Source organism: Paenibacillus sp. W4I10 (assembly GCF_030816325.1).
Classification (GTDB): Bacteria; Bacillota; Bacilli; order Paenibacillales; family Paenibacillaceae; genus Paenibacillus; species Paenibacillus amylolyticus_B.
This window is the reverse complement of record NZ_JAUSXX010000001.1, coordinates 4,094,677-4,152,347: the sequence shown is the minus strand read 5'-3', so window position 1 is coordinate 4,152,347 and position 57,671 is coordinate 4,094,677. Positions and strand designations below refer to the sequence as shown.

The window sequence follows — 57,671 nt, the reverse complement described above, 5'->3', positions numbered from 1 at the left end:
CATTATTCACTTCCCTGCTAGAGCAAAGTGAAGCCAGACAGCGCCTTGCTTCATGCGGAGGTCAGCTGTATTTTGAATCGGGTCGACTGCTGGTGGCAGACCACGGGTATTACGCAGCAGAGGTTACGGATATCAAAACTTCTCATGATCAGTATTTTGCCGTGTTAAGGGGAGGTACACACCATAATCGTCTGCCTGCTTCATGGGGGCATAACCATCCGTTTCAGATTATGGCGACGGATCGCTGGAAACACTCGTTTGCCCGACCAGAGGTAAGAGATCATCGAGTTCATGTGGTAGGTGAGCTATGTACACCGAAGGATCGCATGCATTCCGATGCGGAGGTAGCGCTGCTACGGGTAGGAGATATTGTTTTGTTTGAAAAGTCTGGAGCTTATTGCTGGACCATCTCGCATCATGATTTTCTGGGGCATCCGCACCCGGCATTCCATTATCTAACGGAGGACAATAATCATGTCAACACTGATGAAGCGTTCCAGTCTGCAAGCCGCTGAACGCCGGATTATGGCGGATCTGATGAATTCTTTCTTGTCGGAGCAATTGCTTCCTCTGGAGGGTTGTCCGTTCATTGATTTTGCTACGGCACCTGCACCGTTCCGTCGATTGTATAAGGAATATGACAGCGAAGAGCACAATCATAATGTAGCTTCTCGCTATAGATTGCACACTCAAGGTGTACTGTGTCTGGTTGAAGCAGGGGTGAGACAGGGGACTCAATGGGTTCAGGGTTCACCGATCTATGAGGAGAAACTAGATGGAAGCTGGGTCCTTCTCGATTCTCCGGCAGAGGTTGGACGTGCGGTGTTACAGAGGGCTTTGTCGGATAAGGCCTATGCGCAGCCTGGGGTGGCGGAATTCCTGGTTAGTCTGGACATTGCTGTGGAGCAGTATGCTTTGGGATGGGGATGGGAACAAGTCCAGTATTTGTCGGCTAACGTCCCGGCGTCTGCTTATGAATGGTTTATCAAGGGTGAGCGCGTTGCGGCATTGCGAGATCGTCCATTTCACCCATCGTCCAAAGCCAAAGTAGGATTCAACGCAGAAGATGTAACACGGTATGCAGCGGAATTCGGGAAGGCGATTTCGCTACGTTGGGTGGCTATACGGCTGGATGCCGTGCAGCAAGGGTGTGAAGATGGATTATCCATTTTGGACGTATTAGATGATGTTCAGCGTGTAGTAGTGGAAGCCGAGTTTGCCCGAAAAGGGATCACGTTGGACGAATATCTGCCGATGCCTGTACATCCGTGGCAATTGCAGCATGTGATTCTGCCTCGCTTTACTGGAGAGATTGAAGAGGGCAGCATTATCGTATTGGATGTAGAAGTGGGCGACGTACAGGCCACATCCTCTCTGCGCTCGATGGCTCCGTCAACTGAATCCACCCTAATGCTCAAGCTACCGGTTAGTGTGCTGTCTCTTGGGGCTGCTCGTTATCTTCCGGTAGTCAAACTTCTGAATGGTCTTGCTGGAGAACGCATGCTAAGGCAAGCTGTAGCTTGTGACGAGACGTTGAAGGACAAGGTGTATATGTGCGAAGAGCAGAACTGGTGGGGTTTCATGCCGGAATCCATGGGACTGTTCGATGATCATCCCCGGCATTTGGCTGCACAGATTCGTGTGTATCCCACTGAGTTGCTGGGTGAAGCTTACAAAGTAATTCCAATGGCCGCACTGGGTGTGAATCTGGAAGGGCATCATCTATTGACGGAGATCCTGAGGGATAACCTGAGCGGCGCGGATGTCCTCGACTTTTATACCAGCATAGCTACGACGTTTTATGACGTCGTGATGCGTCTGTTCAAGGTGGGTGTTGTACCTGAGATTCATGGTCAGAACTGCTGTCTGGTGTTACGGGATAATCAGGTAAAGGGTCTGTTGTTCCGCGATCATGATTCGGTGCGTTTGCATCAGCCTTATCTGGACAAGCATGGCATTGCAGACCCTGCCTACCATATTCGACCTGGCTACTCGAACAGCTTGTATAATGAGACGGTTCAGAAGCTGATCTTTTATGTGCAGTCACTGGGGACGCAGGTGAATCTGGCTGCGATCATGGAGGCTTTGAGCGAGGTATATCACATCCCGGAAACGAAGTTATGGGAGATCACGGAGCAGGCTTGGAAGGAAGCGCTGCAACATGTGCTGCTTCCCGAATCCGACCGGGCCGCGCTCGATCATGCGATATTCGAGAGCAGGGAGTGGCCCGTGAAGTTAGTTGTCCGTCCGCTGCTTGAAGCGGATGGGGTGCCTGGCGCGATGCCATCGGGCAAAGGCATAGGGTGGAACCCTTTTTACAAGGGATAGAGGTTAAGTGTTGTTAGTGCAGGAGTGTATAGAGAAGAAGTGACGTGCTAAAGGATAGGACAGAGAAGGTGACCCGGTTGACGGGTTGCCTTTTTGGCTTGTTTTCATCGTTAGGTATTACGCTTGGAGGGAATAAAACGTTCATTATTCTGGCTAAAAAATCTTATGAAATGGAGATATAGAGAAGAGACTGATGGTATAATCGGGTTATGTGTTATAGTCATACTTGTGTATTACCGAAAAGGTTTTCGAAAAAAGCGACAGCTACTGTTGTAACCGCAATCATAATTTACTTCAAGAAAGTGAGAATCTACCATGAATCAGAAGAGACTATTTAATGATGGATGGCAATTTGCGAAAAGTAAGCTGGATGTTACGGAACCTGCGGGTCTGGTATATGAACCTGTGGAACTTCCCCATGATTGGCTGATATATAATACGCTTGAACTGTATGAAGACAGCATTGGATGGTACCGTAAGACGTTCCATTACACGAAGGATGAGCAGCAGCTTTTGCTCTGTTTTGATGGCGTATACATGGATTCTTCGGTGTATGTGAACGGGCAGCTGGTTGGGGAGTGGAAGTATGGCTATTCTGCTTTTGAACATGAGATCACGAATGCACTGGTGGAAGGGCACAATGAGATTGTGGTCAAAGTGGTGCATCAGAGTCCGAACAGCAGATGGTATTCCGGTGCCGGAATCTATCGCCATGTGTGGCTGAAGACGAGAGATCGCAACCATATTGTTACGGATGGGATCTATGTATCAATCAAGCAACAGACGGATGGCTGGCAGGTGGAAATAGATACGGAGCTGAACCTTGAACAGAGTCAGCAAGCAGAGCTGGTGCATACGATCCGGAATGAAGGTCAGGTGGTGGCATCCAGCCAAGCGAATGTTACGGCTTCGGTGGTTGAAAAAGCGGTTGCAGCGACAGATAGCCAACAGCTTATTGTTGTGAATCCTAACCTGTGGAGCCCGGATGCACCGCATCTGTATGAACTGGTGACGGAGCTGCGATTGACCTCGGATGATCAGGAAGATCGGACAGTTGAATCGGTATCACAGCGCATTGGATTCAGGGATATCAAGCTGGATGCCAATGAAGGGTTCCACCTGAACGGAGTCAAGATGAAGCTGAACGGCGTGTGTGAACACCATGATCTCGGGGCTCTGGGAGCTGCGTTTAACCTGACTGCATTGCGTAGAAGATTCGTTTTGCTCAAAGAAATGGGTGTTAACGCCATCCGCACCGCGCATAATATGCCTGCCAAAGAGTTCATGGAACTTGCAGATGAGATGGGTATGCTGGTTGTGTCTGAAGCCTTTGATATGTGGGAACGTGCCAAAACTCCATACGATTATGCGAGATTTTTCCCGGAGTGGGTGCATACCGATGTGAAGAGTTGGGTGAAACGCGACCGTAACCATGCCAGCCTGATCATGTGGAGTATCGGGAACGAGATTTACGATACCCATGCGGATGAGCGTGGACAGGAAGTAACCCGGATGCTGATGGATTATGTGCTGGAATTTGATCCAAAAGGCAATGCTGGTGTGACAATTGGTTCGAACTATATGCCATGGGAAAATGCACAAAAATGCGCGGATATCGTGAAGCTGGCAGGCTACAACTACGCGGAAAAATATTACGACAAACATCATGAGGAGCATCCGGACTGGATTATCTATGGTAGTGAAACGTCTTCTGTGGTGCAGAGTCGTGGCATTTATCACTTCCCGTTCGAACAACCGATTCTGGCAGATGACGATGAGCAGTGCTCGGCTTTGGGTAACAGTACGACCAGCTGGGGCGCGAAGTCGGCAGAATACTGCATCTTGGCAGAGCGGGATACACCGTATTTGCTGGGCCAATTCCTGTGGACTGGATTCGATTATATCGGAGAACCGACACCGTATCATACGAAGAATTCGTATTTTGGACAGCTGGACACAGCAACGTTCCCGAAAGACTCTTATTACATCTACCAAGCGGCTTGGACGGATTATAAGAAAAGTCCGATGGTTCACCTGTTCCCTTATTGGGATTTCAGCCCGGGTCAGATTATTGATGTACGCGTGTGCAGCAACGCGCCGAAGATTGAGCTGCAACTCAACGGTAAAACCATTGGCACGTACGATATCGATCATGCCAATGGAACACAGCTATCCGGCTGGTGGAAAGTGCCGTACGAAGAGGGTGAGCTGAAAGCGATCGCTTACGATGAGAACGGTGAGATCATTGCAACTGATGTGCAAAGATCCTATACGGATGCGAAGAAGATTCGTCTGCAAGCGGATCGGGAGCAGTTGCAAGCCAGTGGCACAGACCTTATTTTTGTAGAAATTGATGTGGAAGATGAAGCGGGTAATCCGGTGCACAATGCGAACAATCGCGTGCAAGTTCAGGTGACTGGTGCAGGACGATTGCTGGGTCTGGATAACGGGGACAGCACGGACTACGATCCATACAAAGGGTTGAGCAGAAGACTATTCAGCGGCAAACTGATGGCTATCATCGGAGCGACAAATGAACCTGGAACGGTGCGGATTGAAGTTTCTTCCGAAGGGTTGGAAGGAGCTACGGCTGAATTTGAATCTCTAGTTGTGGCGGCTGAACTTAATGATGAGAAACAAGTACAACCTGTCTTCATGAACAATGAAGAACGTCCGGTGCTAACTGGCAACGCTCAGGAGATTCCTTTGCGGAAAATTGAGATCATCAGTAAAGCAGGACAGTTGCTCGATCCGTCCAATCCAGAGCTGGTCGTAACGGCCAAACTGTATCCGGAGAACACGTCCTATCGGGACATCGAGTGGGCTGCTGTGAATGATGGCGGCATCGAATCCAACATTGCCAAGGTGGAGGTCATTCCTGCGGGAACGGATGGCAATGGAGAGAATCAATATACGGTGAAAGTATCAGCGATTGGTGACGGGGCGTTCCGACTTCGCGCTACCAGTACGAATGGTACGGATAAAACAAAACTCATCTCCCAGCTGGAATTCAAGGCGGACGGTCTCGGTACAGCCTACAAAGATCCATACGGCTTCATCACGGGCGGACTGTACGATTACACCAAAGGTGATGTGGGTAACGGCAATGAGCGCGGGGTAGCGACAAGTCGAGATGGAGAGACGCATGTAGGCTTCCGTAATATTGACTTCGGACCTTACGGCTCCGATACCATAACGATTCCTATTTTCACGCTATCTAGTGAGGAGTACTTCATTCAGATCTGGGAAGGTATGCCGGATGAAGAAGGAAGCACGATGATCGCAGATGTGGTGTATGACAAAGAGTCTATTTGGAATGTGTACCAGGAAGAGACTTACCAATTGTCCAAACGCCTTAGCGGGATCACGTCGATCTGTTTTGTGCTGAAACAGAAGATTCATATTAAAGGGTTCTCCTTCGAACGTCAGAGTCGGGCCTTTGAACAGAATGCGGCTGCATCCTGTGATCATCTCTACGGAGATACGTTTAAAATTGAGGGTGACCGTGTTGAAGGTATCGGTAACAACGTGTCGTTGGAGTTTGAGAACATGGACTTTACGGCAGAAGGCACATCAAAGCTCGTGATCTACGGTCATTCACCAATTGATAAAAATACGATTCATATTCGCTTCGCAGGTGCGGACGGACAGAGCAACCAGCTGGTTGAGTTCACCCAGTCAGGGGGATATGAGGAGCGGGTGTTTGAGCTTGAGCAAGTGACAGGTGTGCAAAAAGTAAGCTTTATTTTCCTGCCAGGCAGTCAGTTTGACTTCGGCTGGTTCCGATTCGAGAAATAAATGTGATCGAAATATAAAACCCCTTCAAGCAGGCATCGGTTCATGGGAACGTGTATCTGAATCGTTTGCGTGAAGGGTTTTTCTTGTATGTATTTGTGAGAGAACGCATCAATCAAACTGCTCTGCTTCAACTGAGAGATCTAAGTGATGACCTATTCTGCTATAGATGTACAACTTAATATCCGTGTCTTGTAATGCAAGCAGGTTTATCGTTTTATCACTATTTCTGCTGATAGATGTTTCCATAGGTTCACTTACTTCATTTACATACATCTTCACATATACCGTTTGTTTGCTGTTGTTTTCAATCGATATGTTGGCATTTGTTCCATTGGAAGCAGCCATTGTGAAGCTGCCGTTGTATGCGGAACGACCTTCATGTTGAGTTGGAGCAATGAGCAGAACAGGTGTAGATGTTAGGGAGGAGCGCTCCATTTCATGGGCTAATCCGGTTGACTGCGGTTCGTTCGTTGAAGCTAGAGCCGCTGTATTGGCCGAATGGGTGGATATTAGTACAGATAGAGCCATTGCTACACCGAGCATTGTTTTTAACGTCATTAAATAAACCTCCTGCTGAATGATAAATCACTAAAATTTTCGTTCCTGTTTATACATTTCTATGATTCTAAACGTTCGGGACAACGAGGAAGTTACAGATAAATGACAAATTAAGCATAATCATGCAACAAAGGATAGTATTGAACCGTTTCATAGATGAGGTGATGGAATGAGAAAAAGTATGCTTATCCTATCGTTAGCTTTAATGCTGTTAACTGCTTGTGAAGCAAATGATCCAAAAACGAATGCTTCCGGAATTACGCAAGCTTTTCCAGAAATTATCGAGCCCCATAATCCAGAGCAAGCGGAGCAAAGCGGGGATGTGGTTGTGCTTCATGGAGGCATACGGAACGAAGATAAGTGGGACACATTTATGAAAAATGTGAAGAAAAAACAGCAGGATCAGGTTCGTGTAACGATGTATACCATTGAAGGTGGGCCCATTATCCAGGAATTGATCTATGATGGTACAGCTATTCAATCGACTTACGATAACTCAAGGGATGCCTATGGCTCCAAACAGGGAATGAAGACCGACACCTGCAAAGGGATCGGGACAATGAAGAGTGAGCAGGGACATATTTTTTACGTGTTAACCGGGTGTGAGAATGAAGAGAATCCCTTTTCGATGCCTAAGTTGTAAATGAGATGTATCCACATGCAAACTCTTAATAAATTTCATAAATCCGAAAAACCTGCGAAGCCGAGGCTGTGCAGGTTTTTGGTGCTTTTATAAAGGTGAGGAATAGTGGAATTATCTGTACAAAGCATTGGACAGCTCAATCAGGTTTCCGTCAGGATCACGTACATACACCGAACGAATGGGTCCCAGTGCTCCCGTGCGTTCCACCGGACCTTCTTCGATCTTCGTATGATGTTGTGTGAGATGGAGAATCACTTCTTCTAGAGGTGTGCTGACCAGAAAACAAAGATCTGCCGAACCTGGCGTAGGGGTATGAGCTTTCGGCTCGAACTCTTTGCCCCGTTCATGCAAATTGATCTTCTGCTGTCCAAACTGTAATGCTTTTCGGCCTTGACCGAATTCCATTACCTTCATGCCTAATATGTTGGTATAAAATGGCGTGATATCCCGCCTTCAAGCGAAAGAAGGCTAGTGTCTTCAATTACGAGCATTGGAATTTTTTAGTGGCGCAGCTGTCTTTTTTAATGGGCCTCTTCCATAGTTATTCGCACACTCTCCGAATGTGCTAAAGGCATATATATAGGGCATATACACTGTGCGCACTGGTCTAAGGAGAGTGATCATTTTGAGGCATCTGAATAAGAGGATAGCTACGCCCAGCCAATTAAGGTCCAGACGTTCAACACACAAATGCAGAAACAAATCCCCGGGAAAACTCAGGAAATGCTATATGATCCATAAACCTTGTCGGAGAAAGCGACGCTCTCTCCGGCAGAAGCGTCCATTAAGACAAAAAAAAATCACCTGGGACAAAAAAGTCATTGCTTTGCCGAGGGGGATCGGCGTCAACCCGGCATTTTTGGAGCCCGGGCCCCGGCTCGCTCCGGTGAGACAACATGAAATGAAGACTGTTGGACCGCCTGGAATGCAAGGTCTAGTGGGGGGGCAAGGAGTTCAAGGTCCACCAGGGCCTACCGGTGAGCGCGGCCTGCCGGGAGGCCTCGGAGCCCAAGGCTTGGTAGGACCTCCAGGTGAGCAAGGCTTGCCGGGCCCTCCCGGACCCCAAGGCTTGGTAGGACCTCCTGGTGAGCGCGGCCTGCCGGGCCCTCCCGGACCCCAAGGCTTGGTAGGACCTCCTGGTGAGCGCGGCCTGCCGGGCCCTCCCGGACCCCAAGGCTTGGTAGGGCCTCCTGGTGAGCGCGGCCTGCCGGGCCCTCCCGGACCCCAAGGCTTGGTAGGGCCTCCTGGTGAGCAGGGCTTGCCGGGCCCTCCCGGAGCCCAGGGCCCCGTTGGTCCTCCTGGTGAGCAAGGCCCGCCGGGCAGCGTGCCCGGCATTGAGATTATTCCTACGGTAAACCGGTACTTCTATTTTCCAGACAACGATCTGGATTTATCGGCCTCGGTTACGATTCCCGCCGGGGAATTCATCGAAAACGAAGGCGGTAGAGTAACCGAATTTGCCGGAATAGGACTTACCAGCTTCAACAATTTTTATATAAACGGGATCGTCCAGCCGAGCAACTCATACGACGTAAGTGCCGATATGTTGTCCTTCCCGTCACAAAGCGGTGTACTCTTTGCAGGAACGCCGATCATTCTTGAGACAATTCAACTAACAGCGAATATAACAAATGGTTAAAAATGATCAAAAATAGTCAAATCTCCTCGCAACTCGCTTTCACTACTCTCTGATCTACCACATATACTATCGTACAATTCGAAGTGTCTTAAAGCTTGTCAGAACCATTCCGCACCATTAACTTAATTTGAATGACATGGTGAAAGGTGCTTTAAGTAAAAATGAATTTCAAGCGTACAAGGGGTTCTTCGTTGAGAAAAAATCGCAGATTGAAGAGATTGAGGTAGTAATTTCTGAAGTTGGAACCGAACAAAATGGGTGCATGTTGGGTATGTATTTAGTGATTAATGCCAACAACTCCGAACAAAGGAGTTGTTGGAACTTTCTTCTTGAATTAGTTTACAACGAATTCAATTACAATTGGAGTCGCTGGATCGAGTGTGTCTCCATCAGGAATAGTGATTGCAGTAGTGGTAGCAGTTGAAGTATCAGCTGATTGGATCTGAGCATTAATATAAAGATTATAATATGCAGGTGCAGTTGGAAAGGCTGTGGCAGCAGCACCGGCATCATTGGTGGTGGCAGTAGCAAGAATGTTATATGCAACGCCGACACCTGTACCATCTCCTGCTGTAGCAGTAAATCTTCTGGAAGCCATAAAGGGTTTGACAATAGGCATAGTTCTCACCCCCTTTCTCACTATTATTATATGAAAGTTACTAAGAAGGTTGAGGGCTTATCAATTGATTGAATACACCATATTTATGGATCTGAGCAATGAACTGCATGATATTCGCTATAATTGGTGAACTTGCATAAATAATGTTTTCTTGGGAAAGGCGGATTAACCCCTTAAGTGTGGACATATTCCAGTTTGTCAGGAGATAATATATCCACACTTCTACCAGATCACAAGTAGAGGTGCTTTTTCTATGAAATCAAAACTACTAATTTAGCTCACCGTCTACATAGAGTACGATCCACAACCATCCTACACCCACACGAGGTATATTCATGAAACACGGCATATTGAACAGCTTATCAACACAATCACCACCCAATTGTGATGTACATCAATTAAATAAAACATGCACGAACGCGCAAAATATCTGGCTAATGAATGTTTCCTGACTACTGAATTTTTAACAAGAAAATGAATCCTCCGTTTGATTCCAATCCTCCTTCTCACTTGTTAAAATTTAGGCATAACTACTATGGTCAGGTTGGCGGTGATAAGGAAATGCAGCGAATCGAGGTACATCCCGATCTATTGGAGGAAAAGGCCCGGTTGGTCCAGCAGAAGAAACAGGAACTGGAGCGAATGGTCTGGGAACTGGAGAAATCGATCTATATGTTGCAATCCGATTGGTCGGGTGTGACAGGAGAGCGTTTCTTCTGGGATTTTATGCAGGTGAAAGAAGTGTTCCCGACTACACTCGGGCTGTTAGACGAAATCCAGAAAGAGTTTACGTTTATCGCAATGAACTTCAGAACAACGGATGGTTCAGGCGAGGTTGCGCTGTACATTCCAGAAGAACTAAAGCGAAATTTTGCTGTAGGGCTGCTAGATAAATCCATAGGAGAAACAATAACGGGAATGGGCCAGACGGCAGAAGCTTTCTTCGATAACCCATTCAGTACATTAGGCAGTGTGGCATATGCCATGACAGTGGGCAGAGTTGTGGACGTTGGGCGTGGTATTCAGTTTGCATGGGATACTGCCTGGGGCACGGGAACGGCGAGATCTGATATAGAGCAATTTGTAGAAGAGCAGAAGAAGCAGATCGATGAGAGTGGAGCAGGGTATTACGGTGGAGCGATGACGGGGCAGGCTCTAGCCTACGTTTTGTTTGGCAAAGCTTTTCGTTCGAAGGATGACATTGGATCTGGTGGAGGTAAGCCGGAGTCTGGAGGGGCTGGTGGTAAAAGAGAGGGAGCTTCCACACTCAATGAACCTGTAAAGATTAGAACAAATAAAGGGATAGAAGTTGAGTTCACTAATCCATCAGGAAATAAGATTAGTTGGATTGAACAAAATCCTAAAAATATACCAAACGCAATCGAAAGTTCGTTAAAAAGTCCTAATCCAGGTAGAGCCCTTGAGGGAAGGGTAGGGGAGTATGTTCAACAAAGAATTGAAGTGCTTGGATTTGCATTGAAAGCAAACAATATTACAAAGAATGAGGTTGCAGGAGATTTAGATGTTGTTACTAGTAAACAGATTATTGAAGTGAAAAAGTCTACAGCTGCCTTAGACATGGAACAGATAGATAAGTATATTAATTCAGGCAATGCTAAGTTTTTCAATCATGATATGAAAGAAGTTATTGTCTACATTGACAAGCCAATTGATTTGACGAATAAATACGTAAAAGAGAATATAGATTCTCTAAAAGATTCAGGTGTTATTGTTGTAAATTCATTAGATGAATTAGGAGGAGTATTGAAATAATGGGGACATCAGCAGCAATTGTATTTAGAAGTGGAGAAAGTGTTGAAATAAATAAATTAATACACCGTCTAGATGAGTTATGTAACAGGGAAGGATTATTTCATAGTCATGACTTGAAAAAGATCGATGATGACTTGAAATTAAAATATTGCGAGTTTTGCATTAGTGATATTCCCTTAAAAGATAGCTATGACAGACAACTATGTTTTGGGATAGCGGATGAACCATACCCATATAAACTTGTTAATTTTGAATGGGACTTTCCAGAAATAGATTACTTCAAAACAGTAGTATCTGGTGATTTTGATGATAATGAAGATTTGTTATTTAAATTCCTTTTTTTATTCTTGAATGAATTTCCTGATGCAAAAGTATGGATTGAGGAAGATTGGTTTTATAACTTGGATGATATGAAAAAGATAAAAGCATCCTACGATAATGATTGGTGCTATATAGATCCAAAAACATTTAAGTGAAACACAATAATTAAGATCAGGCACTTCTACCAGACCATAAGTAGAGGTGCTTTTTCTATAAATTGAAGGATTGTAGCTTTCAAAATGAAGATCTCGCCCATTCACTCGATCTAATGAATCACTGATCACAAAAATGCTTGGGTTGGAGAACCCTCACGAATCTTTCACAGAGGAACTGTCGCACTTCATATTGCATTCCGTCAAAAGAAAAGAATTGTCGTATGTTGCTTTTTACAATATTTGTTTGTTATGCTTAACTACATAGAAATGCATAGTAGGTGGTGTGTGAAGCTGAGAAATGAAATGATCAAAGGATACATCGATGGAATTGTATTGTCTGTACTGAGTAAGAAGGACGCATATGGATACGAAATATCCAAAACGGTGCAAGATGAGACGAACGGTCAGTTTGATCTGAAAGAAGGTACGCTGTATCCCGCACTGAAACGAATGGAGGCTAACGGATACATAGAAGGTTATTGGGGAGAGCAAGTGGGTGGACCGCGGCGGCGATATTACCGCATCACCCCTGATGGGCAAACTCAACTCGATACATTGCGGTCATCATGGACCGAGAACATCAAGATTATCAATATATTCTTGGGAGGGGATCTTCATGGAAGTCATTGAGCAATATTTGGATAAAGTACTTCGATTTACGTTTTTGACCAAGAGGGAAAAAGCAGAGTGGAGAGAAGAAATGGCTGCTCATTTACATTCCTCGGTGGATTATCTAAAGCATGAGGGATTGTCTGAAGCTGAGGCCATTGAAAGCTCCATTCAACAATTTGGTTCCATCTCAGAACTGCGCAGAACGATAACCAAAGAAACGTATGGATTCAACATGAAAACGATTATTGGCTATGCCTTGGCAGGTTTGATCCTTTTCATTGTATCACTGGTTGGTGGACTAATCGCGAATCGATATGTTGTGCATAACCGTTATATCGAACTGGTACCTATTCTTTGCATTACGGTGTGTGCATTAATTGCCTGTCTTGTGTTTACACGCAAAAGAGTGGATCGTCTCTGCCTGTTATCTGTGCCCCTGTTCTTCACTTTAGGGTATCTGCAAGCTTATTTTCAGGTGATGTACTATTATTGGGGTGAAGGATTTACATTTAACATGTTTGAAAAATTGTTTTTTAGTGGCGTGTTTCATACGTCAGGTGGAATTGAGTTCACCTTGATCGCCGCTGTGTTCTTGGCTGCACAGGCACTCATCATTTTTGTGATAAGTAGAAATAAGTATATATCCATTCTTCCATTTGTCTTTTCCATCTTGTATACCTTTGTTCATATGCTGATGTTTAGTCTCTATTATGCATGTTTTGGGTCAGATCAGTTTAGTTCCTCGGTCACTCAGGGGTACAGCGTTTTCCTGGAAGGGAATGTGCAGCGTGTGATGGAGATGGGGATGAATTTGACTATGGCTGCATTGTTGTTTGTATTATTCAAAGCTTGGAGTTATTGGGCGGCAAAAAGGAAGTTGAGCTCTGCGTCATAATGGTATTCAGTGGATGCAGAGAAAATGGCGGATGAACATAATAGAGTTAACTTATGCAGGCACTTCTACCAGACCACAAGTAGAGGTGTTTTTTCCTATGAAATCAAACAAATAATGAAATCTTCCACAGATTGGTCGATAATATAGAAGAAGCAATTTTCAGCTAACCATATACATAGAGAACTATCCACAACCATCCTACACCCACACGAGGTACATTCATGAAACAAGGCATATATGAACAGCTTATCAACACCATCACCAGGCAAGAGATTTCGGCGCTGGACCCGGATGTGTACAACATCGGGACCGAGAAGCTAGATGCAGAGGAAGCACGTAAACTGCTGTCCACGTATTTGGCGGCGGTGACCCGGCGAGCGCTCAAGATTGTAAGGGAACAGACGGAAGATAAGACAGCAGTGTTGGCGCAGATTCGAACGTGTAATGAGATTATTGCTACTCTGAAAGGCACACTGGGGGAAGAAGAGTACAATGAATTGCAACTGGACGAGCAGGGGGAAGTGCTGACCCATGTGTATTCCAAGCTGAACAGCATTCGTGCGGTCCGGGATACCAAAATCGTTCGTCCAGATACGCCGATCTCCCAAAGCTCTTTGTTCACAGGTGCGAAGTCCGAACCGAGTATGTTACTGGAGCTGCAAAAGGAGATCGTGACAGCCGATCGGATCGATTGGCTGGTATCGTTTATCAAATTCAGCGGGCTTCGCCTACTTCTGGAACAGCTTCAACAATTCACGGCGAGCGGTGGCAAGCTGCGGATCATCACAACTACATACATGGAAGCAACCGACCTGAAGGCCATCACTGAACTTAGCAAATTACCTAACACAGAGATCCAGATTTCGTATGATACCAAAGTGACTCGGCTGCACGCCAAAACGTACATTTTCCATCGTGACACTGGATTCACTACAGCCTATGTCGGCTCCTCTAACCTGTCCAACCCGGCGCTGACCAGTGGTATGGAGTGGAACCTCAAGGTGACGGAGAAGGATTCACTCGACGTGCTGCGCAAGATTGAAGCGACCTTCGAGAGTTACTGGAATGACCGTGAATTTACGCGGTATCAGGCTGAGGATGAAGGCCATGAGGCACAGTTGAAGGCGGCTCTGAATCGTAAAAAAGATCAGTCCAACCACTTTCACCTCGACATCCAGCCTTACGATTATCAAAAGGAAGTGCTGGAACAGCTGGACGCCGAGCGTACGCTGTATGGACGAACCCGCAACCTAATCGTCGCCGCCACAGGTGTTGGCAAAACAGTCATCTCTGCCTTCGACTACAAGCGATTCCGGGCAAGCCATGCGGGAGCAAAGCTGCTTTTTGTCGCCCATCGGGAAGAAATTTTGAAGCAAAGTCGGGACACGTTCCGGTATATCCTGAAGGATATGAACTTTGGTGAGCTGCATGTCGGGAATTACCGAGCAGAGGCGCTGGATCACTTGTTTGTTAGTATTCAGAGTCTTAACTCCATGAAGCTGACGGAGATCACCAGCCCAGACTATTACGATTACATCATTGTGGATGAATTCCATCATGCGGCTGCACCTTCATACCAGAAGCTGTTGTCCCATTACGAACCGAAGATTTTGCTGGGACTCACCGCGACGCCTGAACGGATGGATGGCAAAGACATTACCGCCTACTTCGATCATACGATTGCCGCCGAGATCCGCCTAACCGATGCGATTGATCGGAAGCTACTGAGTCCTTTTCAATATTTTGGCGTCACCGATACCGTCGATCTGTCCCAGGTGAAGTGGTCGCGTAAAGGCTACGACCTGAACGAACTGGAAAAGCTCTACACTCATAACAAAATCCGTGCCAACCAGATCATCCAAAGTCTGAACAAATACGTAACCGATCTGGACGATGTGAAGGGGCTTGGTTTCTGCGTAGGGGTGGATCATGCGATGTATATGGCAAAAATATTTAACGAAGCCGGCATTCCATCCATAGCCCTGCATGGTGGGTCGAGCGAACAGGAACGTCATTCTGCGAAAGGACAACTGGTAAACGGGGAACTGCGCATGATCTTTGTCGTTGATCTGTACAATGAAGGTGTGGATATACCCGAAGTGAACACCATCCTGTTCCTGCGTCCTACCGAGAGTCTGACCGTATTCCTGCAACAGTTGGGACGTGGACTACGGATGGCGGAGGGCAAAGAGTGCCTGACCGTGCTCGACTTCATCGGACAAGCGCATCAGGAGTACAGGTTCCAGGATAAATTCCGCGCCCTGATCGGCGCCACCAAACATTCCATCTCGTACTACGTCGAGAACGGCTTTTCGAACCTGCCACGCGGCACGTTCATTCAATTGGAGAAGCAGGCGAAGGATTACGTTATGCGTAACCTCAAGCAGATGAGTCGTAATCGCAGAGCGTTGATCCAGAAGCTGCAAACGTTCCAGCAAGACACCGGACTGCCGCTGACCTTGGCTCATTTTGTGGAGCATCACGGGATGACACTAGTTGAATTCTATGGTGGACGTACGGGGAAAAGGTATTTCCGGGGTATGTTGGCCGAAGCCGGACTGACAGAGCCAATCGAGAGTGAGCAGGATGAGTACATACGCAGACTGCCATCTGTGCTGACGATCAACTCCCGAAGCTGGCTAATGTTCCTGATCGACTTTATTGAAAAAGGGAAAGAACCGACCAACGCTGATGAACAGCGCATGTTGATTATGTTCTATTACACTTTCCACCGGGCTGCGCCCGAGAAACTAGGGTTGAGCAGCATCGAAGAGGGTGTGCAGCGTGTGCTGTCTTGTGAAGCATTCCGAGCAGAGCTTGTGGATATTTTCCATTATAATCTGGCTCATCTGCGATTTGTGGATAAAAGCAATTCGTTCCCGTACACTTGTCCACTGGATATCCACTGTATGTACTCCATCGACCAAGTGCTTGCCGCTTTCGGTTACTGGAACGCCCAGCAATCACCCGCCTTCCGTGAAGGCGTGAAGTATTTTGCCGATGAACAGACGGATATCTTCTTCATTACACTGAACAAATCGGACAAAGATTTCTCACCATCTACGCTTTATGAGGATTATGCGATCAACGAGCGGCTATTCCACTGGCAGACACAGAGCCGGGTGTCGGAGCATACGGCTACGGCGCAGCGGTACATCCATCATCGCGAGACAGGCAATCGGATTGTGCTGTTCGTGCGGGAGTATAAGGAGGAGCATGGCTATACGTCTCCATTTGTTTTCTTGGGGGAAGCAGACTATGTGAGTCATGAAGGGAACAAACCGATGAGCTTTGTATGGCGACTACGGGAAGAGATGCCTGCGAAGATGGTAGCGGTGGCGAATAAGTGTATTGTTTGAAAACTAGCGGTATTAGAATATGTATGGAGGCAAGGTCATGTGGGATAGAATTTTGGATGGACAATTTTTATCTAAATTAGGCGGATTAGGAGGGATTGTTGCTATTCTTAGCTTTATGTGGACTTTTTTTAAGAAAAATCAGGTAATAACTTCGTTAACTTCATCCAAGATCGAAAGGTTAATTTCATCAAAAGAAAAGAGGACTTTGATAAAAATATCTAATTACATTGTATATGTGATACTAGGCTTCATTGTTTCTGTTTTCCTTACACTGTTGTACTTTAATCTTGGTATGAACGAATATGTTACACTCGTTATCTCAATCATTGGAACTTGTCTATATTTTATTATTGTATATATTAGCCTAACAAAAAATAGCATTCTTGATAAAAGGTTTTCTAGATTGAGTTATTTCAAACTTTCATTAATCATACTTATGGTACAAATATTATGTTTTTTTTCTGTGCTTCCAAGTTTTCTTGCCAATAGTATAGCAGAAGGTAGTTTAGAGCTTACTTTAGACAAACCAGAAGTATTATTAGTTAATTTAACTTTAACTCTATTTTCATTATTATTTACGAGTTCAATGTTTGTATTACTGATAATAATGACATTCTCTCAACTCCGTGAAAAATTTAGTAAGTACGAGTATGAGTGTTTTTACGTTTTGGATCAAGAATATGAAGACATGAAATGGTTTATTTATCATCTTATTGATAAAGAGCATTTTTTACTTGGGAATAGTGAGTATATACATGATGCAACAATCTTTCGTACAGAAGAACGTTCAAAGATACTTTCTGAGAAAATACATCTTTTAAGAATACTAAAAAACAAAGAAGACTCAATAGAGTACTATATTTAAAGTGACACTGAAGAACTAATATAATTTATTTAGGCGGTGACACCATGATCATCTACAGCAGTAACGCATTAGCTTTCCGGGAATCAGTTGATAATAACCAAATTACAGTTCAGATTGAAGAAGCATTTATTAAAGGTATGGGGAAAAAACCTAATCAAGGGGAAGTACGAGCCTGGAACAACTCTATGCAATTTATGGAGAAAATTATCCGTAATTCGAAGGTAGCAGATGACTGTGGGATATTAATTGAGTACAACAAAAATATATATATAATTTTGATGTCTCGGGGTATGAAAGGTTGTTATGTTTACTGTCGGGATCAAGAATTGATGAATTATTTATGTAGCAGAGCAAATTCAAATTGATGTGTACCATGGACTGTGCAAAGTAGAGAGAAACCCTACCAATCCATAATTGGACGGGTAGGGTTTGTGTTTTCACATCAATATTCCTTTAATAACATTTTTGGCTACTCGAATATTATCAGGAGAAGAATCTCTTAGCAGTTGTATAATTTCCTTGATTTGTTTCTCATCCTCAGTTACCTCAAACTCTTCTTCTGTATAAGCAAATAATTGAATCAAATTAACCTCCAGTGACTCAGCGATCTTTGCCAAGTTCACCAAAGAAACATTCTTTTCTCCACGTTCGATCTGTCCTATGTATGAAAAATGAAATCCACCTTTTTCTCCGAGGGCCTCCTGTGAATACCCTCTTTCTTTGCGTAATGCGCGAATTCTGGCTCCGACCAGCTTCAAAACTTCTCTATCTTCGTTCATGGTATTCACCTCTCTATGTTCAAAAGTGTAGACAAGTTTTCTCAAGGTAAACACCAAACGAAGAATACAAATAATTTATTTGATTACTATAAGTATCATTTTATTGTATAATACTGGTATTAACTCTTTGGAGGGATGACAATGGCAAGAAATTGGTCCATAACCGAAGCACATTGTAATCACCAAGTAGATTTTACCCCACGTATGCAAGACCATGATATCTCCACACAACCTAGATCCAAACAAACTCCTGCTTACCGCAGGCTACATACTACAATCATGGACTATCACCAACATGCTAAGTATCATCTCAAACTTGCCGCCATCATGCGTAATCACAATCAGTTCAAAGCCTGCCTCATCCTCTGTGATTGGGCTTTAGCCTCCATGATCAAGGCGCTATATATCCATAAGTATCACTCAGTACATCCACCCAAGGAACTCACTATGAACGTAATCTTGCCTTTAGTGCACACGGACACTGAACCCGGATTGGATATCGCTTTGTTCATCGGCACGATACAACATATTTCTTCCCTAGCAGATTACCCGTATGACCAGCCAATAGAGCTGAACAACATTGAAAAGCTTTTTCAACGAACAGAAGCCATATTGGATGAGTTATCTGCAAGATTGATGAATGACCCAACACAATCACATTGATCCTATTACCTATTCGCTTTCTACAGATTAGGACTGCTGATCGTCGGTTCGTCGAACTTTTCGTTAACGGTGCTGAAGAGGGTACAAATGGAATCTCGTGATGAATGCAGAGGCGGAGCTGTACACGTTCCAGTTGGTAAAACAAGTTCTGCAGAGCTTCTACCTTGCGACAACATTGCCGGTCAACCCGAATTCGATTGCGTGGTATGAAGGGGGTATCGGAAGTATCACCAGAAGAATCGCGAGATGGTACAGAGGATTACGTAGATGGAAGAAGCATCCTGATAAGATTTGAATGAAGATTTTGCTATTTGTTTGGGAACCTACAATTATAGAGTCGTTTTTATGGCGGTGTTTAAAGAGATATAGAGAAACTATTGTGATTAGAGAATCCTAAAACAATTAGCTGAACTCAGTAAACTAATTAATCATAGTAAGTAAATTCCTTGGTTCTTGGTACATTGGACATGTGGCGTTAGCTAATTTACTCCTAATAGATGATAAGAATGAGAATAATTGATTAATCAAACTATGTTTGAGCTTAATTGATTAGGGCTGATTTATAATGAATCAACTGACAGCTTTCGTTGGGTATGGTAGTGAGTGCAGTATTGCGCAAATAGCTGCTTAGGGAGGCTAATGACCGAATACCTATGAGAAATTTAACCTTAGTCTAACTTGTTAATATATACTAAGGTTAGGTTGGCAGTGAAGACTGGGCTGCACCGAACCGAGGTGCAGCCTGATTTATAAGTGTAAAATGTTTTATTAGTCTAATCATGAAAAATCGAGCTTTGGTAAAGTGATGGGGAATTATACTAACTATTTTAGTAGAATTAGTCGAGTTTAACGAGGGACGTTTCATTTTTAATTTTAGCAGGTGAAAGAATTTTTCTCTTCCTTCCTTATTTTTAATAAAATGATGAATGAGTATACCTTTGTAGCGAAGAATTTCAGGACAATAGATGACCTTTGATGTAGGCTTGCTGTATAAATCCACGGAGAAACCGTAACTGGAATGGGGTATACAGAGGAGGAACATTAATTTTAAGTTTGGCAAGGTGGTCAGTTTTTTCTATAATGTGACTTTGGGCAAGATGATCGATACTGGACGAGGGACATAGTCTGGGGAAATAGAATATCACTTGGAATGGTCGAGAGTGATGGGATTGGCAATACAGTGTTTCAATGGGTGACCAAGTACTGCCTTGCTAAGTAATAAGAAAATTGACTCTAATGGTGCTAAGTGGAGTATGTATATAGGTTCGGGAACCACAATGGAGGAAGAACGTAAAAAAATTTGGTTATGTTGCGTATGATACTTATAAAAAGAAGTATATAGAGAGATCCAATCTATAAAAAGCAATGAGGCAATGATGAAGTTATTATGGTGGGGATACAAAAAATAACGGTAGGTTAACTGAAAGTAGCAAGTTATAATTGATTTATACTTTATAAGCAAATTATAGTGTATTGAGACTTGCTACATAAGAAGTAAAGAAGGTGTATTCAGATTATTTCAATGGGAATGAAATAGTGAAACGGTGGATACTGTTCTATCTGTGAAGCTTAGGTTTCCATTTAGTTTGTAAGAATCAATATATCACTATTAGTAGTTGAAGGTAAAAGCTGAACGTAGGAACAGTTTTTGATAAAGAGAATACCAAAGCCTCTAAAAATACGGATGTACAAGATAGGCTAAGATTAAATAAAAGGAGCTTAAACATGAGAACAATCAAATCAGCATGTCAACTACAGCCCAATGCGCTAGATATAAATGTTGGTGATCAAATTGAGCGACTAGATCAGATCATTCATGACACCAATGGACAAGATTTTTTTAAGAAAACATTCATAACAGATGGAATGAGGACTCTTCTTTCCAAAGGTATGGCACGTCTTGCAGGAAAGTCAAACGATACCGTGTTCCATCTTAAACAAGCCATGGGTGGTGGTAAAACACACTTGATGGTTGGATTTGGACTCCTAGCAAAAGATTCAGTCCTTAGAGAGACACAAATAGGATCAATGCCATATCAGTCAGATTTTGATTCGGCAAAGATAGCAGCTTTTAATGGACGGAACAATCCTCATACTTATTTCTGGGGGGAAATTGCTCGGCAGTTAGGCAAAGAAAGTCTTTTCAAGGAATATTGGGAATCCGGTGCTAAGGCTCCGGATGAACAGTCATGGGTGAATCTGTTTGACGGTGAAGAACCTATTCTTATTCTGTTAGATGAAATTCCTCCATATTTTCACTACTACAGTACTCAGGCTTTAGGGCATGGAACGATAGCCGATGTGGTTACAAGAGCATTTTCCAATATGTTGACGGCAGCGCAAAAAAAGAAAAATGTCTGTATTGTCGTATCCGACCTGGAGGCAGCTTATGATACGGGTGGGAAGTTAATCCAACGTGCTCTTGATGATGCTACACAAGAGTTGGGGCGTGCAGAAGTTTCGGTTACTCCGGTTAATCTAGAGTCGAATGAAATCTATGCAATTCTTCGCAAACGTCTCTTTCTTTCCTTGCCTAATAAAAGTGAAATAGCAGAAATTTCCTCAGTATATGCATCTAGACTGGCAGAAGCAGCAAAGGCAAGAACGGTTGAAAGAAGTGCTGAGGCACTGGCCAACGATATTGAATCAACTTATCCTTTTCATCCAAGCTTTAAAAGTATTATTGCCCTTTTTAAAGAAAACGAAAAGTTCAAACAAACTCGTGGTTTGATGGAATTGGTTTCACGTCTTTTGAAATCTGTCTGGGAAAGTAGCGAAGACGTGTATTTAATTGGCGCTCAGCATTTTGATCTTTCCATCCATGATGTTCGTGAAAAACTGGCAGATATCTCTGATATGCGTGACGTAATTGCTAGAGACCTTTGGGATTCCACCGATAGCGCACATGCGCAAATTATTGACATTAACAGCGGGTATCATTATGCAAAACAGGTTGGAACTCTTTTGCTTACGGCTAGCCTTTCAACTGCCGTCAATTCTGTTAAAGGGCTTACTGAGAGTGAAATGATTGAATGCTTGATCGATCCTAACCACAAAGGAAGTGACTACCGAACTGCATTTAGTGAACTTCAAAAATCTGCTTGGTACTTACATCAAACCCAGGAAGGAAGAAACTATTTCAGTTATCAGGAAAATTTAACGAAGAAACTACAGGGGTATGCGGACAAAGCTCCGCAAAATAAGGTTGATGATATGATACGTCATCGCCTTGAAGAGATGTATAAACCGTCAACCAAAGAAGCATATGAAAAGGTGTTACCTCTGCCAGAGATGGATGAAGCAGAGGCTGTTCTTAAATTGGGACGTGTCCTTTTAATTATCAGTCCAGATGGTAAGAACCCTCCAGGTGTTGTTTCTAACTTTTTCAAGGGACTAGTTAATAAAAATAATATACTAGTATTAACTGGAGATAAGTCATCAATTGCCAGCGTTGAAAAAGCTGCCCGCCATGTTTACGCAGTAACAAAAACAGATAATGAGATTCCCAGTTCACATCCACAAAGAAAAGAATTGGATGAAAAAAAAGCTCAATATGAACAAGATTTCCAAACTACAGTTCTTTCAGTTTTTGACAAACTTCTCTTCCCAGGAAACAATCGTGGAGAAGACGTACTTCGGCCGAAAGCACTAGATAGTACCTATCCGTCGAATGAATCCTACAATGGTGAAACGCAGGTTATAAAAACACTGACTTCCGATCCTATCAAATTGTATACCCAGATCAATGAAAACTTTGATGCTCTTCGCACTAGAGCGGAGTCTTTACTTTTTGGGGCACAGGATGAGTCACGCAAAACTGACTTGTTGGACAAAATGAAGCAACAGACTCAGATGCCCTGGCTTCCAAACCGTGGATTTGATGAATTGGCTATAGAAGCATATCAACGTGGTGTATGGGAAGACTTGGGTAATGGCTACATCACTAAAAAACCGAAGCCTAAAACAACAGAGGTCATAATCAGTGAAGATTCTTCCCCTGATGACTCTGGCACAGTCCGTTTGAAGATTGATGTAGTGAATGCAGGCAACAGTCCTCGGATTTATTATGCAGAGGACAGTGATGTTTCTGAAAACAGTCCAGTACTAAGCGATAATACATTGGCAACCAAAGCACTAAGAGTTCAGTTTCTTGCTGTGGATCCTACTGGGAAAAACCTGACTGGTACTCCGAAAACATGGGAGAATCGTCTGACACTACGAAACCGATTTGATGACATTTCCCGAACATTAGAACTGTTTGTAGCACCAAAAGGTTCTATTAAGTATACCTTGGACGGCTCAGAACCTCGAAACGGAATTAATTATACGGGGTCTATTCAATTGGGAGATAACGATACAACAGTTTGTGTCTTTGCCGAGTGCGAGGGACTCGAGGAAAAGCGAAACTTTACATTCGCTAAATCAGGTTCAAAGGAAGTTCCTATTATTAAGGATGTGCCTGCTATTTTATATAGCCAGTCTCCAAAGCGCTTGGATAGCTCCTCGAAAACCCATGAGGGTCTTAAAATAGCAAAGGAGAAAAACATCGAATTTGAGCAAGTAATACTGATGGTGGGCTCTGCACCAAAAGCTATTCATCTTTCGCTTGGTGAAATTAGGATGAGTGCAGAGTTCATCGAAAGGGAACTGACACATCTTCAAACCCTTCTTAACCCGGATGTTCCTGTAGTTATGACATTTAAAAAAGCCTACACACCGACCGGTTACGATTTGGAACAATTCGCCAAGAGTCTCGGTTTTGAAATAGGCAATGGAGAGGTAGAGCAAAAATGAATGGAACTACAGATTTTGGAGCGCCAACAGAATTCGGTATGCACCATTTCTACGTAGAAATTCCCGCTGCCCCACGGGATGCTATCTGTATATATGAGGATTTTGGCTTTGATGGAGATGAATCTCGTCGTGAAACGGTTGAATGTAGACTATTTCTGGCTCGTGAGCTTTGGACCAAAATCCGGGATGATGCCAGACGTGATTTTAATGCACGGTTAAAAAGCGAAAAGCAAAGTACAGGCAGCTGGAGAATTGGAAAAGTCAAGCTAGACCGTTTTTTGGGTCGAGAGTTGTGTGTCCTTGGGTGGGCAGCTGAGCATGCCTCAACACCTGACGAGTGTCTTGTAATTTGTCAAAAATGGCTTGCATTGCGTCCAGAGGAACGTTGGTGGTTATACAGCAAAACTGCTTCAGAAGCTGGGCTGGATAATCAGTCTAATCGAGGTTGGCGTAAAGCAATCTACTGCGCATTGTCTGACGGTACTAACATCAAATTGGAAAACAAAATAAAACAAAAAAACAAAAAACAAAAGGTTGAAGAAGAAGAGACCCTAACCCTTTTTGAATTATAGAAGACGAGGTAGATATCTGATGGCATTAGTACCATTTGAATGGAGAAATAAACCTGCATTAATTGAACATCTTTTCCCGGTTCAGAGAATATCAGCTGAAAGCTACAAAGAGCAGATGGCAGGATCTGGTAAAACACTCACAGGTCTTGGTAGTTACTGGAAGGGTAGGAAGCCGCTTGTTCTTAATAAGGCATGTATTCTTGGTGCATTACTTCCAGCAACAGAGGACCGTCTCAAAGATCTGGATATTTTTGAAATGTTGATGGGGATGGATTCTGTATCTATGCAAAAACGTATTAGAGCAACTCTGCCTGTTTTGAAACAGGATACTATTGGAGAATATCTGATCCTGCCGTTTAACGATCAGGTTAGAATGGCTAAACGTCCGGAAGAGGTAGGAGACACACTATTTAGTCACATCTGGTTAAGAGTAAACAATCACCTCGGCACTTCAGCTACCTCCTTTCCTGAGCTTATAGAAGAGATGGGGGTTGCTCGATTTGGAAGACGTCCACGGGTCGCTGATGTTTTCTCAGGGTCTGGACAGATACCTTTTGAAGCGGCCCGATTGGGGTGTGATGTCTATGCCTCAGATCTAAATCCCATTGCCTGCATGTTGACTTGGGGGAGTTTTAATATCGTTGGTGCTCCCAAAGAAAAGCGGGTCGAAATAGAAAAAGCGCAGATAAAACTAGCAGAACAGGTCCAGAAAGAGATTGATAAGCTGGGCGTTGAGACAGATGGGAAAGGCTGGAGAGCCAAGGTTTATCTTTACTGTGTTGAGGTAGTTTGTCCGCAGTCTGGCTGGAAAGTCCCGCTTATTCCGAGTCTAATCATAAGTAAGGGATACCGAGTGATCGCCGAACTAACACCAATTCATACAGAAAAACGTTACGATGTAAAAATTCGCTATGTGGATTCTTATGATGAAGTTGAAGCTGCTGAAAAAGGAACAGTTCAAAATGGAGATCTTGTTCATTCACCGGATGGAATTACTCAATATCGAGTGAGTATCAAAACTATCCGAGGAGATTACAAAGACGGTAAAGAAAATAAAAATCGGCTTCGTCTTTGGAAGAAAGACGATTATATACCACATCGGGATGATATTTTTCAAGAACGACTTTACTGTATTCAATGGATGAAAAAGAAGCCAACAGGAATGAAATACGACTATGAATTTCGTTCGGTCACAGATGAAGATATGGATCGAGAGAAAAAAGTAATCGACTATGTTGGAACTCATCTCAAAGAGTGGCAAGAAAAGGGCTACATACCTGACACGGTAATTGAAGCTGGGAATAAAACTGACGAGCCAATTAGAACTCGTGGTTGGACTCATTGGCACCATTTGTTTAACCCTAGACAGTTGCTATTGCTTGGGGAAATAAACAAAAAGAAAACACCACTTACGGCATTCTTAATGACAAAATACTCAAATTATTTAGCTAAACTGTGTGCATGGGAAACTACCCCAGCGAGAGTAAATAAAGAAGGTAAACAAGTAGGCGGTGCAAGTAACAATGCAAAGCAGGTTTTTACAAACCAAGCTCTAAATACTATGTATAACTATGGGACTCGTTCTAGTTCAGATCTTGAATGGCACGTTGATTTGAAGTCTTATCCATTAACCAATGAATCACCAATCGTTAATTCACATCCTGCCCATGAAATCGAGATTGAAAATGATATTTATGTTACTGACCCCCCTTACGGCGATGCTGTCAAATATGAAGAGATCACTGAATTTTTTATTGCTTGGCTAAGCAAAAATCCTCCAGCGGATTTTGCACATTGGAATTGGGATAGCCGGAGATCCTTGGCTATTAAAGGAGAGGATGAGGGCTTTCGCCAAGGAATGGTTGCGGCTTACAGCAAGATGACTCAAATGATGCCAAACAATGGTATTCAAGTATTAATGTTTACACATCAAAGTGGGGCTATCTGGGCAGACATGGCAAACATTATTTGGGCGAGTGGATTACAAGTTACTGCTGCTTGGTATGTGGTAACGGAAACTGATTCTGCTTTGCGTCAGGGTGCCAATGTCAAAGGAACTATAATTCTAATTCTTCGAAAACGCCAAAATGAACTGGAAACTTTCCGTGATGATCTTGGCTGGGAAATTGAGGACGCTGTTAAAGAGCAGGTAGAATCATTGATTGGATTGGATAAAGAGGTGAGAGCTCAAGGCTCGGAAGGGCTGTATACAGATGCTGACTTACAGATGGCTGGATATGCCGCTGCTCTGAAAGTTCTTACTGCTTACTCTCGTATCGATGGCAAGGATATGGTAACTGAGGCTGAGGCCCCTCGCCAAAAAGGAAAAAGAACCTTTGTTGATGAACTAATCGAATTTGCTGTTCAGACTGCGGTTCAGTTCTTAGTCCCGGTGGGATTTGAAAAAGGAGAATGGCAGAAATTGCAGGCTGTAGAGCGTTTTTATCTAAAGATGGTTGATTTAGAGCATCAAGGTGCCAAAACTTTGGATAACTATCAGAACTTTGCCAAAGCTTTCAAAGTCCATCACTTCGACCAGTTGATGAGCGACAGTTCAAAAGCTAATTCTGCACGCCTGAAGCTATCGACTGAGCTCAAAAGTTCATTGATGTCTGGAGATGCTGAATTTGCGAAAACACCGCTAAGAGCCTTATTGTACGCTCTCTTTGAACTTTCGAAAGAAGTGGAAGTAGATGATGTATTGTTGCACCTTATGGAAAACTGTCCTAACTACTTACCTAATAAATCCTTACTTTCCAAAATAGCGAGTTATCTGGCAGAAAAGCGGGAAGGCCTTAAAAACACAAAAACTTACAGTCCGAACGTGGAAGCAAGCTGTGCACGTATACTCGCTGAAGCTATAAGAAACCAGAGGTTATAGGTTGTGACGATAAAACGTTTTTCATCTCGAATGGAAAGTTTGGATAAAGAGTTTTTGGCTGAAACTCTAAAAGGTGCAAATAAGTATCTTCGTATTGCAGGCTATTTTAGAAGTTCAATTTTCGAGCTGGTTGGTGAGGAGATTGCTCAAATTCCAGAAGTGAAAATTATCTGTAACTCCGAACTGGACCTGGCTGACTTTCAGGTAGCAAGAGGTCGGAATATTGCCCTAAAAGAACACTGGAATGAAGTGGACGTAGAAGTTGAAGCGCTCCTAAAAAAGGAGCGCTATCAGATCCTGGATCAGCTATTACAGGCAGGCAATGTGGAGATCCGAGTTGTACCGAGGGAACGCCTGTTTCTGCATGGGAAAGCGGGATCAATACACTATCCGGATGGTAGCCGTAAGTCGTTTATTGGTTCTGTTAACGAGTCGAAAAGTGCCTTTGCCCATAACTATGAACTGGTGTGGCAAGATGATGATGAGGAAAGTGCTGATTGGGTAGAGGAAGAATTCTGGGCCTTGTGGAACGAAGGCGTTCCTCTGCCGGAAGCTATCTTAGCAGAAATTAATCGCGTGGCTAACCGTAGGGAAATTACGGTGGAAGTACTGAAACCTACTGAAGTACCAGCTGCTGCTATGGCTGAAGCTCCGATATATCGGGGAGGAGAACAACTGCAGCCATGGCAGCGCTCCTTTGTAAGCATGTTTTTGCAACATCGAGAAATATACAGTAAAGCCCGTCTGCTGCTGGCCGATGAAGTGGGGGTGGGTAAAACACTCTCAATGGCAACTAGCGCACTGGTGAGCGTCCTTCTTGAAGACGGCCCTGTCCTCATTCTTGCTCCGTCCACATTAACGATTCAATGGCAAATCGAAATGATGGATAAGTTAGGGATCCCCACGGCTCTCTGGTCTTCACAAAAGAAGGCCTGGATTGGTGTCGAAGGACAGATTTTATCTCCACGTGGAGATCCAGCTGCTATTAAAAAGTGTCCCTATAGAATTGCTATCGTTTCGACTGGCTTAATTATGCACCAACGAGAAAGATCTGACTTTGTGAAAGAAGCAGGAATGCTCCTTAAAAATCGATTCGGAACAGTCATTCTGGATGAAGCCCATAAGGCACGAGCTAGAGGTGGGATTGGTGATAATACAGCTGAACCGAATAATCTTCTTGCTTACATGTTACAAATAGGTAAGCGCACTCGGCATTTGATATTAGGTACTGCGACCCCAATCCAGACTGATGTACGTGAACTTTGGGATCTATTGGGGATTCTGAATAGCGGTGCAAATTTTGTCCTGGGTGACTCATTATCGCCGTGGAGAGACCACGAGAAAGCAATTCCACTGGTGACTGGGAAAATTCAGGTTTCTTCCGAGCGAGATGCTTGGCAGTGGTTAAGTAACCCATTGCCTCCGGGGAATGAACATCATATTGTCCAGCACATCCGTGATAATTTGTTGATTGAATCCCAGACTTTCTCATGCGCACACCGATTTGAAGACTTGGATTATATGATTCAAAATATGTGGCTTTCAGAGTGTCTGGACTCCAGATTCTTTAAAGAAAATAACCCCGTATTGCGTCATACTGTTTTAAGAAAGAGAAAGCAACTTGAAGAGGATGGGATGCTGGAAAAGGTAGGTGTTAATACACATCCAATAACCCGAAATATTGCTCAATATCAGTCTCGCTTTGTGGGGTTAGGAATTCCAACAAACACACCATTTCGGGTTGCGTACGAAAAGGCAGAAGAATTTTGCATGCTTCTCCAGTCAAGAACAAAAACAGGTGGTTTTATGAAATCTCTGATGCTACAGCGTATTTGTTCAAGTTTTTCGTCCGGTTTGAAGACGGCACAGAAGATGCTAAAGCATTCTATCTCAAATGAGGATGAGGACCAAGCTGAAAATGTAGAGCATATTCTTTCTGAAATGACGCCAGCAGAAATCGAATGTCTTAAAGAAATAAAGATACAGCTATCACGTGCTGAAGCCGTTGATTCCAAGTTCAATACAGTAAAGTGGTTTTTAACTGAGTTTAAGACTGATGGGAAGACATGGCTTGAACATGGTTGTATTATTTTTAGCCAATACTATGATACTGCTGAATGGATTGCCAAAGAGCTTGCCAAATCTTTCAACGGTGAAGTAGTAGCAGTATATGCGGGTGTTGGGAAAAGTGGATTGTTCCGAGGTGATCAATTTAATAGTGTCGAACGAGAAGTTATAAAGGCTGCTGTTAAAACTCGTGAAATCCGGCTGGTAGTAGCAACCGATGCTGCTTGCGAAGGGTTAAATCTTCAAACTTTAGGGACTTTGATTAATATTGATCTCCCCTGGAATCCGTCTCGGCTTGAGCAGAGATTGGGTAGAATAAAACGATTTGGTCAGACGCGTAAGTTTGTAGACATGCTCAATCTAGTATACAGCGAAACTCAGGATGAGAAAATTTACAACGTCTTATCCGAACGTCTGCGTGACACCTACGACATATTCGGCAGTCTACCTGACACAATCGATGATGATTGGATTAAAGATGAAGAAGAGCTTAAGGGCCGAATGAACGAATACATGCACGAAAGGAAAAAGGCTCAGGATGCTTTTGCTGTGAAGTATCGCGAAACCCTTGATCCCGAGGCTCATTTGTGGGAAAGATGTGCATTAGTTTTATCTCGTCGTGACATTTTAAACAAACTCAGTGAGCCTTGGTAATAACATAATTAAGAATTGTTCAAAAAAAAGAAAAGGCCTGCTCAATAGATGTTTTGGTATTATCCCCTCAAGGTGGACAGTGAAAAAAGAGATCATGTTAGAATAATCTCAACACTATAAACTAGAGGGGATATTTGCTATGCAGCGAAGAGAGGTCAAACTTATAATCGATATATAGTTAAAGAAACAAAGAAAGAAACGGTTCGTCTGCGAATGGAAGAAGTATGAGCATACAATTGGGCCATGGATAATATGGAATTAAGAGTGACATCCAGATTATTACATGGCTACGAAAATGTCAAAACGGAGAGAGTTTTGTGGATTACCAAGGACTCTGGATGAAGAAGCGTTGTAGTAATGCTAAATAAGAAAATGCCTGCCTGAAAGATCAGGTAGTTATTTAGAAAAATTCAACCCGAACTTGCGTGGGGATGGAAGCGGGATTTCGAATCCTGTTGCCAGGCCATTCACGAAATAAGCTCTAGGACTCCCGTGTTTTGGTTGTTTATAATCGCTTAAACTTAGTGTGAATTTACCAAAAATGGAAGGAGAAATACTCTTCCCTCAGAGAGAAACAAGCAGACCGGGAGCGGATCATGGAATTGTCCTTATTTCAGTTACAAACGTATGCGAACCACTTTAGAAAAAGAAGGCTTCGTGGTGAATCACAAGAAGGTAGCAAATGGTATAATGGCAAAAAGGGAGATTCTGGCGCGAGGCTTGAAGGCTCTCACAGCAGAAAGGATGTTATACCACATGCCTACATACAACAAATTGGTGCGGGACAAGATTCCGCATATTATCACATCCAGTGGTAAGGAATGCCGCACACGCATTCTAGACCCTGAGGAGTATAAGCAAGAGCTAAGAACGAAGCTGCAAGAAGAATCGGATGAGTACGTAAGTGCAGCAAACGATCAGGAAGCGCTGGAAGAACTGGCAGATATGCTGGAAGTGATCCGGGCGCTGGCAGAGGTGCACGGGGCGAATGCGGCACAGTTGGACAAGCTGCGGGCGGACAAAGCCGAGGCGCGCGGCGGATTCCAGGAGCGGGTGTATCTGATCGATGTCGACGAAGCTTAACGTTAAACTCATTACAGATAACTTGGCAGATGAACTGATTGCCCGGATGCAGCATGCATCCGGGATTTATATTATGACGTCCTTTATTATGCAGTCCGGGGTGAGACTGCTGGCCCCGCACTTAAAACGGGCGGCGGAGCGTGGGGCAGAAGTACGGATGCTCGCAGGAGATTATCTGTACATAACACAGCCAGAAGGATTGCGGGCATTGTGTGAGGTTGATCCACGAATTGAAGCGCGGCTGTGGCGAAGTATGGGCACTTCTTTTCACCCGAAAGCGTATCTGTTCGATCATGACAACGGGGAAGGACTGCTGATCGTCGGTTCGTCGAACTTTTCGTTCACGGCGCTGAAGACGGGGTATGAATGGAATCTCGCGATGAATGCGGAGGCGGAGCCGTATACGTTTCAGTCAGCTTTGGACAAATTCATGCAGAGCTTCTACCATGAGACAACGCTGCCGGTGAACCCGGATTCGATTGAACTGTATGAGGAAGAGTACCGCAAATATCACCAGAAGAACCCGGAGATGATCCAGCGGATCACGGAGATGGAAGAAGCGGAATTTGGCACAGGTCTACCTGAGGACAAAGAGGAAGAAACCACCGCCGAGCTGTCGCTTGCCCCGATCCAGCCGCGCTTTGCACAATTGGATGCGCTTGAAGCACTCCATGGTACGATGGAGGAGCAGTACGACAAAGCAATGGTCGTCATGGCGACCGGGCTTGGTAAAACATATCTGGCGGGCTTCTTCGCGCAGCGGTTCAAGAGGGTGTTGTTTGTAGCGCATCGGGAAGAGATATTGTTCCAGACGAAGATATCTTTTCAGCGGATCATGCCCGAGCGCAGTCATGGGATATATAACGGACAGTACAAGGATGGAACCGCGGATTGTGTGTATGCTTCGATCTTTACGCTGAGTATGCAGAAGCACCGGGATGGGTTTGCGGTGGATGCCTTTGATCTGATCGTGGTGGATGAGTTCCATCATGCGGCGGCGAAGACGTACATGTTGGTGATTGAGCATTTCCAGCCGAAGTTCTTGCTGGGCATCACGGCGACTCCGGATCGATTGGATGGCAAGGATGTGTATGCGCTCTGTGATGGGAATGTGGCGTACCAGATACACTTTATCGAGGCGATCCGGCGAGGGTGGCTGGCGCCATTTCAATATTATGGGGTATTCGACGATACGGATTATTCGCAGATTCGCTGGATCGGCACAAAGTATGATGAAGAACAGCTCATGGCTGTTCAGTTGCAAGAGGAGCATGTGGAGACGATCTATGCGGCATGGCTGCGGCACAAGCAGACGAGAACGATTGGATTTTGCTCCTCGATCCGGCAGGCGGATTATTTGGCTGCGTATTTTCGCAGTCAGGGGGTGAAGGTGCTCAGTCTGCATTCGCGCACATCGGAGATGTCGCGGGAGGAAGCCATTCGAAAGCTTGATGCGGGTGAGCTGGAGGTTGTGCTGACGGTGGATCTGTTCAATGAAGGAACGGATATTCCGCGTGTAGACACGCTGCTCTTTGTGCGTCCAACGGAGTCGCTTACGGTGTTCACCCAGCAGGTAGGTCGTGGCCTGCGGTTAGCGGAAGGCAAATCGCATTGTGTCATCATCGACCTGATCGGGAATTACCGCAATGCGGATGTGAAGCTGAGCCTGTTGGACGTGCGCGGAGACGAGGAACGCAACGGAAAAACGATGGATTCGGCTGTGCCTGAGGTTCCGGCTAACTGTGGGATTCATCTGGAGACCCGGGTAGTGAACCTGCTTCAGGAGCTGAGCCGCAAACGGCTACCGCGCCGCGAGAAGCTGCATCAGGACTTTCTGGATGTAAAACGAGAACTGGGACGTATTCCGACGTATCTGGAACTGCACCTGATGGGGCGTTCGAAGAGTGTCGGGTATCGGAGCGAATTCGGTTCCTATGTTGGTTTTCTGTATTGGGCAGAACTGCTGACCCCATATGAGGGGGAGATGTACGTCCGGCATGAGGCTTGGCTGCGTGATGTGGAGAAGACGGTCATGAACAAAAGCTACAAGATGATCGTGCTGCTATACATGTTGGAGCGTGGCGAAGTCCACTGGATGGACCCGATCACGCCGGGGGAGCTGGCTGAATTTTTCCATACGTATCTGACGGAGAAGGAATACCGGAAACGGAAAGACTTTTCGGATAAGGACAAGCTTGCGCTCTGGGAATGGAACGAGAGGACGGCAACACGGATTGAGAAATTGATTATTGATATGCCGATGTCTATGTGGAGCGGGGCGAAGGGTAGTATGACCCGTTTCGAGGATGGTGTGTTCTCGCTGAATGTGCAGGTGGAGGATGCAGAGGAACGGGCGCTGCTGTATCATTGGACGAAGGAGATTTGTTTGTATCGTTTGCATGCGTATTTTGAACGCGGGGCAGGTAAGTAGAGAAGAAGCTCTTATACAGTCAGTCAATCTGAAATTTTACTTGGCAAATAAAAATTTACCAAGAAGAAAAAGCAAAAAGCGTACCAGTGGATTATCGGTACGCTTTTTGCTTACTTGAAATTAACTTTTTGTAGTTCACTTATATTATTCGAATAGGGGAACTGTCTAATAATTGTAGAGAGATCGAACAACAAATATATCAACTTAAAAAAGATTAGATATTATTAATTTTAAAAGAGGGTTTTATTATAATTTATTGAATAATATATAATATATGGAAGTGGCGTCGTCATAAGGAGGTGAACTATTTAGACCTATTTTTTATTAAAAAGTAGATTGTGCCAGAAACTAGTCCAGCTAAGATAAGAAGGCTAACAACGAGAATAAGTATATTATTCCACACAATGTGCATTGTCGAAACCCCTTTCATAATAATTTTTAGGAGGTATTTAAAGTGAAGAAGATCAGTATGTTATTGACATTATTCTTGGTTTCAATATCCATTTCCGTTCTTTTTACTAATTCAGCCCACGCAAGTACAGGTGAGGAAGATACAGCCTTAAAAATACAAAATATACTAGATAAGTATGAAGTGAACGAACCATTTTCTGACGAAGATACACAATATTTAAAAGAAAACTCAGCTTTAAACAATAATATAACATATATTCAAAATAAAGGGGACGTATCAGTCTTTTCGGTATCAAAGAAATTTTTCACAGGTAACAATAAAACATTAGCTTTAACTGGTTATGTAGAATACGATAACGGATTCGGTAAAAATAGTTGGAATTTCTATATGGACGCATGGGACACAGCTGGCATAAAAAGAAACATCCGAGCAGAAGTTAAAATTGATTGTGTAGGTATTGTAAATTTTGAAACTGGAGCAATAGGTAAAATCTATAACAATACAGTAAGCCAGACATCGTCTGGCAAAGTGGATTTCCTTACCTTAAATAAGTCTGATTCATTCACAGGCCTACCTATGTTTGTTTATTATTATCCAAAGGCTACATTTGACGGAGTTGATCTAGCTGGTGAATTCAGATAAAAACATTTCTAGAAATTAAAATATTCATCACCAAACCCATGGCTAAGGTCCTCTAGCCATGGGTTTATTAGATAGAACATTTACATAATGGAGCGTTTAATTGATAGTACCATTGTTCATTTTTTTTCTGTGGGTTCTTTCGGAGGTCATCTAACATCTTTCATACCCTGATATTACCTTACCCCTCACATAAACCATAATCGCTTGATACAAAAACCTCAAAAAATCCTCATCACCAAACTGATCAAAATAACCCACATATCGACGATCCGTCGTATAGGCTTCTGCAATACACCTCAGAATCTCAGCATCACAGACCATAAACTGCTCCAGACAACTTTTCCATTCACCCACTAACGCTTGCACCTCACCAGAAGCAGGGGGCAGGTCCTGATGATTCGCCAACTCCCGAAATACCTGCTCCATATTGATCGAGAACTGCTGGTAGGCTTGTTCTTGCTCTTCCGCAGACAGCTGGCTCACATTCGCTTCGAATTCCTGATATTTCTCGGTATTTCCGTAGATGAACTTCGCCTCGGATTCGTATTGCTCTTGAATGGACAGAATGGATGAGTCGTCAAACAGATTAAGATGAGAGATATCCGTCCCATCCACATACTCGTCCAACTGGTCGATGATGGTTTCGAGCTTTTGTTTGCGTTGAACGAGTGTACTGCGGTGCTCTCTTAGGATATCTTTTTGTTTGTCTTTCGAAAGCTGCATCATGGCTGCAATTTCTGTTAAGGAGAAATTCATTTCTTTGAACAACAGAATCATTTGCAGATTCCCCAGTGCCTCTTGATCGTAATACCGATAACCATTGTCCTCGACTTTGCTCGGTTTTAAGAGATCCGTTTTATCGTAATAATGTAATGCGCGTTTGGTGATGCCAGTAATCTGAATGATATCTTTAACGGTGAAATAGGGTGTCTTCATTCCAAAAGTCCTTTGTTTCCGCAAGGATAACACTTGCCGGAGTGATGGTTGCTTCGGTGATCGGTGTACCTGTTTTGTTCAGATAATATTGGATTAAGTGATAACCGCAGGCATAACCAGCTGCATAGGGCATACCTACGGGCGTGAAGTTTTGCATGATGGCAAGTTCATCGCCGTATAGATACGGATTAATCTGGTCAAAACCGGTGACATGCAAATGGTCTTTCATTTTCGGCTTGATTACGTTGTTCAATGTCTCCATATCCGTTTTGGCTACCCAAGGGCCCAGCAACTCTTCCCCATACAGGGATGTCGCAAAGCTCTCGGCCAACCCCTCGCTAACAACCATCTCGCCAAGCGTAATCTGTGGATTCCACTGGATATATTGATATCTCACGTTATGATTGCATTCATGGGCTAACACGGATTGCATACGAGGTAAAGTATAAGCATCCGGGCTTAGGTTCGCAATAATATAACCAGGAATGCCGCCATCTCCACATATGCCTTCATTCATCTGTAACGTCGGACTGTTCTTATCCCCTAACAAAATGGTGTACAGATATTCGGAAACCGATAGCTCAATCCCATGATCTGTAAAGGTCGATAGACTCGTACGAACAGCTTCATGACACTGTTGCCAAAATACTTCAGACGAGATCGCAGCTAACGATTCGTTAATCTCAGGTGTGATATCTGCGGGAGCGATATTCATAAAGTTATTCATCATAATCACGTCGAAGCCGTGAGGCTCATGAGAACGAAACGGGATCTGTTGAATGTTCCATTTGTTCATAAAAGGACTCATCATTCGCTCGCGGTATAACTCCAATTTCTCATCGGGTGCAGCCTGGATGATCTCCTCATAGATTAGATCTGAACGTAACGCAGTAATCTTCATCCTTAATCTCTCCTTCGTGTAAGCTTGAGATCATTATCAAGTATGACCTAACGTAACAGTCAAGCATTGATGTTAGGCTGCTGGCTCTCTGCATGATTCTTCATTTTCATCGTGAATACCAGACCAGACAGGATATAGATCAAGCTTAGCAAGAGATAAGGGAGTTGCAGCGAGAATACGCGATCGAACGCCGTTTCACTAACCCGCACCAATAATCCGCCGAGAAGCGTACCGATGGCACTAATGCCAAAGGAAAGAAAGCGAAACACACTTCCAACCCTGCCAAGCATCTCATTAGGAACGGAACGTTGCAGAATGGAGGAACGGGTAACATTGTAGACAATAATGAAAAATGCAGCACAGAAATATAGGCCACCTACCATATATGCATTCGTGGTTAGACCCACCACACCGTAGATGATTCCCATGCACAGAATGGAGGAGATAATTAATTGTTTTGTACTCCATTTCTTGCGCATATATGCAACAGCCTGACTGCCTACAATGCTGCCGATCGTTGCGATGGAGATGAGCATTCCGAATGCAAAAGCATCCAACTGAAGCACATCTCGTACAAAGAAGATCTGAGTAGCCAATATAATGGAATACATCAGCGTAATGGTGACAGACAGAATGGCTAATCCGCGGAGAAAACGATCATGATAGACATATCGAATACCGGACCACATCTCGCGTTTCCAATTCTTCATTGGGCGAACTTCCTTCTTGGTTGTTTCGGTATCTCCTGGGTAGAAGTTTCCCTTCAAACTGATTAAAAAGAGCAGAGCAATAACAGCCGTTACAGCATCTATGGCAAAAGGAAAAACAATATGCAGGGTTATAATGAACCCTCCCAAAGCAACGCCCAGAATATCACTTGTGATCAACTGTCCGGCGGTGAACTGCCCATTAGCTTTTTCCAACTTGCTCTCATCTACCAGTTGAGGAATCACTGTTTGCACCGTACTGTCGAATACGACCCGGCTAAGGCCGATCCCGAACATGAACAGAGCCAGAATCGGAATGCTCACCCATCCTCCCCAGATACATAACGTCAGAGCAAGCAGAAGAATCATTCGTGTAAAGCCAGCTCCCATCAGCATATGTTTGCGTGAGTATCGGTCGATGAGAACACCCACGGGCAGACTGAAGAGAAGCCAGGGTAAACGAAGTGCCGTCATGGTGACAGAGGCATACAGCGTATCGCTTGTAAGTGTTGAAATGAGCCAGGGAACGGCAGCAAGTGTAAGTCCATCACCCAAAAAAGTAAGCGAGAATGCACCAAATAACTTGGTATAGTTCGACTTGATTTTCATCGTTCCCTCCACCAATAAGATGTAAAGCATAGCTACAAAAAGATTGGGAAATAATGTGTTTTTACTTAATAACAATTTAAGTTATTGCAAAATGGATTTCAATCCTACTTTTACAATAAATAACTTCACAAAACGCTTACAAACTTTCAATTCTACCCTACCTTTTCCGCTGTGAAGCTGAGATAATGGGAGAGGAATAAGGCATGAAACAGATGCGACAACCATGTTCACCAACAGCCAAAAAATAAAAGCTGCACATCCATAGGAGGATTATTAATGACGACACAACCATTGAATCTGATCCAATCCACGGAGGGCCAAGCGTTACTAGCCCAAATGTATGGACAATCACAAGTAGAGGAACAGACCGCACGTTACACGAAGCTGAACGCAACGTTCGAAGAGTACTTTGGCGCACAAGAAGGAAGCAAGTTGTTCAGCGCGGCAGGACGCAGTGAGATTGGCGGCAATCACACGGATCATAACCATGGTAAAGTGCTGGCGGGCAGCATTACGCTGGATACGATTGCAGTGGCTGCACCAACTGCGGAGTCGGTTATTACCTTTTACTCAGAAGGGTATGACAAGAAATATGTAATCGATCTCACGGACCTCACGCCAAATACGGAAGACGATGGCACAACAGCATTGATTCGCGGTATGGCTGCGGGATTTGGAGAATTCGGATATAAGGTAGGCGGCTTCCAGGCGTACCTCTCAAGTAACGTGTTCTCGGCATCTGGGGTGAGTTCCTCGGCGTCATTCGAGATGCTGATCTGTACGATTTTGAATCACTTCTATAATGATGGAACAATGGATGTTGTGACTTTGGCCAAAATCGGTCAGTATGCAGAGAACCATTATTGGAATAAACCTTCCGGTCTGCTAGATCAGATGGCTTGTGCGTACGGCGGACTGATTGCCATTGATTTTGAAAATCCTGCACAGCCAGTTATCGAGCCAGTTCAGTGGGATTTCCAACAGAATGGGTATTCATTGGTCATTGTGAATACAGGTGGCAACCACGCTGATCTGACGGAAGATTACGCGGCTGTGCCCAATGAGATGAGAGCGGTTGCTCAGGCGCTGGGCAGTGAGTATGTTCGGGAAATTACGGCAGACGCAATCTACGCCAACCTCAAGAAGGTTCGTGAAGCGGCTGGGGATCGTGCCGTACTGCGTGCGCTTCATTTCCTGGAAGAAAATAATCGTGTCGATGGTGAGGTTCAGGCGTTGCGTGATGGACGTTTTGCTGATTTCCTGAAACTGATTACAGCATCCGGTAACTCGTCATGGAAGTGGCTGCAGAATGTATATCAGAGTGGTGCTGTGAAGGAGCAAGAGATTGGCATCGCGCTGGCACTGACCGAGAATTATCTGCAAAACCTAGGTGACGGCGCTTGTCGTATTCATGGTGGTGGATTTGCAGGGGTTATTCTTACAATTCTTCCGAACGAAAAAGTGGAAGAGTATATGTCCTGGATGCACGACATGTTGGACACACCGATTATTGTTGTTAATGTGCGTGCGCAGGGTGCGGTATGCCTGAATGCATTGATCGCCTAATGCTGGCTAAACAGTACTCAGATATATAGTTATAGTTATAATTCAAGGAAGTCCGGACTTTGCCCGGGCTTTTTGGGTTATTCCATTTTTGAAAAAACTTCAAACTTTGAAGGGTGTAATGTGTTATTTAAGTAGTGGTTTAGTTAGGTTGGTAGTGACTAGAATACAGGCGTATTAATGATGGTTCGATTAGGTGAGAGGCTGTATCTCAATAATGTGCTCATGGGAGGAAGGATCAGATGATTACACCTACAGTGGCTGGGCAGGAAGAGACTCAATTATACGAGGAGTTGCGGCGTGCGATCGATGAATTCGAAGAGGGCGAGCAGCGGAAAATAGTTCTCAATCGGATGATTAAACAGCTAAGGTTCGCCAAGTGGCGCAAAGATCGAATGCGTAAGATCGATGCATACTGTCAAAGAATAAAGCCCGCAACACTTTGGATTATTTTAACCACAGGTGCTCTGGTGCCCGTCTTGTTGTTTAGTATGTTCATCTGGGTATCGTTGTGGGTGGAATGAAGCTGTAGAGAAGAGGGAAAAGTGTGAAGGAAAGATCGCTGACTGCGGTGGTGTACAGTGAATTACTGTGTCTGCTACTCGTAATCCAATCGATGAATCAGGAGGGCTTCGTATTTCACGTATCTGGTTCGAGTGAGGAGCTAGCATTAGGAGTGTAGAGGCGGTGACGAGTGTAAAGATGTATATGAAGCGTCGCTGCCTGACAAAGTTATAAACCATTACTTTCACATATTTATGCAAATTGCTGAAATTATTCTGGTAACAACGTCCTATAACTAATAATGTGTAAGATTGAATGCCTGAAATTTATAAAGACTTTGTGCTCATTTCTTATATGTCGTATACACGATTAACAGAAGATGGACTATAATGATTCTACTTCTTTGGAAAAAAGAGGATGAGATTAGGCTATGAAATCCCTATTATTACATATGAAAGAGCCATGTATCTGTACAAGGCCCTATAGTTTTAAAAGTTAATATTTCTTATAAACTACTTAAGAGGTTTGATGTCTTCGGGCACTGAGCCTGTTTTGACTTCATAAGTATCATAATCCACCATTGAGAATATTTCTTGGGTCTTATTTCCTTTTACATACCCTGTCAGTGACACCGTATGAGACAAGTCAGACGGAATGAACTTGTGGCCTGTAAACTCAACATCAATTCCATAGGTTTCTTTAAAATAAGTTAGGCTTGCGATCTCGGCTTTTTGTACAATTTCTTTTTGCTCGTTCGACATACAACCTCCTAAAGTGAGTGTGATCGCGCAGATCATTAGTATAAAAAGTATAGCTGGTTTTTTCAATTTATCACCTCATATTCCTAATGTTGTCGTTTAGATATTGTGCATTATACAACTTTTGCTAAATAGAAGAAAGGGTGTCCCTATGAACGCCTACAAAACAGATGAATTATATATGAAAATTTCGGAACTTGCTTATACTGATGTTCCCGTAGGGAGAAGTAATATTCTGGACAAGGAAGAGTATAAAGATTGGAGAACAGTTGAACCTGACGGAGCAAAGCTGCACAGAAAATATTCTGGATTTGATGCAGTAGTACTTGAGAATCCCAAAACCAACCAAGTGATTATCGGTTATCGAGGAACTGAACCAGAAGGGAAGTTGACAGATAAATTCGCGGATTGGGAGACAGATGCTTTTGATGTCGTAGGAGGAAGAACGAGAAAGCTTGAAGATTCCATAACCGACCCAGAGCGTCATAATATCTTCAAAAATAGTCCTTTCAAACTCATGATGGATAATTCAAGTTGGGAAAACAATCAGTTTCATCAAGCTGAAGAATTGTATGAGGCTGTACAGAAGGCTTATCCTGATTCAGATATTTCGCTAACAGGCCATTCTCTTGGCGGTGGTTTAGCTCAATATGTAGCTGCTCGTCATGATGTATCTGGTATGACGTATAGTGCTCCAAGTGTAATGAATCTGCTGGATGATATAAGTTTGGCTAAGGTGAATGAAGGTCACTTTGACAACAAAATGGTTAATGTGGTTCATCCGAGTGATTCTGTAGGAGCTGGCGGAGTAAGTGAATATGACAGGCACGTTGGACTTACGGTGTACAAGGGACAGGATTTTGACACCGCTAATGCAATGTATCAGAACTGGAAGTTTCAATTACAGTTAAAGGTCCCTTTTCAACCTCTCGGTGCAGGCTCCCCGATGTTGGTTCATGACGTTGGAATAGATGTAGATCTAGATAAGCTGTACATTGGAAATATCGTTAGATTATTGGATTCCTTCTCGAAAGACGAAGGCAAGGGGTACCACTCCATGAAGCAATATGAGTTTGATAAGGAGGGCAACTTAATTGGCCCGTTAATCGATCGGAGTACGGGAGAGACGCTTGATATTTCTCCAAGATGGACTGCACATCAAAAAGCAATGGCTGTGTTCTCTAATGTGATGTCTGGTGCAGTAGCTTCGTTTATATCTGGAGTAAGTAGTTCTGGTGGCGGTAAGATTCAATTAACACCGGAAGAATTAGCGCAGTCTGCTCGAGAAATGAGACTGAGTTTGAGTGGATTTTCCAACGATGCACAAGCTTCTATTCAGATGTTCCAGACCCATATAGCAACGAGCGAAAGTCAGTCTTTTACACCTATTGCTTATAATGCAACAGCTACTTTGCAACAAATTAACCGTTGGTACCAAGAATCCATAAGTGAGATTGCAGATTATATTGAACGAAAGAGAGAAGATTTCGTAATCGCTGATCAGCAAAAATAATAATAGAATTTATATAGATAGATTAACAGGAGGAAAGTGGACATGGGCAGAATAGCCGTATCCCTGTCGGATTTACGAAGAGCCGTTCAACAATGCGAACAATTGCAGCAACGGCTTATACAACAGGAACAGAAGATGCGTACGATTCATGGAAGGTTGCAGCAGGATTGGGTAGGGACATCAGCATCGGTGCTAACTTTTAAGATGCAGTCTTTTGTTGAAGGTGCTGCTGTTAGATTAAGTGAACTAGAAGCTCATAAAGAGGAATTGAAGCGATACATTCGCAAGATGGAAGAAGCGGACAGAGAAGATCAAAGAAATCGCAGCAGGATGCAGTAATTGTCTATATCTGTTCACACGTAAATAGTCAGATAGGAAGTAATCTTCCCACCTAACTATTGTTGCTTCGTTCATACAATTGTATCGATTGAAGTCACTTGCGCAAGCAGCTATTACTAATTAGTGTGTATCAGTAGTATTCCTGTTCAAAGTTTGAATTTTCTCTTGAATATACTGGTGGTAATCGCGGAAGCTGCTGATGTGATGCAAAGAATCGGAGTTTTCAGACTGGATCTTAATTTTACCGTCCCGAGGCAAAGTTTCCATCTCAGCAATGACGGATTTGGAACCTTGGATATCACCCGACATCTCCTGAATTCGCTGTAATAATGCGGGATGGCCTTCGTACTGGAGCATCTCAGCGAGGGGTCTCATCTCCTCCAACTTTTGGCTCGATCGTTCAAGTGTGGTCATCACTTTGTCCCCGTCTGTACTTGCACTAAGCGAAACCATCCGGTGGATATGATCTTTCTCCATACGCTCAAGCGCCTCAAGATGGGAAGCTTCCAGTCGTTTGGGATCGCTCCAACTCTCCGAGCGAACGGTGTCATTCTGTTGCTGGGATGCATTATTCGCGGTGCCATTTCCACAGCCCCATAACAGAGTCGAGCAGGTTAACACGGCTCCAACGGCGATGATACTTTTTAACCTCATGCTGTCACTCCTTCGATAATTTTCCTGAAGGTAGTATGAGCTATAATATCCAAAATCATGCTTCTTCTCTTCATTTCATTCTCAGTATGTAATTGAATAACCTTTTAAAATCGAGAGTACATATCCTTCGCAAATTTTTGTAGCCTGTATTTTCACGTGAAATTGCAACGGTAAGTAGCGAGGTGAAAAATGATGAATCTTTACACTAATAACATCTGGCGCTGGACCATCAATCTTCTGTATCCTGCCATTATCTTTGTCTTCCAGAGCTGGGGACCAATATTGGATTCATGGATTATGCCCATCTTGTTCGTCGCGCTGTTCTGCTTCCTATGGAGTGATGTAAAAGACATGTTCCTCTCAACGGGACTGACATGGTTTATTGCCATCCCGTGTTGGTGGTATTGGATTGAGCGCCCGAAACCATCGTTCGGTGCAGAACATTTTGCCGCACATCTATGGTTAATTGTACTTATGTACATTGTCTTCGTGCTTATTCCTCAGATGTTAATCCTGACTACTCGGTTGCGGGTAATGGATTATATTAGGGGGAAACAAATATGAGTCGCTTAAAAAGAATCAACAAGCCATACTTCATCTTCCTCATATGGAATGTACTCATGATCGTTGCTGTACGTGGATTAACCTTCCAGCATGAGCCGGGTAGAGGGGTGTCTGGTAACGGTAACCTGGGACTTCTGGTGTTAGCTCCATCTCTTCTGACCTTTCTCATTCTCTGTATCTGGACGACAAATTTGTCCAAATGGTGGTTATATGATCAGCGTCAACGCTGGGGAGGGAAGATACATGCCTGTGTACCCTTCGCGGCTCTCTTGCTGTGTGTGTTGTCTGTCGCTTGGGAGCTACACACCATCAATGACCTACGCCTCCAGCTCAACGGATTTACGAATGATCCGGATTCGGCCGTGTACCGTTTTGGTTGGCTGAACCAGTACACGAACACCTTGTTTTATAACGTGCCGATCCTGCTGTTCGGCCTGTCTTTCTCCATATTGACAGGCTGGCTGATGGAATGGAAACTTCGCAGTCCTAGGTCCACCTAATCCGAACTGCAAACGAAATATATCCTTCATCAAGACAAACACCCCTTATCCGTCGTTTCATACGGGCAAAGGGGTGTTCACGTTCTTGTTACACTTTTCTTTTATATTTCCCTGTATACGGGATGGTGAGATGGATTTTCAGATCCTGGATCGAGTCTTCGGTAAGCATCATCTTGCTGCCATTGTTTGATAACTTACGCCAGAGCTTCGGATTTTTGCGATACAGTTTCTCCTGAAGGCCGTAAATATCCACACCACGCTCAAGGCCGTGACGATAGGTCTGCATAATCTGCTCCCGCAACTTCACTTCACTAATCTGGATCATCTCCTCATAAGAGGTGGGCACCAGATATTCATACAGGGCAGTTAGGTATTGGGCGTCAATATTAAACTTGACCTCTTCACCCTGAATGACAGGCTTGATTTTGATCTTTGGTAAACCTACACTGAGTGCCCCATAGATCGTTCCATCCTTCTGCACAAGCAAGGGAGCACGCCGCATGTCCTTGATCAGCCAGTGATAACCGGGAAGCTGCCTGCGTGGAAGGTATTCAAAGTCAACGCCTGTCTTTTCGAAAAAGGCCCCCTCGATTAGAAATAAATCCTTTTTCTTCTCGTTCTCGGTCCATTGGGAATTGTTCAATGCAATACTGGGCAGATACGTCGTGGTAGCCGGATCATTATGCGTTGCAATGAGCTTGAAGCTAAGCACGGGCGGATACAATGATTCTTCCATATAAGTCGGGAGCGGATTATGAAGAATGCTATCCAGCGGCGACATATTATAGATGGACGTTGCACTGAGAATTTTCTCCAGTGGTTCGCGGGTTCCGTAGACCCAGGTCGTATAACGGGATTCTGGGAACCGTCCCAGCATGTCGAACACTTCTTTGATATGTTTGCTGCTGGTCAGCACACCTTCCGCCATAACGATGGCTGTCACATGCCCCCAAGCCATGTGCAATTGAGCCGTACGGAACAGTTCGTTCAGCGCCAGACTCATCGTTTTTCCTTCGGCATGGCCGACCCATACAGGTGGGATATCTGCACTTTTGGTCGAACTTTCACTTTTGGCGACACTGGCAAAATCAAGCGTTTGTACATACAGGTGATACATGCCGTCTTTGTAATCAATGCCAAAGGCTTTGGCGTAGTCTACCTGTTGAATCTCAAATGCACTCCAGCATCCGCTTGTCATCACACACATCGATAGGCTTAACAGACCCAACGTACATCTCCGCAACAAACGCTTCATCGTCCGTTTCCTTTCTTACGCGGTTCTTGAGTCTCAAGATAGACGGGTCTGCGTTTACCCAACCCTTTTGGCAGTTTGAATAATGAAGCTATCGCTTGTTTGAAATGAAGCGGTGTTAACGGTGTGAGATACGGAATGCCAAATGATTTGAGATCGGTCAGGTAGATGAGGAACAGAATCAACGACAGGATGAACCCAAAGATGCCGAGGGAAGCTCCCAGGACAAAACAAAGGAAGCGCAGGATCAGCACAGAACTGGTCATAACCTGGTTCACAATGGTTGCTCCCGCTACAACAGTGACTGCGATGATGACAATCATGAGGGGAGAGACCATGCCGGCTCGAATGGCGGAATCTCCGATGATCAAACCGCCAACGACAGTTAATGTCTGGCCGATGGCACTCGGTAAACGTACCCCCGCCTCACGGAACAGCTCCATGAGCAGCATAATGAGAAACATCTCCACTCCCGATTCCATTGGCAGTCCCATACGCCCTACCGATATCGTGGCAACCAGTGGGAAAGGAATCTGATCCATATGAAATGAGGTCAGCGCAATATAAAAGCCAGGCAGGAACACGGTGACCATCAGGCCAAGAAAGCGCAGCATCCGCCCTACGTTGACAGCTAAGAAGGGAAAGCTGGCATCTTCCGGTGATTTGAGCAAAAGAAACAGATTAACTGGCCCAATAATGGCGCTGGGATTGCCGTCTACAATGAGGATAAAACGTCCATTCAGGAGACATTCTGCAGCAAAGTCAGGCCTGCCCGTATAATGGGTGACGGGAAACAAAGTGATTTTCGAAGGTGACAGCAATTCTTCCAGTTCATTGGCGGTCAAAATACGTTCGGTCTCAATCTTACGCAACCGATCCTGGACGTCTTCTATTAGCTCCGGGTTCGCGATATTCTTGATATACATCAGGGCTACCTTGGTTGCAGAACGTGAACCGATCATTTCGATATTACAGGCCAGCTGGTTCGTACGCAGACGTTTACGTATCAGAGCAACATTGACGGCAAGGGGTTCAATGAATCCGTCTCTCGCTCCGCGAATCGAAACCTCGGTGGTCGATTCCTCCGGCGTTCGAGTGGGGATGTTGGAAATATCAATACTCCACATGGTTTGCAGGGAAGGAATACAGATCAACATATGGCCTTCAAATACACGGAGAGACATCAGTTCAGTTCCAAATGCCGGATCTTGCAGATCCATTCGGGTCCAATCCAGGCTGATGCACTTTTCAATGTCTGATGTACGGATAAAGTGTGTATTTTCATATGTTCGTTTGAGTTCCGGGAGAATAATATCGTAGATGGCTTCACTATCTACCATACCGCTGCAATAGGTCATAAGGAGTTGCATCGGAGGTTCTCCGAACATATGACTATTGATGATGACATCATCAGATCCGGCAAAAAAGGTATTCAAGTTGTGCTCGTTCATTCGGAACGGTTCAACTTCGCGGTTATTCTTGGGCTGGGTTGAGATCGGCATGTTCGGGAGCCTCCTTGTCCTTTTTGTGGATTAATGCGGCTATTGTTAATATCACGGTAACGACAGAGACATAGGCGAGCATGACCGGGAACTGAATATGGTCCACATAATAATCCACGTAATCAATGCGCCACCATTGCATCGCCATGAAGCTCATGATGACGGTGATGGTAAGAATGGCGATATATCGTTTCTTCGGCCTGCGGAAATTCAGCAGATCGACGATGAGATACAAAGATATGGCCACTCTTGCGAAAGAACCACTAAGCCACTGATAGATGGACAGAAAATCAACGTGCTGCAATAGTTTTCCAATATTCACAAGTTTCCATTGCTCATAGGGACTGTTCCGTTGTTTTGCTGCTTCTTCTGGGCCGAATTCCACGATGGCTCCGATTGTTGGTCCAATCGCCATACTAAGCATGAACAAGCCGAGGATCAGAACATACCACCACCGAATTTTGCCTTTGACTTCATGTTGGAACAGCATGAGTATCCAGATTTCCATAAGCCCGGCAAGGGAGTAGATCATGCCCCGCCACACGGGGCCCATGCCGTTCTCCATGATCGGGAACAATAGGCTGTAGTCCTTATATTTCATATTGGCGGACATTACAAAATAACCAAGCAAAATTACAAAGGGTAGCAGCAGACTGGAAGTCATGGCAATGGAGCGTATGCCTTTAGCCGCTGCCCACGCAGCAACCAGTGCTCCGCCACCAGCCAGAACATAGGGAGGCGTGAATTGAAGATATGTGGATACGGTCCAGTTAGTTGTCTCGTACAACGTATGTGTGCCAAGTGTGAACAGCAGAATGGAAGCAGAGATCCGGAAGATCCAGGAAGGAACAGCACCGAATTCTCGCGTAATCCAATCTGTTAGCCGCTGTCCACGTACACGTCGAATGATGATATACATCATACACAGAAACAACATGAACAGTGGAGCGGCGGCTACGACAGACAACCAGCCGTCTCTGCCGCCAGCTTCGAGTATCGCTGGAACAGACAAGACATGGCAAACGAGCCCTGCACTTAATAAAAGGATGGAAAAGGACAACCAAATGGTAATTTGACCTTTTTCACGACTCATGGAAATCCTCCTTTCCAATGAAGGAAGTTTCCGTTAGGTTGTACAGCATACAGGAAGTTGATTCCTTTTTCAGATTTTTTCACAGAAAGCTGCAAGCGATATGGACGGACTAAGCAGAAAGCTTTAACATACAGATATAGCAATGTCGAAGACAAGCACTGAGCGAAGCATAGAGAAATAGGGAGGAAACCTACGATGACAATAACGACTAAGGCACCTGGAGAGACAAAAGTTGGCTTTATTGGTACAGGCGTGATGGGTAAAAGCATGGCTGGGCACATCCAGCAAGCGGGATACCCACTTCATGTGTACACGCGAACTGCTGCCAAAGCGGAAGCGTTGGTAAAAGAAGGTGCTGTATGGTATGACACACCAGGCAAACTGGCTGCCGCGTGTGATGTCATCATCACAATGGTGGGGTATCCGAAGGATGTCGAGGAGATTTATCTCGGTGAGGATGGTCTCGTGGCCAATGCCAAACCGGGTTCATATCTGATTGATATGACGACCTCAAGTCCGTTACTGGCTGCACGAATCTTTGAAGCTGCGGAAGCCAAAGGACTGCATGCACTGGACGCGCCTGTGTCGGGTGGTGATATCGGAGCGCAGAACGCGAAGCTGTCCATTATGGTTGGTGGTAGCTCGGAGGCCTTTGAAGCCGTGCGTCCGCTGTTTGAGCAGATGGGCACCAACATTGTGCTGCAAGGCAAGGCGGGAGCCGGACAGCATACCAAAATGTGCAACCAGATTGCCATTGCCTCTGGCATGATGGGTGTATGCGAAGCACTTGCCTATGCCAAGACGTCTGGTCTGGACGCGGAGACCGTGCTGAAGAGCATTGCTACCGGCGCAGCCGGAAGCTGGTCGCTCAGCAATCTCGGTCCGCGCATGATCGCAGGCGATTATGAGCCTGGATTCTATGTGAAACATTTTATCAAAGACATGGGAATTGCACTGGAGTCTGCAAAAGCGATGGGCATGAAAACGCCTGGTTTGGCTCTGGCCGAATCCCTGTATCAGGAAATAGCGAATAATGGTCTGGAAGAGAAGGGTACTCAGGTGCTCTACACCTATTATCTTCAGGCTTAACATCCAAGAGAACAGCAGCGTATTCTTTTTCTATTCAGGAAAGGGTTGCGCTGTTTTTTTCAATTTTGCGGTTTGTTTATGCGTCTAAAGTCACGGAATTGGTTAAATGTTCATATGTACTTTGCGTATTGGAGAGATTTTGATCGTTTTCCCTTTATTTTTACCCCGCTTTATCCGACATAAGTAATAGAAGTTTACATAATGAATGTGTCAAAGGATGTTATTCCTCCTGTAATGGTCACCCGTAACCCACACTATAATAGAACGGAGCTTGCCCATGTTCAAGAAAATCCTGTCTCTGTTCAAGACACAACCAGAGCTTGCGAACCAGATTACAGCCTCCGCTTCAGCGTTACCATCGACGACAACCATTCCCCCGCGTATGGTCCGTAGTAAGCGCAAGAAAAAGGCGGAAGGGGATTGGACACGCCAGCCGGAGGAACCTAGTACAGCAGATCAGCTGATCGGTCTTCCAAGTCAATATAAAGTGCTGAACGACCTGCTCGTTACCAATCCGAAGTCACGCTCCGGTTATTCGCAGATTGATCATGTCGTGATCGGGCCTCGGGCAATCTTTGTGATCGAAACCCGAAATCTGACGACAGGTGAAATTCGCGGCGGAAGAAGAGAGGCCAATTGGTCGGTCAGCAGCAGCCGGGTCAAAATGTACAATCCACTTATGCAGCATCGTGCACATGTGGAAGCCATCCATGCACACCTCGGAGACTACAAAAGAGTACGTCTTGTCTCCATGGTGACCTTCACCAACCGTTGCCGCATCAGTGTTGATCCTGCTGTGAGGTATGTGAATTCAGATGAACTGATCATCTACGATCATGAATTGGTGGAAACGATTCAGCGCAAGACAGAACGACTTGAGACAGAGGTTCCCGAAACCGTATTTCAAGAGAAGGATATCCAGGCGATCTACGCTCTGCTCTCATCGGTCAATTCCACGGACCCTCAGATTCGGTCAGAGCATATGGAGAAGGCTAAAGGGATCAAATAATTACGCTTCACGAACACTGTTGTCCATACGGGCGGCAGTGTTTTTGCGTTGCGGTGGTAGTTAATGCGTGCATAGTAAAAGGCTTTAGACACAGGTATATCGTCGTATACAACCGATTTTTAACTTATGATAGAATGTAAACCATGTCTAATTGTGTATCGCGCATGTTATATGAAAGGATATTTTTGTAAGTGAGTGTTCAAGTCTTGGAGCAGAGGTTAATGGTTCTCAGGAATATACATAGGATAGGGGAAGATTATACGATGAAATGGAATTATACGATAAAGACGTTCACCGTTATGCTTGGTTTGGCAGCGATTCTGACAGCTTGTGGTGGCGGAGCGAAAGAGACGTCATCGCCGGAGTCTGCTTCCGGTACAGAAGTCGCTTCATCAGAAACAAGCAGCTCGAATGCTGCCGTAACAGAAACCGCAGCAACCGGTTCGAATGGGAGTGAGGAGACAGGTTCAGCCGCAAAAGAATCTTCTTCAGCCGACGACGGCAAGATTGGAAAGGACTCCACACTGGAAGAATTGAAGCAGCAGTATGCCGATAAACTCGGTTATATCCGTATCCCGCTTACGGATCATCCGGTGCGTCGGGTCAGTGAGGAAGGTTCCAAAAATATTAATGTAGCCAACTACAGCGATGCCGTTGTGGACATGAATGCAGGGGTGCCAGTTCACTCCGATTCGCAGCGGTTGATTGATGATGCCTTTCCTTTTTTTACATCCGTACAAGCACCTGATGAATCTTATATAACTTGGGAAGAAGCAACCAATCTGGAGCGTGCCATGGTGAAAACACTGTTTATCGCGCGTGAAGGCCTGCTGATTACCGAAGATGCGATGAAAAATAAGGACTACAGCAGTACATCGTTCCAGGACTCCAAAGATTTTTTCAGCATTACCGCGAAATTTGAATCCATGGCGCCTGTCGCACAGCATCCGCGTGACATTACGTTGAGTACGTTATACGACAAAGCCCGCACGTCGTGGGGCAAGCTTGCTGCGATGGACCCGAAGCAGGATGAAGCGGCGTTTGCCGAGATGTACAAGACGACGAGAACCGATGCCAATAATGCCATGGGGTTGCTTAATGTTCTGTTGTCTACGAATGAGGAAGAACGGATCAAAGAGATTTACGGGGAATAAAAAAGCCGTGATTCAGAGTTAATCTGGATCATCCTGGTAACATGTCTGGATCACATGCCTTCAAACTCTGACTACCGATTGAAGCGGGGTCAGGGTTTTTCTGGTTTTTTCCAATAGGTGTATGATATGTTTTTAGGAGAAAGACATGTACGGAATATAGGTGAGGTGTGTGAAAGATGTGGTGGATGAACTTTTGTAAACGCTTTAAATTTAAAACGAAGCTTATCTTGTTTTTATCTACCGCAACGGTCTTAATCTCCGGAATCACAGGGTTGATCACCTATCGCATCCATATCGACCTGTTCAATGAAGAGGTCAGTCGCCAGTATAGTCTTACCGCAGAGCAGATTCTTGCACGTCTGGATTCCAGGGTACACGACATGTATAAAGTCACCGATTATATCACACTGAATCCCTCCGTAAAAAATGCCATCAAAGCACAGACCTCTGGCATCTCGTCCTATGATCAGATGAAGCTGGAAGATGAACTGGATGATCAGTTGTATCAGGTAAGGCTGGATGCACCGGAGATCATGGGGCTCCGCATATATGACCTGAAGGAAAACATATTTAATCTCGGCGCCTTTGCCGGCTCATTTCAACAGATGGATCCTTCCTATCTGGCAGAGATGGTTCATAGACTGGAAGGAACGGGCGGCGAATATGGTTGGAATCGTTTGGGGCCGGATGCTTTCTTGCAGGAGGAACAATCCAATTGGATTCTGGCGGGACGATTAATGCGGTCTGTTGATCTGGAGACCTATGGCGTAATGCTAATTCTGTTTAACACCTCGTTGTTCGAATCGTATCTCAAAGATCTGCGACTGAACGAGGAAGTTGCTGTCTACTTGTTTGACGCAGATGGCGAGCTTTTGTATGCCTTTCATAATCAGGATGCAGATCCACCACCACTCACCGAGCTAAGTCTGGGGGCGACTGAGATCAGGGACGAGCAGGGAACAACCCAATTGTATACGAAGCAAACGTCAGACAAAGCGGGCTTCACTTTGGTCAGCAAGGTCTCACTCGCTCAGATTCAGAACAAGGGAAAGATCATTGTAAAAGTTGCTGTGTTCTCTGCGTTAGCCAGCATATTATGCTCCTGGTTCATCATTACCGTAATTAGCGGCAGACTGTTGCGTCCACTTGCGAGTCTGGTCAACGCGATGAAAAGAGTGCGTGATGGACAGTTCGATACACGGGTTCGGATCGAGACACGGGATGAGCTCGGTTTCATCGGTGAACGATTCAATGCAATGGCTTCCCGGATTGATACGCTTATACATGAAGTGTACGAGCGCGAACTCAGTGAAAAAGAAGCTGAACTCAAAGCTATTCAGGCCCAGCTGAATCCCCATTTTCTCTATAACACGCTGAGCATGTTTTTCTGGAAGTTCTATATGCTTGGTGATGAGAAATCGGCTCGCCTGGTCACTGCCTTGTCCGAGATGCTGCAGTATACGCTGGAACCCGTGCAGCAACTGACGACCGTGCAGGATGAGATGAAGCAAATAGATCACTACCTGCAGATTCAGCAGGCCCGGTATCAGGAAGCCTTGTCGATTGAAATTGCCGTTCCTGCTGAATTGCTTCGCTGTCAGGTGATCCGACTGTTGCTTCAGCCCATCGTGGAGAATGTTTTTGTTCATGCCTTCTCGGACAAAAGGAACAACCGCCATCTGGAGATTCGTGGCTCGCGGCAAAACGGGCATGAAGGAGAGCTGGATCTGCTCATCATTGAAATTTCAGATAACGGCTGCGGCATGCACGCATCGGTCATTGAACACATTATGACGCCAGTGGCACATGCGGATGAGGAACGTCAGCACATTGGCATGCGGAGTGTACTTCGAAGAATTGAGTTGATTCACGGTGAACCCTACGGTGTACAGATCGAGTCGACTGTGGGAGAGGGTACGCTAGTACGTCTTCGTTTGCCTTATCAGATCGGTGAGGACTCATGCCGGGAAATTCAGGTGACTGAGAGGAGTAGGTTCTGTTGAATGGACGTATGCTTGTAGTGGATGATGAAGCATTATTTCGTCAGGGTCTGATTCATCTGGTTCGCAATAACCCCCTCGGGTGGGAGGTCGTCGGGGAAGCGGCCGATGGAGAAGAAGCGATACAGGCTGTACACAGCTGCACACCCGATCTGATCATTACGGATATCAACATGCCTGTGATGAATGGTCTAGATTTGGCCGAACGCATACACGAGAGTGGACTGGACATTATGATTATTATTTTGACAGGTTATCGTGAGTTCGAATATGCACAGCGTGCCATCCGATATGGGGCAATTGAATTTTTGTTAAAGCCGTTCTCGCTTGATGAAGCATGTCAGGTGTTACAAAAGGCACATGAACGATATCGCCGAAAACAGTCCGACATTCGGATCAGGGAACAATACAGCCAGGTGGACCGTACCGAGAGACTACGAGAGGAACTGACTTCGTTGCTGCTCCACCATCAATTCGGATCGATAATGAATCGGATCGAGATGTTGCTGGAAGAAGCGTCCGAGATGAGCTTGTCACAAGGCAAAGCGGAGATTCATATGCTTATGAAGGTCATGACGGACTTACTGGTACAACAGCTTCAGCCTCAGGAATCCGGTGGTATGGAATCAACTGCCCCAGATCCACTGCTCTGGATTCATACCATACCTGACGTCATCGCTTGGGCCAGATGCAAGAGCGAAGAGTGGGTGGATATGCTGATGCGGCTAACTCAGGAACAGCAGGATCATGTCGTTACACGAGTTATACAGTATATTGAAATGAACTATTCCAGCACATGCACGTTGCAGGCCGTGGCTGCCCATGTTCATGTGACACCCAACTACTTAAGCCATTTGTTCAAAAAAGAGACAGGACAAGGCTTCAGCCAATATGTCAGCAAGCGCCGAATTGATAAGGCGAAGCTGCTGCTGCACAGTACTCGGCAGAGCATGGCAGATATCGCGGAACTGACCGGGTTCGATAACTCCAGTTATTTTACAACCGTATTCAAACAGATGACGGGGATATCGCCCCGCGAATATCGCAAGCAAGTAGCCAAGTAAAGTGCCCGGTAGCAATCCTCCTTGAACTGCTGCAGGGTCACAATTAAAGAGAAGCCTCCTCTTAATATCTGTTCGTTTCCAAGTTCAACCCCACCATGTGGGGTTATTTTTGCGTAGAAAATTATAAAAGGATCGTTAAATAACAAATGTTTACGCTTACATTTTTATCTAAAATACAACTATAGTACATCAACAGCAGAGAGGAGTGATGGATATGAAGGGGGAACTGACCGCAGGTCCGCCGTCTGGATTACAACCACCGGATAGTGAAATGAAGCATCGGATTCGGCAGCAGCGGCTTCGACGATTCAAGATGAATATACCGTTAATCTTGATGTTTGTTCCGGTAATTATGTTCTACCTTACCTTTCGTTATGCACCCATCGGAGGGCTGGTCATGGCCTTTAAGGATTACAACTTCTATGATGGGCTGTGGAACAGTCCATGGGTGGGCTTTCAGCATTTTCAGACGCTGTTCAGTGATCCTCGCACGGTGGAGATTATTCGCAACACCTTGTTCCTCAGTTTGTTAAGCATCATTATCGGGTTTCCCATTCCGATCATTCTGGCCATTATGCTTAATGAAGTGCGAAACATGGCCTTTAAGCGAACGGTGCAGACGGTGGTCTATATGCCACACTTCTTTTCCTGGGTCATCATTGCGATGATGATCATGACGGTTTTCTCTTTGGAAAATGGGATCGTAAATCGCTGGGTCGAGGCCTGGACGGGAGCACCTTATCCGTTCATGTACAACAAGGGTTCGTGGGTTGCGGTGTTTGTTGGCTCAGGGATCTGGAAGGACATGGGCTTTAATGCCATCATTTTTCTCGCGGCACTAACGACCATTGATCCGAGCCAATACGAGGCTGCACAGATGGATGGGGCCAGCAAAATGCGCCAGATCTGGCATGTCACCCTTCCGGGTATACGCTCCACCATTATTCTCCTGCTGATTCTATCGATGGGGCGGGTGATGGAGGTCGGATTCGACCAGGTGTATATGCTTCAGAATTCCAATGTCAATGAGATAGCGGATGTAATCAGTACCTATATCTACCGCACCGGTCTTCAGGGAGCACAGTTCAGCCTGACAACAGCGATGGGATTGTTCGAATCACTGGTTGCATTTATCCTCATTTTTAGTGCAAATTATATCGCGCGTCGATTTAACGAAGGTTTGTGGTAGGGAGGGAGAACAGCATGAGAAAAACCAAAGGAGAAAAAGCCTTTTATCTAATCAATTATGTATTGTTGTCATTGGTTGCCGTCAGCTGTATCCTGCCCTTACTGAACATTGTTGCCTTGTCATTTAGTGATGCGAGAGCGGTTGTTTCAGGTCAAGTGGGGTTATGGCCCGTCGATTTCACCTGGTTCTCCTATCACAGCCTAATTACGGGAACGCCGATTCTGAATGCATTCTGGAACAGTGTGGAGATCACATTGATCGGTACAGGGCTCAGCATGGCGGTGACGATTATGGCGGCATATCCGCTGTCACGTAGACATTTTTATCATCGGCGCTTTCTTACGATGGCGATGGTGTTCACGATGATTTTTAACGGTGGACTCATCCCGACTTATTTGGTCGTGCAAAATCTCGGTCTTGTGAACAGTTACGGCGCGCTTTGGCTACCGGGCCTGGTGAGCACGTACAACATGCTGATTATGCGATCTTATTTTGAAAATCTGCCGGGGGAAGTGGACGAGGCTGCGCGCATCGATGGTTGTGGTGAACTGGGGCTTTTGTTCCGCATCGTGTTGCCATTATCCAAACCTTTGCTGGCGACTATTGCTCTCTTTTACGGCGTGGGTTACTGGAATTCGTTCATGAGTGTGATGATTTATATCAATGATACGTCCAAATACAACATGACCGTGCTCGTCCAAAATATGATTATGTCCAATCTGAATGTACAGGATTTTACCGATCCAACGATGATATCGAATCTGACCCCGGAAGGCATTCGGGCAGCAGCTGTCATTGTGATGGTCATACCCATTTTGGCAGTGTATCCGTTCTTGCAGAAGTACTTCGTTAAAGGGGTCATGCTTGGATCAATTAAAGGTTAAAGCAGGCTGTGGGTTAACCCGCATGGGTTCATATTACAGGAGAGAAAGAGGGTCTTATCTATGGCGTTAACGATGAAGGCATGGATGAAGTCGGGTCTCGTTCTGGGCTTGATCGGTGGTTTGCTGGCGGGATGTACAGGAGGTAACGGTAGCGAACAGGCGGAAGGCGAAGGCAACAGGGGGATCATCACGTCAACAATCTATGATCGGGGCGCGGTCCCAAGCGGCATGGGTACAATCGAAGATAATATGTGGTCCAAGTGGATTAACGAGAATGGCCCGGCTAATGTAAAATATACAGCAGTTCCCCGCTGGGAATCCCAGTCCAAACTTAACGTATTATTCGCTTCTGGCAGCGCACCGGATATTATTTTTGAATTCGGTACGCCGATCCGTAACACACTGTTTAATCAGAAACAGCTGATGCCGTTGGATGAGTTGATCGAGAACTCGAGTGTGGAATACAAAGCCTTGATGGAGAAATATCCCCAGCTCAAGAAGGCCGGCATCAAAAGCGATGGTAAGCTCTATGAAGTGGGACGGATGAACGAGGTATTTCCACTGACGAGCTTTTTCATACGGGAAGACTGGCTGGAAAAGTTGAATCTGGAGGTACCGACCAATGAGGAAGAGATGTTGGCGGTAGCCAAGGCATTCACGGAAAATGATCCCGATGGAAACGGAGCTAATGATACATACGGCATCGGTGGATTTCAGTTCGGCGATACAGCGGGTCTGTTTCGCTATATGTACAACGCCAACTGGGTGAATGTGGAGGACGGGGAGATGGTGGTTGGTCCCAACAACATGAAAGAAGCCACGGCATTCAAACGTGCATTATATGAAGCAGGTGTGGTCGATAAGGACTTATTGACCGACAAGGATGGGGCCAAGGCGAAGCAGGATTTCCTGAATGGCAAAATCGGTATGTACGCGGCCATGACTTCGGATTATACCGGGTTTGCAGCGAAGGAACTGGATACACTGATGCAGAATGTTCCTGAGGCCAAATTAAAGGTCATCGCTCTGCCAACCACGTCCGTAGGACAGCACACGATGGTGTGGAATAACCCCGTTCAGATGACTGCAGCTGTGAATGCGCGAGCCAAAAATCCGGAAGCAGTTATGCAATATATCGATTTTCTGACCAAAACAGAGTCAGGCCGGACCTTCAAAAATGGATTTGAAAACACGCATTATACGTTGAACGATCAAGGCTGTCCGCGTATCTCGGATCAGGAGAAATACAAGCAGGAGATCAGCTGGGCAGGCGATTACGCCATGTTGTACAGCCGTCTGGAGGAAGGCAAATGCGGGTACACAGAAATGCTGTTCAGCGAAGAG

General features: G+C 44.8%; 47 protein-coding genes (2 of these 47 only partly in view). 35 read left to right on the top strand and 12 right to left on the bottom strand.

Going from position 1 to position 57,671, the window contains the following annotated elements; all coding sequences use genetic code 11:
- From QF049_RS18690 to QF049_RS18680, 3 genes are all read left to right on the top strand, one after another.
- On the top strand, positions 1-515 hold the 3' portion of the coding sequence (locus QF049_RS18690; RefSeq protein ID WP_307539615.1) for a type III PLP-dependent enzyme. The gene continues 805 nt to the left of window position 1, outside the view; only the last 515 of its 1,320 coding nucleotides appear in the window; its start codon lies off the left edge, out of view; its stop codon occupies positions 513-515.
- Positions 475-2,328, top strand: a complete 1,854-nt coding sequence (locus QF049_RS18685) for an IucA/IucC family protein (RefSeq protein ID WP_307539614.1) — start codon at positions 475-477, stop codon at positions 2,326-2,328. Before QF049_RS18690 ends, QF049_RS18685 begins: the two co-directional genes overlap by 41 nt.
- Positions 2,329-2,643: 315 nt before the next feature.
- Positions 2,644-6,126: a glycoside hydrolase family 2 TIM barrel-domain containing protein gene (locus QF049_RS18680; RefSeq protein WP_307539612.1), complete on the top strand. Its 3,483-nt coding sequence runs from the start codon at positions 2,644-2,646 to the stop codon at positions 6,124-6,126.
- A gap of 108 nt (positions 6,127-6,234) precedes the next feature.
- On the opposite strand, the gene QF049_RS18675 is transcribed toward QF049_RS18680, so the two are convergent.
- The gene (locus QF049_RS18675; RefSeq protein ID WP_307539610.1) at positions 6,235-6,684 is read right to left on the bottom strand and encodes a hypothetical protein; all 450 of its coding nucleotides are present in this window, start codon (positions 6,682-6,684) and stop codon (positions 6,235-6,237) included.
- A 169-nt stretch (positions 6,685-6,853) separates the two neighbouring features.
- Here QF049_RS18675 and QF049_RS18670 point away from each other — a divergent pair, with 169 nt between their 5' ends.
- Positions 6,854-7,327: a DUF4362 domain-containing protein gene (locus tag QF049_RS18670; RefSeq protein WP_307539608.1), complete on the top strand. Its 474-nt coding sequence runs from the start codon at positions 6,854-6,856 to the stop codon at positions 7,325-7,327.
- A 111-nt stretch (positions 7,328-7,438) separates the two neighbouring features.
- Here the strand turns inward: QF049_RS18670 and QF049_RS18665 are convergent, their stop codons facing one another.
- Positions 7,439-7,771 (bottom strand): VOC family protein, encoded by a 333-nt coding sequence (locus QF049_RS18665; RefSeq protein ID WP_307543327.1) that lies wholly within the window; start codon positions 7,769-7,771, stop codon positions 7,439-7,441.
- Between the two features lie 481 nt (positions 7,772-8,252).
- Between QF049_RS18665 and QF049_RS18660 the strand changes: the two genes are divergently transcribed.
- Positions 8,253-8,966, top strand: a complete 714-nt coding sequence (locus QF049_RS18660; RefSeq protein WP_307539607.1) for a DUF4183 domain-containing protein — start codon at positions 8,253-8,255, stop codon at positions 8,964-8,966.
- A 334-nt stretch (positions 8,967-9,300) separates the two neighbouring features.
- Here the strand turns inward: QF049_RS18660 and QF049_RS18655 are convergent, their stop codons facing one another.
- Positions 9,301-9,585 carry a DUF4183 domain-containing protein gene (locus tag QF049_RS18655; protein ID WP_307539605.1) on the bottom strand — a complete coding sequence of 95 codons (285 nt, stop codon included), beginning with the start codon at positions 9,583-9,585 and terminating at the stop codon, positions 9,301-9,303.
- A gap of 474 nt (positions 9,586-10,059) precedes the next feature.
- On the opposite strand from QF049_RS18655, the gene QF049_RS18650 reads away from it, so the two are divergent.
- The 7 genes from QF049_RS18650 to QF049_RS18620 all read left to right on the top strand — a co-directional run bounded on the left by QF049_RS18650 (position 10,060) and on the right by QF049_RS18620 (position 17,930).
- On the top strand, positions 10,060-11,358 hold the full coding sequence (locus tag QF049_RS18650) for a WXG100 family type VII secretion target (RefSeq protein ID WP_307539603.1): 1,299 nt from the start codon (positions 10,060-10,062) through the stop codon (positions 11,356-11,358).
- Positions 11,358-11,834 (top strand): hypothetical protein, encoded by a 477-nt coding sequence (locus QF049_RS18645; protein ID WP_307539601.1) that lies wholly within the window; start codon positions 11,358-11,360, stop codon positions 11,832-11,834. Before QF049_RS18650 ends, QF049_RS18645 begins: the two co-directional genes overlap by 1 nt.
- 285 nt (positions 11,835-12,119) lie before the next feature.
- Complete coding sequence (locus tag QF049_RS18640) at positions 12,120-12,464, top strand: PadR family transcriptional regulator (RefSeq protein WP_307539599.1); 345 nt, start codon at positions 12,120-12,122, stop codon at positions 12,462-12,464.
- Positions 12,451-13,341, top strand: coding sequence for a permease prefix domain 1-containing protein (locus QF049_RS18635; RefSeq protein WP_307539596.1), 891 nt, complete (start codon positions 12,451-12,453; stop codon positions 13,339-13,341). Before QF049_RS18640 ends, QF049_RS18635 begins: the two co-directional genes overlap by 14 nt.
- A 221-nt stretch (positions 13,342-13,562) precedes the next feature.
- On the top strand, positions 13,563-16,700 hold the full coding sequence (locus QF049_RS18630) for a DUF3427 domain-containing protein (protein WP_307539594.1): 3,138 nt from the start codon (positions 13,563-13,565) through the stop codon (positions 16,698-16,700).
- A gap of 37 nt (positions 16,701-16,737) precedes the next feature.
- The gene (locus QF049_RS18625) at positions 16,738-17,565 is read left to right on the top strand and encodes a hypothetical protein (protein WP_307539592.1); all 828 of its coding nucleotides are present in this window, start codon (positions 16,738-16,740) and stop codon (positions 17,563-17,565) included.
- A gap of 44 nt (positions 17,566-17,609) precedes the next feature.
- On the top strand, positions 17,610-17,930 hold the full coding sequence (locus tag QF049_RS18620) for a DNA/RNA helicase domain-containing protein (protein WP_307539590.1): 321 nt from the start codon (positions 17,610-17,612) through the stop codon (positions 17,928-17,930).
- Positions 17,931-18,002: 72 nt separating this feature from the next.
- Here the strand turns inward: QF049_RS18620 and QF049_RS18615 are convergent, their stop codons facing one another.
- On the bottom strand, positions 18,003-18,344 hold the full coding sequence (locus QF049_RS18615) for a helix-turn-helix domain-containing protein (RefSeq protein ID WP_307539587.1): 342 nt from the start codon (positions 18,342-18,344) through the stop codon (positions 18,003-18,005).
- 141 nt (positions 18,345-18,485) lie between these two features.
- On the opposite strand from QF049_RS18615, the gene QF049_RS18610 reads away from it, so the two are divergent.
- The 8 genes from QF049_RS18610 (at position 18,486) to QF049_RS18575 (ending at position 34,543) form a co-directional block, all read left to right on the top strand.
- The gene (locus QF049_RS18610) at positions 18,486-19,007 is read left to right on the top strand and encodes a HEPN domain-containing protein (protein ID WP_307539584.1); all 522 of its coding nucleotides are present in this window, start codon (positions 18,486-18,488) and stop codon (positions 19,005-19,007) included.
- 1,725 nt (positions 19,008-20,732) lie between these two features.
- A complete protein-coding gene (locus QF049_RS18605) occupies positions 20,733-23,801 on the top strand; it encodes an anti-phage-associated DUF499 domain-containing protein (RefSeq protein WP_307539582.1) in 3,069 nt (1,022 codons plus the stop codon).
- On the top strand, positions 23,798-24,373 hold the full coding sequence (locus QF049_RS18600; protein ID WP_307539580.1) for an anti-phage-associated DUF3780 domain-containing protein: 576 nt from the start codon (positions 23,798-23,800) through the stop codon (positions 24,371-24,373). Before QF049_RS18605 ends, QF049_RS18600 begins: the two co-directional genes overlap by 4 nt.
- A gap of 19 nt (positions 24,374-24,392) precedes the next feature.
- A complete protein-coding gene (locus QF049_RS18595; RefSeq protein ID WP_307539577.1) occupies positions 24,393-27,254 on the top strand; it encodes an anti-phage-associated DUF1156 domain-containing protein in 2,862 nt (953 codons plus the stop codon).
- Between the two features lie 3 nt (positions 27,255-27,257).
- Positions 27,258-29,975 (top strand): phospholipase D-like domain-containing anti-phage protein, encoded by a 2,718-nt coding sequence (locus QF049_RS18590; RefSeq protein ID WP_373428268.1) that lies wholly within the window; start codon positions 27,258-27,260, stop codon positions 29,973-29,975.
- 756 nt (positions 29,976-30,731) lie between these two features.
- Entirely contained in the window at positions 30,732-31,058 is a 327-nt protein-coding gene (locus tag QF049_RS18585; RefSeq protein ID WP_307539573.1) for a nucleoside triphosphate pyrophosphohydrolase, read from the top strand.
- Positions 31,042-33,489, top strand: a complete 2,448-nt coding sequence (locus QF049_RS18580) for a DEAD/DEAH box helicase family protein (RefSeq protein WP_307539570.1) — start codon at positions 31,042-31,044, stop codon at positions 33,487-33,489. The genes QF049_RS18585 and QF049_RS18580 overlap by 17 nt, the downstream gene beginning before the upstream one ends.
- A gap of 454 nt (positions 33,490-33,943) precedes the next feature.
- The gene (locus QF049_RS18575) at positions 33,944-34,543 is read left to right on the top strand and encodes a hypothetical protein (protein WP_307539568.1); all 600 of its coding nucleotides are present in this window, start codon (positions 33,944-33,946) and stop codon (positions 34,541-34,543) included.
- A gap of 150 nt (positions 34,544-34,693) precedes the next feature.
- Here the strand turns inward: QF049_RS18575 and QF049_RS18570 are convergent, their stop codons facing one another.
- The 3 genes from QF049_RS18570 to QF049_RS18560 are packed head-to-tail and all read right to left on the bottom strand — an operon-like array spanning position 34,694 to position 37,696.
- Complete coding sequence (locus tag QF049_RS18570) at positions 34,694-35,479, bottom strand: MerR family transcriptional regulator (RefSeq protein ID WP_307539566.1); 786 nt, start codon at positions 35,477-35,479, stop codon at positions 34,694-34,696.
- Positions 35,454-36,380, bottom strand: a complete 927-nt coding sequence (locus tag QF049_RS18565) for a DUF2268 domain-containing putative Zn-dependent protease (protein WP_307539565.1) — start codon at positions 36,378-36,380, stop codon at positions 35,454-35,456. The genes QF049_RS18570 and QF049_RS18565 overlap by 26 nt, the downstream gene beginning before the upstream one ends.
- Positions 36,381-36,439: 59 nt before the next feature.
- Positions 36,440-37,696 (bottom strand): MFS transporter, encoded by a 1,257-nt coding sequence (locus QF049_RS18560; protein ID WP_307539562.1) that lies wholly within the window; start codon positions 37,694-37,696, stop codon positions 36,440-36,442.
- 276 nt (positions 37,697-37,972) lie between these two features.
- Here QF049_RS18560 and QF049_RS18555 point away from each other — a divergent pair, with 276 nt between their 5' ends.
- From QF049_RS18555 to QF049_RS18545, 3 genes are all read left to right on the top strand, one after another.
- Positions 37,973-39,262 carry a galactokinase gene (locus QF049_RS18555; protein WP_307539560.1) on the top strand — a complete coding sequence of 430 codons (1,290 nt, stop codon included), beginning with the start codon at positions 37,973-37,975 and terminating at the stop codon, positions 39,260-39,262.
- Positions 39,263-39,501: 239 nt separating this feature from the next.
- Positions 39,502-39,783, top strand: coding sequence for a hypothetical protein (locus QF049_RS18550; RefSeq protein WP_307539558.1), 282 nt, complete (start codon positions 39,502-39,504; stop codon positions 39,781-39,783).
- Between the two features lie 23 nt (positions 39,784-39,806).
- A complete protein-coding gene (locus QF049_RS18545; protein ID WP_307539556.1) occupies positions 39,807-39,941 on the top strand; it encodes a hypothetical protein in 135 nt (44 codons plus the stop codon).
- Between the two features lie 334 nt (positions 39,942-40,275).
- Here the strand turns inward: QF049_RS18545 and QF049_RS18540 are convergent, their stop codons facing one another.
- Positions 40,276-40,524, bottom strand: coding sequence for a hypothetical protein (locus QF049_RS18540; RefSeq protein WP_150366238.1), 249 nt, complete (start codon positions 40,522-40,524; stop codon positions 40,276-40,278).
- Between the two features lie 148 nt (positions 40,525-40,672).
- On the opposite strand from QF049_RS18540, the gene QF049_RS18535 reads away from it, so the two are divergent.
- Both QF049_RS18535 and QF049_RS18530 read left to right on the top strand, forming a co-directional pair.
- The gene (locus QF049_RS18535) at positions 40,673-42,034 is read left to right on the top strand and encodes a lipase family protein (RefSeq protein ID WP_307539552.1); all 1,362 of its coding nucleotides are present in this window, start codon (positions 40,673-40,675) and stop codon (positions 42,032-42,034) included.
- A 42-nt stretch (positions 42,035-42,076) separates the two neighbouring features.
- Positions 42,077-42,373, top strand: a complete 297-nt coding sequence (locus QF049_RS18530; protein ID WP_307539550.1) for a hypothetical protein — start codon at positions 42,077-42,079, stop codon at positions 42,371-42,373.
- Positions 42,374-42,493: 120 nt separating this feature from the next.
- Here QF049_RS18530 and QF049_RS18525 read toward each other — a convergent pair whose 3' ends face one another.
- Positions 42,494-43,027: a hypothetical protein gene (locus QF049_RS18525; RefSeq protein WP_307539549.1), complete on the bottom strand. Its 534-nt coding sequence runs from the start codon at positions 43,025-43,027 to the stop codon at positions 42,494-42,496.
- A 189-nt stretch (positions 43,028-43,216) separates the two neighbouring features.
- Here QF049_RS18525 and QF049_RS18520 point away from each other — a divergent pair, with 189 nt between their 5' ends.
- A complete protein-coding gene (locus QF049_RS18520; protein WP_307539547.1) occupies positions 43,217-43,591 on the top strand; it encodes a hypothetical protein in 375 nt (124 codons plus the stop codon).
- Entirely contained in the window at positions 43,588-44,091 is a 504-nt protein-coding gene (locus QF049_RS18515) for a hypothetical protein (RefSeq protein ID WP_307539545.1), read from the top strand. The genes QF049_RS18520 and QF049_RS18515 overlap by 4 nt, the downstream gene beginning before the upstream one ends.
- Before the next feature lie 88 nt (positions 44,092-44,179).
- Here the strand turns inward: QF049_RS18515 and QF049_RS18510 are convergent, their stop codons facing one another.
- From QF049_RS18510 to QF049_RS18500, 3 genes are read right to left on the bottom strand one after another with little or no spacing between them, the layout of a single operon-like run.
- A complete protein-coding gene (locus QF049_RS18510) occupies positions 44,180-45,346 on the bottom strand; it encodes a Ger(x)C family spore germination protein (RefSeq protein WP_307539543.1) in 1,167 nt (388 codons plus the stop codon).
- Positions 45,343-46,845: a spore germination protein gene (locus tag QF049_RS18505; protein ID WP_307539541.1), complete on the bottom strand. Its 1,503-nt coding sequence runs from the start codon at positions 46,843-46,845 to the stop codon at positions 45,343-45,345. Before QF049_RS18505 ends, QF049_RS18510 begins: the two co-directional genes overlap by 4 nt.
- Positions 46,817-47,938: a GerAB/ArcD/ProY family transporter gene (locus tag QF049_RS18500; protein WP_124117259.1), complete on the bottom strand. Its 1,122-nt coding sequence runs from the start codon at positions 47,936-47,938 to the stop codon at positions 46,817-46,819. Before QF049_RS18500 ends, QF049_RS18505 begins: the two co-directional genes overlap by 29 nt.
- A 195-nt stretch (positions 47,939-48,133) precedes the next feature.
- On the opposite strand from QF049_RS18500, the gene QF049_RS18495 reads away from it, so the two are divergent.
- From QF049_RS18495 to QF049_RS18460, 8 genes are all read left to right on the top strand, one after another.
- Positions 48,134-49,027, top strand: coding sequence for an NAD(P)-dependent oxidoreductase (locus tag QF049_RS18495; protein WP_307539538.1), 894 nt, complete (start codon positions 48,134-48,136; stop codon positions 49,025-49,027).
- A 277-nt stretch (positions 49,028-49,304) separates the two neighbouring features.
- Entirely contained in the window at positions 49,305-50,036 is a 732-nt protein-coding gene (locus tag QF049_RS18490) for a nuclease-related domain-containing protein (RefSeq protein WP_017690394.1), read from the top strand.
- A gap of 263 nt (positions 50,037-50,299) precedes the next feature.
- The gene (locus QF049_RS18485; RefSeq protein WP_307539535.1) at positions 50,300-51,190 is read left to right on the top strand and encodes a hypothetical protein; all 891 of its coding nucleotides are present in this window, start codon (positions 50,300-50,302) and stop codon (positions 51,188-51,190) included.
- A gap of 227 nt (positions 51,191-51,417) precedes the next feature.
- On the top strand, positions 51,418-53,193 hold the full coding sequence (locus QF049_RS18480) for a cache domain-containing sensor histidine kinase (protein WP_167483756.1): 1,776 nt from the start codon (positions 51,418-51,420) through the stop codon (positions 53,191-53,193).
- Positions 53,190-54,254: a response regulator transcription factor gene (locus QF049_RS18475; protein ID WP_307539532.1), complete on the top strand. Its 1,065-nt coding sequence runs from the start codon at positions 53,190-53,192 to the stop codon at positions 54,252-54,254. The genes QF049_RS18480 and QF049_RS18475 overlap by 4 nt, the downstream gene beginning before the upstream one ends.
- A gap of 271 nt (positions 54,255-54,525) precedes the next feature.
- On the top strand, positions 54,526-55,443 hold the full coding sequence (locus tag QF049_RS18470; RefSeq protein ID WP_047844113.1) for an ABC transporter permease: 918 nt from the start codon (positions 54,526-54,528) through the stop codon (positions 55,441-55,443).
- A gap of 14 nt (positions 55,444-55,457) precedes the next feature.
- Positions 55,458-56,327 carry a carbohydrate ABC transporter permease gene (locus QF049_RS18465; RefSeq protein WP_307539530.1) on the top strand — a complete coding sequence of 290 codons (870 nt, stop codon included), beginning with the start codon at positions 55,458-55,460 and terminating at the stop codon, positions 56,325-56,327.
- Positions 56,328-56,387: 60 nt separating this feature from the next.
- On the top strand, positions 56,388-57,671 hold the 5' portion of the coding sequence (locus QF049_RS18460) for an extracellular solute-binding protein (RefSeq protein ID WP_307539528.1). Its footprint extends 372 nt past the window's final position; 1,284 of the gene's 1,656 nt are visible here — the first part of the coding sequence; its start codon is at positions 56,388-56,390; the stop codon falls past the right edge of the window.

Coding starts and splice junctions, on each gene's coding strand:
- QF049_RS18685 (WP_307539614.1), top strand. CDS start 475: ATGTCAACACTGATGAAGCGTTCCAGTCTGCAAGCCGCTGAACGCCGG.
- QF049_RS18680 (WP_307539612.1), top strand. CDS start 2,644: ATGAATCAGAAGAGACTATTTAATGATGGATGGCAATTTGCGAAAAGT.
- QF049_RS18675 (WP_307539610.1), bottom strand. CDS start 6,684: ATGACGTTAAAAACAATGCTCGGTGTAGCAATGGCTCTATCTGTACTA.
- QF049_RS18670 (WP_307539608.1), top strand. CDS start 6,854: ATGAGAAAAAGTATGCTTATCCTATCGTTAGCTTTAATGCTGTTAACT.
- QF049_RS18660 (WP_307539607.1), top strand. CDS start 8,253: ATGCAAGGTCTAGTGGGGGGGCAAGGAGTTCAAGGTCCACCAGGGCCT.
- QF049_RS18655 (WP_307539605.1), bottom strand. CDS start 9,585: ATGCCTATTGTCAAACCCTTTATGGCTTCCAGAAGATTTACTGCTACA.
- QF049_RS18650 (WP_307539603.1), top strand. CDS start 10,060: ATGAATCCTCCGTTTGATTCCAATCCTCCTTCTCACTTGTTAAAATTT.
- QF049_RS18645 (WP_307539601.1), top strand. CDS start 11,358: ATGGGGACATCAGCAGCAATTGTATTTAGAAGTGGAGAAAGTGTTGAA.
- QF049_RS18635 (WP_307539596.1), top strand. CDS start 12,451: ATGGAAGTCATTGAGCAATATTTGGATAAAGTACTTCGATTTACGTTT.
- QF049_RS18630 (WP_307539594.1), top strand. CDS start 13,563: ATGAAACAAGGCATATATGAACAGCTTATCAACACCATCACCAGGCAA.
- QF049_RS18625 (WP_307539592.1), top strand. CDS start 16,738: ATGTGGGATAGAATTTTGGATGGACAATTTTTATCTAAATTAGGCGGA.
- QF049_RS18620 (WP_307539590.1), top strand. CDS start 17,610: ATGATCATCTACAGCAGTAACGCATTAGCTTTCCGGGAATCAGTTGAT.
- QF049_RS18615 (WP_307539587.1), bottom strand. CDS start 18,344: ATGAACGAAGATAGAGAAGTTTTGAAGCTGGTCGGAGCCAGAATTCGC.
- QF049_RS18610 (WP_307539584.1), top strand. CDS start 18,486: ATGGCAAGAAATTGGTCCATAACCGAAGCACATTGTAATCACCAAGTA.
- QF049_RS18605 (WP_307539582.1), top strand. CDS start 20,733: ATGAGAACAATCAAATCAGCATGTCAACTACAGCCCAATGCGCTAGAT.
- QF049_RS18600 (WP_307539580.1), top strand. CDS start 23,798: ATGAATGGAACTACAGATTTTGGAGCGCCAACAGAATTCGGTATGCAC.
- QF049_RS18595 (WP_307539577.1), top strand. CDS start 24,393: ATGGCATTAGTACCATTTGAATGGAGAAATAAACCTGCATTAATTGAA.
- QF049_RS18585 (WP_307539573.1), top strand. CDS start 30,732: ATGCCTACATACAACAAATTGGTGCGGGACAAGATTCCGCATATTATC.
- QF049_RS18580 (WP_307539570.1), top strand. CDS start 31,042: ATGTCGACGAAGCTTAACGTTAAACTCATTACAGATAACTTGGCAGAT.
- QF049_RS18570 (WP_307539566.1), bottom strand. CDS start 35,479: ATGAAGACACCCTATTTCACCGTTAAAGATATCATTCAGATTACTGGC.
- QF049_RS18565 (WP_307539565.1), bottom strand. CDS start 36,380: ATGAAGATTACTGCGTTACGTTCAGATCTAATCTATGAGGAGATCATC.
- QF049_RS18560 (WP_307539562.1), bottom strand. CDS start 37,696: ATGAAAATCAAGTCGAACTATACCAAGTTATTTGGTGCATTCTCGCTT.
- QF049_RS18555 (WP_307539560.1), top strand. CDS start 37,973: ATGACGACACAACCATTGAATCTGATCCAATCCACGGAGGGCCAAGCG.
- QF049_RS18550 (WP_307539558.1), top strand. CDS start 39,502: ATGATTACACCTACAGTGGCTGGGCAGGAAGAGACTCAATTATACGAG.
- QF049_RS18540 (WP_150366238.1), bottom strand. CDS start 40,524: ATGTCGAACGAGCAAAAAGAAATTGTACAAAAAGCCGAGATCGCAAGC.
- QF049_RS18535 (WP_307539552.1), top strand. CDS start 40,673: ATGAACGCCTACAAAACAGATGAATTATATATGAAAATTTCGGAACTT.
- QF049_RS18530 (WP_307539550.1), top strand. CDS start 42,077: ATGGGCAGAATAGCCGTATCCCTGTCGGATTTACGAAGAGCCGTTCAA.
- QF049_RS18525 (WP_307539549.1), bottom strand. CDS start 43,027: ATGAGGTTAAAAAGTATCATCGCCGTTGGAGCCGTGTTAACCTGCTCG.
- QF049_RS18520 (WP_307539547.1), top strand. CDS start 43,217: ATGATGAATCTTTACACTAATAACATCTGGCGCTGGACCATCAATCTT.
- QF049_RS18515 (WP_307539545.1), top strand. CDS start 43,588: ATGAGTCGCTTAAAAAGAATCAACAAGCCATACTTCATCTTCCTCATA.
- QF049_RS18510 (WP_307539543.1), bottom strand. CDS start 45,346: ATGAAGCGTTTGTTGCGGAGATGTACGTTGGGTCTGTTAAGCCTATCG.
- QF049_RS18505 (WP_307539541.1), bottom strand. CDS start 46,845: ATGCCGATCTCAACCCAGCCCAAGAATAACCGCGAAGTTGAACCGTTC.
- QF049_RS18500 (WP_124117259.1), bottom strand. CDS start 47,938: ATGAGTCGTGAAAAAGGTCAAATTACCATTTGGTTGTCCTTTTCCATC.
- QF049_RS18495 (WP_307539538.1), top strand. CDS start 48,134: ATGACAATAACGACTAAGGCACCTGGAGAGACAAAAGTTGGCTTTATT.
- QF049_RS18490 (WP_017690394.1), top strand. CDS start 49,305: ATGTTCAAGAAAATCCTGTCTCTGTTCAAGACACAACCAGAGCTTGCG.
- QF049_RS18485 (WP_307539535.1), top strand. CDS start 50,300: ATGAAATGGAATTATACGATAAAGACGTTCACCGTTATGCTTGGTTTG.
- QF049_RS18470 (WP_047844113.1), top strand. CDS start 54,526: ATGAAGCATCGGATTCGGCAGCAGCGGCTTCGACGATTCAAGATGAAT.
- QF049_RS18465 (WP_307539530.1), top strand. CDS start 55,458: ATGAGAAAAACCAAAGGAGAAAAAGCCTTTTATCTAATCAATTATGTA.